Consider the following 44,777-nt stretch of genomic DNA (forward strand, 5'->3'; position numbering starts at 1 on the left):
TCCGGCGTCTCGCACGTGACTATGAACGGCTCCCCGAAACTCTCGCCGGGCTTCATTTTGTCGTCTTCGCAATGCTCATGCTTGTCCACGCCGTGCCAGTACTTCAAAGTTCCTAACACGCTCTAGGCGCTTGCCAAAGCAAACAGAACCTCAGCGAACCCAGCATGGAGAACTTCACCAAGACCATTAGCAGCTACCTGCGTGAGCGCGGCAACCTGTGCCTCGCGAAATACGACTGGCCGATTTACGTGGCCGACCAGGATAAGACTTCGAACTCGCGCGACGCCGTCCAATTGCCTGTGCTGGAAAAACTCGGCGTGGTCAAAGGCACCGACATGACCGTCGAGCGCACGGACAATGATGGCGCCAAGGTGTCGGCGCCGGGGCGCAAGTACGAACTGACCGATGAAGGGAAGAAGTTCTTCCTGCACAAGCCCGTCGTGGTTGCAACGGCTACCAAGCGCGTCACGCACGACGCCGACTTGTGCGTGGCCACGCTGAGCCTGGACAAGGTGGTGGGCTGGGAGCCGCCGCTGACCCGCGACGGCGAGACCAGGACCTCGGTGCTCTACACCTATAAGATCGACCCGGTGCCTTTTGCGAGGACTCCCGAGTTCCAGCGAGTATTCCCGATGGTGGAGCGCGTGATCGAAGGCGCCGGCACCATGCAACTGCGCGAGGGTGTGCGCTTGACCAAGGACGGCTGGGTGGCGGAAGAATATTTCGTTCGCTGATCGCCGAGTTTGACGACGCGGTGCACGACTAGATCGCGCGGCACCTGATGCGCGGCGGCTCCGTGCCGCCGCGCCAGGACCACCCGCACCGCGTTATGGTGTCCCCGCTGAACTCAATCCCGTGCTCGCGAAATAGATCACGAGAAAATACAGCAGCACGTAGAGCGCGTAGGTCTGCCCGTCGCCGGTATAGACGCGTTGGATCCGTGCCGCCGCCGCGAGCGCGAAGTGCGATAGGCCGCGCCAGAAAATCTGCGCGACCGGCGGCACCGTGCGGCTCAGCATCGGCCGGTAGAAGTGGTAAAAGTCCGGGGCGTTGCGCGCGTTGCCGCGACGGCTGCGGTAGTACAGCGCACCGAGTCCGAATACGATCGCCGTGACGATCAGCACGACGATCACGACCGGTGTCGGATTCCAGAACCCGTAGATGCTTTCGAGCGACATCCCGCCCCATACCAGGGTCGCCGCGAACTGTGGATCGATCGCGGCGGATACCGGTTCGAGCAACACCTTCGGAAAGAACGACAGGAACGCGATACCGACCACGAACAGGAACTGCGGCACCAGCAGCATCACCGGCGCTTCGCGCACCTGCGGCCGCTGCGGCGGGCGCGGCTTGAGGAAGACGCCGTTCAGCAGGCGCAGCATGTACAGAAAACCGGTGCAGGTCGCGAGCAGTCCGCACACGGCGAGCCCGTACCAGCCCTTGTCGGTCATCGCGCTCAGCAATAGCCACTTGCCGCCGAAGCCCATCAGCGGCGGCAGGCCCGACATCGACACGAGTGCGATCACGACCATCGCGAACGTCAGCGGCATCTCGCGCGCGAGGCCGCCCACAGCGGCGAAGTTGCGCGTGCCGGTGCGCAAGATCACACCCGCGAGCGCGAGGAACAGGATGCCCTTCACGAACATGTGATTGGCGACCAGGTACAGCGCGGTGACCCAGCCGAGATGGCTCATCAGGCCGATCGCGGTGACGATATAGCCGGTCTGGCTCATGCTCGACAGCGCGAGCATGCGTTTGAAGTCGTTCTGCCGCAATGCCATCAGCGCGCCGAACAGCGCCGTCAGCATGCCGATCCATGTCATCACGTGCGCGAGTTCGAGGCCGACCTCCGAGCGCACCGTCAGGTAGGTGCCGATCAGCAGGCCGAACATCGCGACCTTGCTGACCACCGCCGACAGCATCGCGGTCACGTCGTCTTCCGCTTCGGTGTAGGCGCCCGGCAGCCATACGTGCACGCCGATCGCGCCCGCCTTGATCAGGAAGCCGGCCGCGAGCAGCACGAACGCATAGTTCGCTTCCGGTCCCGAATGGATCAGCGCCGATAGTGCGATGGTGTCGTCGATCGCCGCGACGTTGGCGAAACCCGCCAGCAGGAAGAACGCTGCCAGCAGCGAAAACAGCAGGAAGGTCAGCACATGCGGGCCCGCGCGCCGGCACTTCGCGATCAGGAAGCACGACGACAGCGTGATGATTTCCCAGCTATAGAAGAATTCGAGCGACGTCGATGAGCGCAGCAGCGCTGGAATCGACAGCGACAGCACGACGAGCATCGGATAGAAGCCGGGGCGCACATCGTCGCGATAGAGAGTCGCCGCGGCGATCACGAGGCTGCCCGCGAGCAGCAGCCAGGCGAACAGCCCGGCGATACGGCCCGCGCCCTCGCAAAGCAGACTGCCGATCAGTCCAATCGCGATCACCGCGAGCACGCCTTTCACGCGCCCCGGCAGACGATCGGCCGCATAGAACAGCGCGCCTGCCGTGAGCGGCGAGAAGATCCACGCCGACGCGACGCCCGAGAACACGGCCGCCATATAGGCCGCCGCGATCAGCAGCACGGCGACGCCGAACAGCGGCAGCAGCGCGGCGAGGTTCGGCCGGGCTTTGGCCTCGACATCGGACGGAGCCAGCGCGCGCACGAACCAGTGGAACATATAACCCGCTTCGAGCAGCGAGCCGGTCAGGATCAGCACGATCCAGTACGGCTTGCCAGCGGCGGTCAGGCGCATCACGAGTTCCCACTTCGCCCAGAAGCCGGGGAACGGCGGCAGCCCCGCAATCGCGACCAGGAAGAGGCCGAGCAGGCCTATCAGCAATGGGCTGCGCGACAGGATCGCGCGTGCGTCGTCGCCGTGCCGCCGCAGTACGCCGGTCAGCCAGAACAGCCCCGCCTTCGCGAACAGATGGTTGATGAAGAGGCCGCCGACGACGAGCGGGATCGATGCGTCCGCGCCGACCTGGCGCAGCAACGCGAGCGACAGCATCAGTAGCGCCATTTGCCCGATCGACGAATAGCCGAGCACGCGCTGCGGTTTCGTTTGCTTGATCGCGAGCAGGTTCGAGAACAGAAACGTGACGCCGCCCGACACGGCGAGCAGCGTCAGTTGGCCGTCGAATAGCGGCAGCAACTTCAGCAGCGCGAAGAACACGCCCGCCGACACGCCGACCGATACCATCGCGGCGACGCCGCTCGGCGCGGTCTCGTAGACGTCGAGCCCCCAGCCGTTGGCCGGAAACGGCTTCAACTCGATCACGAGACCCGCGAACACGAGCAGGATCGCGGCCGTGCCGATCGGGCCGCCGATCTGCTCGCGCAGCGACAGCAGTTCGTCGATGTTCAGCGTGCCGCTCACGTAGTAGAGCAGCACCGCGCCGAGCAGGAACAGGGTCGACGCGATCACGGTCGCGAGGATGTACTTGAACGCGGCAGCGAGCGCGGCGGGTGTGCGCTCGAGCCCGAACAGGCCGTATGTCGCGATCGACACGATCTCGAGAAACACGAACAGGTTGAACAGGTCGCGGGTCATCACCATGCCGTCGATGCCCATCACCAGAATCAGGTACAGCAGCAAGGCCGCGTAGTTGCCGCGCAGACGGTCCCACAGATGCAATGCGCCGAGCAGCGCGACCACGTTGACGCTGAACGTGAAAAGGCCTTCCCACAGGCCGAAGCGCAGATTGATCGACACCGGCGGCAGCGCGCCCGCGGTCAGCACCTCGATCGTGTCGCCGCCGTCGAGCAGGCCGTAAAACGACACGCCCGAGACCAGCACGATCCCGCACAGCGCGATGAAGAAACCGAGCGTGAGCCACGGCTTGCCGAGCCGATACAGCAGCGGAATGACGAAGCCGCCGCCGAGCCCGAGAATGAAGATCTGCAACGGATGAAACAGCGCGGCTACCATTTCGACTCGGTGAAGGCGTCGATGGAGAGCGTCTTTTTGGCGGCGTAAAGACGAATTGCGAACGACAGCATGATGGCGGTGACCGATAGCCCTATCACGATCGCGGTGACGACGAGCGCCGATGGAATCGGATCGATCGCGCGGTGCGCGGCGGCGGATTTGCTGAGCGCCGCATCGATGATCGGCGCAGTGCCGCCCGTGATGTAGCCGGTCGCGACCATCACGATGTGCAGGCCCGTGTCGATCACCGCGAAGCCGATGATGATGCGCAGGATGTTGCGGTGGGTCAGCATGCCCCACAGGCCGATCAAGGAAAGGCAGAAGCCCGTGATCAGCAGGATCTTCGAAACCGGGATGCCCGTGCTCATGCGCTCTCCTTTTCGTTCAGCTTCTGAACCGGTCGATGATGACGCTAAGCTCCGCGCCGACCTTGACACCAAGCAGTGTGGAAATCAGCGGGATCGCGCCGGCGCTGAAGAACGTGCCGAACTGGCCGCGCGGCAGAAAGCGTGCGTCGAGAAAACCGCCCGCGAGCACGAGGCCCAGAATGCCGATGCACACGTAGAGCACGCCCGCGAGCGATTCGACGACGCTCAGCAGCGCGAGGTTCAGCGTCGAGCGGGGCCGCGCGAGCAGCATCAGCATTACCGCGGATGCGACGATCGCGCCGCCCTGGAAGCCGCCGCCCGCCGACAGATGGCCGTTGACGATTACGTAGCCGCCGAAGGTGAAGATCATCGGCAGCAGCACCTGTTTGCCGGTATGTACGATCTCGCCGGCGGGCCGGCGCGCAAGCGCGGCTTCGTCCGCCACAGCGGTGGGCGTTGCGCTTTCCTCTCTCAGCAGCACGCCGACGCTCGCCGCGACCATAAACAGCACCGCGACTTCGCCGAGCGTGTCGAAGCCGCGAAACGTAATCAGGATGGCGGTCACGATGTTCGGAGCGCCGAGTTCGAGCGGCCCTCTGACGACGTAGTACCAGGCGAGCGGGCGCAGCCCCTGCAACTCCGAATAGCCGCCGACAATTCGCCAGAACACGACCGCGAACAGCAGCACCGTCAGCAGCGCGAACACGCGACGCATCATGATTCGGCCTTCCCGGCGGTGCGCGCGTCTTCGTCGGCGAGCGCGTCGGTGATCGTGGACGGGGTCATCGGCGTGCGGATCAGCCAGGCGGCGCGCGATAACGCATGCGAAGACAGCGGGTTGGTCATGAGCACGAAGTAGATCAGCAGAATCAGACGGAAGGTCCAGCTCGGGTGGTAGAACGCGAGGCCGATCAGCACGAGCATGTTGCCGAGCGTCGACGCCTTGGTGCCGGCCTGAATGCGCGTATACGCATCCGGCATGCGCAGCAGCCCGAGGCCAGCGGAGAACAGAAAGACGGCGCCCAACAGGATGAACACGCTGCCGGTCAGTTCGAACATGCGCTAGCCCTTCCGATAGCCGGTTTTGCGGATCGCGTACAGAAAGACGAAGGTCGTGAGTCCCGAGCCGATCGCGGCTTCGGCCATCGCGACGTCCGGCGCGGCGAGCAGCAGGAAGGCGACCGCCGCGAACAGGCTCGCGAGTCCGGAGCTCACCATCGCGGCCAGCAGATTCTTCAGGCAGACGGCCAGCACCCCGCTCACGAGGATGCTCGCGCACATCAGCAGCAGGAGCAGTTCGAGCATCGCTCACAGCCCCCTTTCAAGAAAGCGCGCAATCGCGAGCACCGCGAGAAAGCTGAGCAGTGCGTACACGAGCGCGACGTCGATATAGACGAAACGACCGGAGAACTGCGCGTACAGCGCGATCAGCGACAGCGAGATGACCGTCAGCACGTCGATCGCGACGATGCGGTCGACGACGGTTCTGCCGATCACGAGACGGATCACGCCGAACAGGATCGCGAACAAGATCAGCACGCCGGCGATCCGGAGCATGATCTCAGCCAAAGACTTTCTCCAGATGCTTTTCGAACGGTGTGACGAGTGCGCTGGTCGCTTCGTCGATATCGGTCGTCTTCACGTCGAGCCAGTGAATGAAAAGTATGTCGTCCCGAATATCCATCACGAGCGAGCCTGGCGTGAGCGCAATCGAATTGGCGAGCGCGAGACGGCCGAGTGGTGTTTGGAGGCGGGTGCGAACCTTGACGATGCCGGGCTTGATGTCGATACGCGGCGAGTACACCAGCGCCATCACATTCAGATTGGCGCGTACGAGCTCGACGATGAAAGTCACGCTATACGCGGCGAAGTGATACGGCGCGGCTGGCGTTAGACGTAGGTGCTGCCATGCTTCGCTCGACGATACGAAGACACGCGCGACGACGAAGGTAATGACGAGACCGACAAGAGCGGGTTCGACCGCGAGCGATGCATTGGCGACCATCCAGATGACGAACAGGACGACCCAGAGGCCGGGCATTCCCCGAGGAACGAACGACGACACCGGTTTTCCGTTGTTCGAAGGCATGTCATCGGTTCCTAAGGAGGCCTTGCGGAAAATTCTAAGTGACAATTTATGGCAAATCAAACCCGACGCCGATCAGCGCTCGTTGATTGAAAAAAAACCGCGATAGATGGATGTGTGCAAACGATACCCGTCCCGACGTATCTCGCTAAGTGACTGTTTGGTATGAATATTCGTCTTTCCCCGCAATTCGATGTTTGCAAACAGATATGGTCTGGTGCGGGGCGCGCTGCAAAACGGATTTGCAAATGAAATCTGTACTGATGCCCTTGGGCATTCCGTGCACGCTCATGCAAGTTCAAGTTCGTATCGGGGCACGACTCGACGGTGGCCATTCCGAAACCAGAATGAAAAAAGACTGCGGAGATTTCTCCGCAGCCCTTTGACTTTCCAGGCGTCTACGCTTCGCGCGTTCGGAAATTATGCTGCGGTGCGGCTTCCGTCAACGCATCATCGCTACCTTCCTCCAGCGAAATATTCCGGGTTTCGCGTCCCTTGACCCACCAGATCGCGGCGGCAACCGGACCGGGCAGCGCAAGCGCCAGCAGTACGAGCAACGGTGCGGAAGGGGTACCCGTCGTGCTGAAGGCGCTGGTCAACAGTAGCGGCGTGATCATTGCGCCCACTCGACCGAAAGCAACGGACACGCCCAAACCCGAGGCGCGCAACCGCGTCGGCAGGATCTCAGACGAAACCACGTAAGCCGAGATATAGCCCCACGTGACGCCAAACTGGATCAGGCAATAGCCGACCACCATGGAAGGCAGCGTTTGGGCAAAGTACACCACCAGAATAGCGAGCACAGTGAACGTGTAGCTCGTGAACAGCGACGAGCGACGCCCCCACGACTCGAGCACACGCGATGCCAGGAAGCCACCGAGCAAAGCCGCTACGTTGCCGTAAATGTAGTAGATCGGCATTGCAGCAGCAGGCACTTTCATGTACGGCAGAATGACGAGCGCCATCAACGACAGTACGCCATACACAACGACGGCTTGCGAGAAGTTCAAAGCACTGGCAAGGCCGCACGGTCCGCGATAGCGGCCAACCAGCTCACTCACGTTGCGCCAGAACGTCGGGTGTGCAGGCACGATCACGGTGGGCTCGTAGCGTTTCTGCGCTTCGGTTGCCGCGCTGATCCCCGCGCGCTTTGCATACGCGGCAATTTCATCGACGATTGCTTCAGCTTCGGTCACGCGCCCTTGCTGCAGAAGCCAGCGCGGCGATTCGGGAATGACGCGGCGAATCCAGAAGAAAATCAGGGCCATCGTGGTACCCAGGCCGAAACCTACGCGCCACGCGATGTCGGGCGGCAGGAGATTGAGTGCGTAGTACGAAACAACGGCGGACAGCACGGCACCGAGGGGAAAACCCGACAGGATCAGCGCGTCGGTACGTCCGCGATTGCGGCGCGGAATGAATTCTCCCATGGTGGCCGTCACGGCCGAGTATTCGCCGCCCACGGCGAGCGCGGTCAGCGCGCGGAACACGAGGAAGGAGTGGTAATCCCACGCGAAGATGGTTGCCACGCTGAACGCGGCATACCAGAGGAGCGTAGCCAGGAACAGGCGTTTGCGGCCGAAGCGATCGGCCAGGTAGCCGAACGCGACCGCGCCGACCAGAATGCCGAGCACCCACACGCTTACGGCCAGTGAGCTTTGGGCCGCGTCGAGGTGCCAAAGCGCCTTGATCGTGCCGAACACGCTACCGATGATATTGGTTTCAAAAGAGTCGAGCGTCCAGCCCACTCCAAGCGCGACCGTCAGCAAGGTGTGGAAGCGGGTCCACGGCATGTGATCTAGCCGGGTTAAGGCGTCGGTCTTGATGGTGGTTCGGGAAGTCATGTCGATATGTTCCTTTCCTGATTCGTTGCGATGTTCGTCATACTAAGTAAAGTGAAATCTTGAAGACACATGCGAGTCATACCGCGCTGATTACCTAGCCATGGCGGCCCCCTTCGAACGTCGGTGCAGTCCGAAAATCAGCGGGAAGCACGTGAGCCATGCCGTCCCGCGCAATCAAAACGCCTTCTGGCATGACGTCTTCTGATTGCTCAAGTAGCCACGTATCGAACGTATGGGATGCATGTGTCATCCATGTACGTACTGGCCGCAGCTGCTCAATCAGCGCACATGCGGTATTCCAGTCGTTGTGGTTGCCCGGTTCAGCCTTTGGCGGGAACGAACAGTCGAGAGCCAGCGAAAAGGCCCCCCATCCCTGCAGCCACTCCTGCGTGGAAGGCGGCAAGCCGATCGTGTCGGTCAGATAGGCGAATCGTTCTCCGGACGGCCCTTCGATCGCATAGCCGAACGTTGGTTTGGAATGGATCAGCGGCAGCGCCGTGAAACGCAGGTCACCCAGATCGAACGTGCCGAATTTCTCTGCCTGATTAAATGCGAGCAGGCCCGGGTTGCGATACAGATCGGCGCAACCGTTGCTGTCTGGCGGGGCCCAGGTCGGGATGGATTTCCCGACGCCCCAGCGCAGATGGAACAACCCTTGCACGTGGTCTGGATGGAAGTGCGTGAGTACGATCGCGTCGAAACTTCCAGCGGGAAAACGCTCGGATAGGTCCACCAGTCCGGCATCGAGCAGAACGCGGGTCGTGTCCGTTTCGATCAATGCGCTGCAGGGGCGACGAACGCAAGCGGGTAAGGCTCGCGCTCGTGTGCATGCGGGGCAGTTGCAGCCGTAGAGCGGTACGCCGCCTGCCGCGCCGGTGCCGAGGAAGGTAACGCGCATCATGATGGCTCCGCGCAGCGGAGAATCAGCGAAACCAGTGCCTCTCCCGCCTGTCCGAGATCGCCGTCGTTGCGGATGATCTCCGCTTTGCCGGCACGCTGCTCGAGCAAATGGTTGCGCCGCAGGCGCTGCTCCACCTGCTCGACCGTTTCGCGACCGCGCGCCAGAAGGCGTTCACGCAGTACCGCTTGCGGCACTGCAATTTCCACCGGCACGAGGTGGGGGTAGCGCGTGCGTGCATGCGGCAGATATTCGCGCGACCCGTTCATCACGACGGTCAACCCTTTATCCAGCCAATGGTCGATCTCGGCCCCGATACCGTATTGCAGCCCATTGCTCGCCCAGTTCAGCGCGAACAGGTCCGAGCTGCTGCGCGCGGCAAACTCTTCGGGACTCAGCGCGACGTGATTCTCGCTACCGGCGTCCGCTGCGCGCGTGATGTAGCGATGAGCAAAGCAGATCCCGGCGTGGCCGGACAACTGCTCGCGCGCATAGCGCAGCAGGCTATCCTTGCCGCTGCCGGATGGACCGCTTACGTAGATCAGATTGCCTGACATGGAAGCGGCCTCAGTGATGCACGCGGCTCGCGCCGAGCACGAGCTTGCCGCGAGACCACACCTGGTCCGCATGCGGCAACCCACCTATCCGCTGGACTGCGACCAGATCGGCGCGCTGTCCGACCGCGATCTCGCCGCGGTCGTTTAGCCCGGCTGCCCGTGCGGGATTGCGCGTCACGAGCGCGACGGCGTGCGCGAGCGAAACGTCCGCGACCTCGGGCAGCTTGAACGTGGCTGGCAGCAACGAGGCAGGCGAGTAGTCGCCGCACAGGCAGTCCGCGACGCCTGCCAGCACGGCATCGAGCGCACGCATGTTGCCCGACTGCGACTTGCCGCGCAGAATGTTCGGCGCGCCGAACAGCGTGGCTATGCCGCTGCTGCGCGCGGCCTGGGCCGTTTCGAGGTTGATCGGGAACTCCGAGATCGTCGCACCGAGATCGCGTACCACGTCGACCTTGGCGGCCGAATCGTCGTCGTGGCTTGCAATTGCGACACCCTTGGCGCGCGCCAGCGCAGCCAGCTGCTGCATGCGTTCGATCGCCCCTCTGGCTGCCTCTGCCTTCTGCTTCATGATCTCGTCGAGCGTGGCATCGTCGGCCTTGTAGGCGTTCGCAAGGTATTTGCGGAACGACTCCACGTCGCGAAACTGACCCTGGCCCGGGCTGTGATCCATGAACGAGATCAGGTCGATCACACCTTCGTCCATCAGCGACGACAGAACCGGAGGGGCGGTGACGTCGGTCACCTCGAAGCGTGCATGGAATCTGTTGTCGATCAGCGCATGCGCCTGCCAGGCGTGGATCGAGCGGCCGAGCTCGGCTGCCGTTTCGTTGTTGCGTACGCCGAACTCGCGGTTCGCGAAAGACAGTGCATGAAATACCGTGGTGATGCCCGCAGACGCATTGCGCTTGTCTGCCTGCGCGCAAGCGAAGTCGATCGGGAAATACACGCCGGGACGAGGCTCCGCCTCTTTTTCAAGCGAGTCGCAATGCAGGTCGATCATACCTGGGATCAGCGTATGTTCTCGCAGGTCGACCACGGTCGCTCCGGCGGTGTGCTCTGGGTCGAGTGCCGCGATTTTGCCGTCCTCGATGAGTACGGCGAGTTTTTCGCCCACTTCGTCAGCGAGAACGACGGTTGCGTTCGTCAGGAGTTGGCGGCTCATTGCGTGATCGCTTCCGAAAGAGGGGAATGGACAACCGGCGGTGCCAGTTCGATCACCTGGTCGGCAAGGCGCTCTACCAGGTCCGGGTGGTGGAAGATGGCGAGCATCGCCACACCTTCGGCCTTGATCCCTTGCAGGATCTCCACGACCTTGTCGGTGGTGCGCGGATCGAGGCTTGCGGTCGGTTCGTCGAGGAGCAACAGGCGCGGGCGAGCGACGAGGCCCCGCGCCAAATTGACGCGCTGCTTTTCACCACCCGAGAAGGTCGCAGGGGGCACTTCCCAAAGACGCTCGGGCACGTTCAGCGCATCGAGCATTCCACGCGCGTTGTCGCGCGCCTCGGCACGCGCGGCGCCGCGCACGAGCAGCGGCTCGGCCACGACATCGACGGCGGCCTTGCGCGGCAGGCAGTGCAGGAATTGCGTGACGAAGCCAATCTCGTCTTTGCGCAATGCGAGCACTTCGTGCTCGGACGCCTGCGCGAGATCGACCGTCTCACCGGCTGCGGTGCGGAACAGCAGGCTTCCGGCGCTCGCCAGGTAAGTACGGTAGATGCATTTGAGCACCGACGATTTGCCGGCACCGGTCGGGCCGATCAGCGCAGACAGGCGGCCCGGCTCGACGGCAAACGAGACGTTCGCGCAGGACGGGATGGTCTTGCGCTGATCGTGCAGCGCAAAGTGCTTGCTCAGATTTTTAACGGTCAGGATCGCGGACATTGGTTTACCTCAGAGAGCGGAGGCCACAAGCCGCTGCGTGTACGCATGCTGCGGGTCTTCGAGAATCTGGTCGGTCAGGCCCGACTCGATGATGCGGCCGTACTTCATCACGATCGTGCGACCAGCCAGCAAGCGGATCACGCCGAGATCGTGCGTTACGGCGATCATCGCCGTGCCGAGTTCCTGCTGGATCTCGAGGATCAGGTCGAGGATGCGCGCCTGCACCGAGAGATCGAGGCCGGTGGTCACTTCATCGAGAAACAGCAGAGGCGGACGGGTCGCGAGTGCCTTCGCGATCTGCACGCGCTGTTGCATGCCGCCCGAAAACTTCTTCGGCGACTCGTCCATACGTTCGGGCAATACCTCGGTGCGCGAGAGCAGATCGCGTGCGCGCTCCCGGATCTCGCCGAACAGCGTCACGTCGTTCATCAACAGGCGCTCGGCGATGTTGCCGCCGGCTGACACGTTGAAGTTCAAGCCGAGGTGTGGGTTCTGGTACACCATGCCGAAGCGATGATTGCGCAGCCAGCGCTGTGCGGCGGCATTCGCTGCGAACAGGTCCCAGTCATTGTCTTCATCGAAGAAGCGCGCGGTGCCCGCGGTTGGCTTTTCATCGAAGTACAGCGTTTTGACGACGGTCGACTTGCCCGACCCCGACTCACCCATGATCCCGAGAATCTCGCCGGGCCGCAGGTCGAAGCTGACGTCGTGGGCAGCCACCACCGAACCGCAATGCGGGCAGATGTTGGTGTCCTGTTCCGGGCCGGTGCTTTCGATGCAGCGCTCGCAGCCTGTGCCGTGAATCTTGGTCAAGCCGCGCACTTGAAGAATGGGGCTCACTGGACTGCTCCTTCGTTCGTTGCGTTGGCCTTCTGATGAGTGCGGCCGTTGCGATAGTCGTTGCAGTAGTCCGAATCCGAACATTGGTACGACTTGTCGCCGTCCTCGCCGATGATCTCGTCGAGAAAACTGTCGATCGAGCCGCAGCGCACGCAGGCGCGGCGATTGCCGTGCTCGTCGTGGAAGTCCTCGGTGCGGAACGGCACGTCGTCGAACGCGAGCGGGTCTGCGCGGGTATAGGGCGGCACCGCATAAATCTTCTTTTCGCGTCCCGCACCGAGTAGCACGAGCGCGGCCGACATATGCAGCTGCGGCACGTCGTAGCGCGGAATCGGACTCGGGTCGATCACGTAATGACCGTTGATACGCGTCGGATAGCGATGCGAGATAGTGATTTCGTCGAACTGCACGATGTCTTCGTACAGCTTGGTCAGCAGACGCGAGTAGTCGCCTTCGCCGTGCATCGTCTTGCGGCGCGCCTCGGACGGTTCCACGACGACCAGCGGATCGGGATATGGCACCTGCAGGACGAGAATCTGCTCTTCGGTCAACGCGACTTCGGGAATCCGGTGGCGCGACTGGATCAGCGTGGCTTCACTGGTGTGCTCGGTAGTCTGAACACCCTCGCAGGTGAGTTCGACGAAGTGACGCAGATTGACCGCGTTGACCGAGTCGTCGGAGCCCTGGTCGATCACCTTGAGCGTGTCGTCCGGACCGACGAGCGACAGCGTGAGCTGCAGACCGCCCGTACCGAAACCACGGCCCATCGGCATTTCACGAGAGGCGTACGGCGTCTGGTAGCCGGGAACGCAGATCGCTTTGATCACCGCGCGGCGGATCTCACGCTTCGCGTATTCATCGAGGAAGCCAAAGTTGTAACCTGCTTCGTCGAGCGGCAGTTCGTAGAGATCGTTCATAGCTCGACTCCTTGTGCATCCTGTTCGGTCTGCTTGTCCGCAGCCTTCTGCTGGGTCGTGCGCAGCCGGTCCATGTCCGACTGGAACGTGACGTAATGCGGCATCTTGTAGTGGCTCGCGAAACCCATCGAATCGACGCCGTCGATATGCAGCAACACGAACTCCGGGTCCTCCGACGGATTGCTCGGACCATTTCGCATGCCGTTCTGCAGCGAACGGTCAAGCACGGCCATCGAGATCGCCTTGACTTCGTTGTGGCCGAAACACGCGCCATAGCCGAGAGTGAAGACGGGTGGGCCGCCGCTGTCGTCGTCTTCGTACATCGCGACCATCTCGCACTCGGTCATCAGCACCTCGCCGGCCTCGACGAGTTCGCCGGTGACCGGATGAGGAAGCCGCACCGGCACATAGCCGACACGCAGTTCGGCCACAGTCGGGTGGACATCGCCATAGCCGCGCATGTTCGAGTAAGCGATCGCGAGCAGCGAGCCGGTTTCGGCGCGCGCCATCGTCGCGAGGGCGGCGGAACGCGGAACCGGGAAGATCAGCGGATCGCGCGTGACATCGAAAGGCTCGATGCGTGACGGCTGCAGCGCCGGGAGCAGTCCTTCCGCGCGCAGTGCGTCCACGACCTTCGGGAAGGTGTCGGGCAGATCGCTTTCGTCGATCGAGTCGAGGAACGTGCGTGCAACCGAGCGAAACGCTTCGGGTGATTCGTTGGCGAGGTCGAGGCGCATCAGGCGCAGCGCGTAGTCGTTGGTCGGACCGAGCATCTGGCCGCCAGGAATGTCCTTGAACGCGCTGGAGATACGGCGGATCACGCGCATTTCGCCCGTGTGCTGTACGGGCGCCTCGAGCAGTCGAGGCTTGGTCGAACGATAGGCTCGCAGTGCGAACGCAGCTTCGAGCGTATCGCCCTGCATCTGCTTGATAGCGAGCGCGGCGAGGCGCGGGTGATACAACCCGCCTTCCGAAACCACTCGCGAGGTCAGCGAACGAAGCTGATGTTCGATCGTCTGCAGGGTCAGCGGCGTGCCGTGCTCGCCCTCGGCCGTACGCAACGCGTCGACGACACGCTCTGCGCCCTCGATCGCCCGGCCGCCGCCCTTGATAGCCACATAACCCATTACCGGCCTCCTTCGATGGCAACTTTGATCGTGCGGGGCAGTGCGACTACGCTGCGCTCGTCCAGCAGTACCAGATCGACGCCAAGCGGGAAGCCGCTGTTCCATTGCTTGCGCAACTTCCACCACTGCGGGTCGACTCCCGACACCTGCAGAGAAACGCTGCTTTGAATGCCTGGACCGCTGAGGACGAGCTCGCCACCTTGCTTGATCTCATCGACCACCAGTACGAGTGTTGCGCCGCTTTCCGGGCTGTCGAGCGTGCCGGAAGCAGGCTCGACAGCGGGTAGTTGACTGCCCGGCATCACGACGAAGTGGGCCTGATCCGCGCTGGCGGACTTCGCACCGAGCCGCTGACGGTCCGCCGCAGCTACCAGTTCGCAGTGATCGGCCAGTGTGGTTGCGGGATCGGCCAGCGTCGCAAGCACGAGTGGCAGCACATGCGTAGCCTGAGTCTCGAGTTCGTTAATTCGCCCGGGATAGGAAAACGCATCCAGGATGCGGCGAAATGCGCGCTGCTGAACCAGTGGTGTCCAGTCGGCCGGATGCGAGACGATATGCGTCTGCAGCTCATTCATCATCGTCCTCCTGCGCGGCGAGCAACGCGAAGTCCACGCGCGTTGCCGCCAGCAGCTTCTTGCGATCGGCCGCGGTTGCTTCGACGATCTGTTTGCCTTCACGAAGAAGTTCCACGGCCGCATCATGTCCAGGCCACGCGGCAGCCGTTACCGCGTCGAGAATCGCGAGTGCGCGAATCAGGCTCGTGCGGTCATCCATGACGATCGCCGCGCCTTCGGCGGTGCCGCCTTGTGGGTCGGTCAGGCGCACATGCGCCTTTGCGACCGGAATCTCGCCGAGGTAGTAAGTCTCGCCCATGGCGGCGTCGGTGAGTGGCACCAAGGCGAGGCCCGATTGCGGGATTTCCAGGTCTTCCACCTGAAATTGCTCACCGAATTGACGCGCGAGTGCGCGAATGCGCTGTGCCGGCACGTTCGTCCAGTAGCGCATCCAGTCCCCGCGAGCGGACTGCGACGCTATCGCGTTCATGAGTTGTCCTTCTGAATATACATATAGCTCTAGAAACTTGGTGAAGCCGTTAGATTTCTTAGCCGATTCATGCGGCCCGAAGGCCGCGACCTTTGGCTCTGGGATGACCGGAGACCCTTTACAGCAGCGGAATGCGCAACTGGACGCGGTCTGCGCGGAACCGGGTAATCACATACTCGACCGGCTTGTTGTCGCGCTCATCCACGTTCACGCTCTTGACCCGCAACACTGGCCGGTTTTGCGGCATGCCAAGGATTCGCGCGTCGTCACCTTGGGGTAGCACTGCCGTGACGGCGCTATCGACGCGACGGAGCTGGCAGCCATACTCTGCGTTCAGAAAAGCGTGAAGGGAGTCGCCTTGATAACGGACCAGCAGATCGGGGAAGGGTTGTGCTGGCAAAAAATGCGAAATGAGGCACATCGGCTTGCCGTCCACGCTTCGTAACGTTTCCAGCCAATGCACGGGCTCGCCTTCCACGATGGCCAGGCGTTCGGCAACGCGCACACTGGCAGGCAAGGTCTGCTTGCGCAGGATGCGGTTTCCGGCCAGCAAACCCTGAGCGTTCAGGGTTTCGGTAAAGCGGGTGGTTTTGCCGATCTGGTAGTCGATCTGGTTATCGAGCACAAGGATGCCGCGGCCATGACGGCGCTCCACCAGGCCGGCCTCGACCAACTCGTCGATGGCACGACGGAGCGTGTGCCGGTTCACCCCAAAACGTGACGCGAGTTCGCCCTCGGATGGCAGGTAGTCGCCAGGTGCGTAGACGTTGGCGATTTCCTGTTCCAGTTGTCGCGCGATCTGGGCATACAAGGATTCGCCCTGCTCTCGACTGACAGCGTACAAGCTCATATGCGGTTATCTAGATAAGTGGATAACCGAATCCTACAAAGAGTATGTGACAGAGATGTGATGCGGGGATGGCAGGTTCTCGGAAGTCGACTGATAGCGGCGTCCGTGTCGAAAAGCCACGCAACGATTGCAATACCGAGCCGGCGTCTGGACCTTTGTCCAACGGGTTCGCGCACACGACGACAGCCGTCTGTAATGCCAACGACTCTCCAGCTTCATGGAACGGCCCTAAGGTCTTACCGTTGTAATCAACGGTAAGGAGACGGCAAATGGTGAGGTCCCAACTGTCACAACGATGCAATAAGGTATGCCTACGACTTTCTATCGCAGCTTTCGCGGGAGTGGCCGCGTTAGCGTTCGCTACGTTGCCCGCCGGCGTATCTGCGGCAGACAACGATCGAACGTCCCGAACACTGACGCCGATCAAGCATGTGATCATTGTTGTCGGCGAAAACCGAACGTTTGATCACGTTTTCGGCACCTATCAACCCCCGCAAGGCCAATCAGTGTGGAACCTGCTGTCGCGCGGCATCGTCAATGCGGATGGCTCCCCTGGGCCACACTTCGCGAAGGCGCAGCAATATCAGGCGCAACTGATTGGACCGGCCAAATTCGCGCTGGCCCCGTCGAATAAAACGCCGTACGGGACGCTGCCGGCGCCCAACACCGGCGGGGCGGCGACTGCGGCGAGCGATGCGAGCCCGCCACCATTCGCGACTCACGATGCGGCCGCGGAGGCCGAGGGGACGGCGCTCGAAGCGTCCGACATCGATCAACTGTTGACCGGCGCGACAGGGCTGCCGGCGCATGCAGAGGATTCGCGGGTGGCCAACTACAATGCGTTGCTGAACGGTCCGTACCTGTTGCAGCCTCCGCTCTATGATGCGTACATGGGTGGTCCGGTGCACCGCTTCTATCAAGCCTGGCAGCAAGCGGACTGTGCCGTCGCGCATGCGAGCCGCGAGAATCCGAGTGGCTGTCTGGGCGACCTGTTTGCGTGGGTCGAGACTACCATCGGCGCGGGCAGCAACGGTAAGCCGCGACCCACGCCTTTTAGCGATCAGACCACCGGTGAAGGCTCGAATGCGCTCGGCTTTTACAACGTGAACAATGGCGACATGCCGTACTTCACGCAACTGGCGCGGCAGTACACGATGAGCGACAACTATCACCAACCGGTGATGGGCGGTACAGGGGCCAACAGCATCATGATCGGCGCCGCTGATGCGTACTACTACACCGACGGCAACGGCAACGCGGCAAGGCCACCTTCGGATCAGATTGAAAATCCCGATCCGGTGGCCGGCACCAACAACTGGTACACCCAGGATGGCTACTCAGGCGGCAGCTATAGCAACTGTTCGGACCCGGGCCAGCCGGGCGTCGGCCCGATCCTTCGATACCTCGAATCGTTGCCCTACGACCCCAAGGCGAACTGCGCGCCAAAGCACTATTACCTGCTGAACAATTACAACCCTGGATATAACGGCGACGGCACGGAACTCGACAGGTCGAAGTCGCCTTTCACGATTCCGCCGTCACCGGTGCGCACCATCGGGGACACGCTGCTCGATCGCCACATCCCCTGGAAGTATTACGGGGAAGGCTGGCAGAGCTTCATCAAGGATCCGACGAAAAGCGTCTACTGCAACATCTGCAATCCGTTCCTGTACGAGACGTCGATCATGACGAACCAGCAGGTGCGGGACACGCATCTGGCAGATTTGCCGGACCTGTATGCGGACATCGGCGCGGGCAATCTGCCAGCTGTATCGTTTGTAAAGCCGGGCGGCTTGCTTGATGGACATCCGACATCGTCGAAGTTTGGACTTTACGAGGCGTTCGTGAGGAAACTTGTCGATGCGGTAAAGAGCGACCCGAAGCTATGGGCCACGACGGCGATCCTGATCACCACCGACGAGGGCGGCGGCTACTACGATTCAGGCTATGTTCAACCCATTGACTATTTTGGCGATGGTTCGCGCATCCCGATGATCGCAGTATCGAAATACTCGACCGGAGGACGCATTTCCCACAGCTACTCCGATCACGCTTCACTCGTCAAATTCATTGAGCGCAACTGGGGGTTGCCGCCGATCACGGGTCGCAGTCGTGACAACCTGCCAAATCCGATCCAACGCAGCCATAACCCGTACGTGCCGGTGAATGCGCCTGCGATCGGTGACCTGTTCGATCTGTTCGATTTCAAGCGGGAATCCGACGATCACGATCATGACCACGGCAGGCCGGACAGCGATGACGATCGCAGCGGCGGTAAGGGATGGTGGCCTTTCTGATCGTGTTCTGCACGAGGTACGCTGGGCACCACAACCTGGAACCGCCGCGCACGCCCGGCGCGGCGGTTTCATCCGCAGGGCGAGCCGACTATTGAGGCGATGCTGCTAGCGACCGCTGAGCCGCCGGCGCATTCGTCAGAGCGCTTCAAACTTGGGCGCGCAAGGACCTTAACCCCGTGCGCACTTCGTTCGCGAAAATCATCGGTTCTTCCCACGCGGCAAAGTGCCCGCCAGTTTCGGGCTTGTTGAAATAAATCAGATTGTGATATGCCTTTTCGGTCCAACTCTTTGGCGCCTGGTAGTTCTCTCCCGGAAACGCGCTCACAGCGGCGGGCACATTGACGTCTGCCGCGAGGAAGAAATTCGCGTGTGATTCCCAATAGAAGCGAGCCGCCGAAACCCCCGTATTGGTGAGCCAATAGAGTGTGATGTCGTCGAGCACGTCGTCACGCGTGAGCGCACCTGCGGCATGACCGTTGACGGGATGACCGAGCACTGCCGCGCTCAACGCCGCCGCGGGCTGGCCGTAGCCATCGCCATGATCGAGCAGCCACGACGCCAGCGCGACCGGCGAGTCGGCGAGTCCGTACAGCGTCTGTGGGCGTGTGCCCATTTCGAACGCGTAACCGCGCTTCTTCTTGAAGTTGGCGCTCAACTGTTCGTACGCGTGCTGCTCCTCGTCCGATAAGCCGGCAGGCATCGCGTCGCCCGCGGCCAGCGACTTCAGAACCTCTGCGGGAACGGAAGCAGGAAAGTTCACGTGAATCCCCATCAGTTCGGGCGGCGCCTGTTTAGCCATGGTGTTCGTCACAATGCCGCCGAGATCGCCGCCCTGCGATGCAAAACGCTGATATCCGAGCCGCTTCATCAACGTGACCCACGCGCGGGCGGTGCGCTCCGGACCCCAGCCCGTTGTGGTTGGTCTCGCTGAAAAACCATAACCGGGCAATGATGGAATCACGAGATGAAAGGCGTCCGAAGCCGGCGCGCCATACGCAGTCGGATTGACGAGCGGATCGATGATCTTGAACTGTTCGATCACCGAGCCGGGCCAGCCGTGCGTCACGATCAATGGCATCGCGTTGTCGTGCTTCGATCGCACATGGATGAAATGGATATCGAGTCCATCGATCTCGGTGACAAACTGCGGATACGAATTCAGCCGCGCCTCGCATTTGCGCCAGTCATAGCCGGTCGCCCAGTATTGCGCGAGCCCCTGAATGGTGGCGAGCTGAATACCCTGCGATTCGTCGGATACCGTCTCGCGATCCGGCCATCGCGTGGCCTTGATGCGACGCCGCATGTCGACGAGCTGCGAGTCGGGAACATGAACGTGGAGCGGACGAATTGCGGACCTGTCGCCGTTCGCGGGTTCCACGATTTTGCCGACTTCCGGGTTTGCATCTGCGAACGCGAGGCGGCTCAGCGAGCCTGCGGCGAGCGCCGCGGCGGCCACACCGACGAAGTGTCGACGCGATGCGGATTGTGGGGTGTCTTTTGACATGGAATCGATCTCCTGCCTTGATCAGCGTGTTGCGTTGCAAGTGAAGTCTGCGACGTACAGCTTCACGAAGTCATACGTGCGGTTCGCGGCCCGGCGTTCGGCTCGCGTCGGGCGTATTTGACCGGATGAACGTATCGCGTTTGTGTCCCGAGAGCTGGATGTGTGTAAGCGCGCGTATCCAGTCTGTTTGCAGATACGTTGGGATACAAAGGAAGACCTGGGCGAGAGGGAGGGGCGTGACGACGGGGGGGCGATACAGCGGAGCCTCAGCCGCTTTTGCTGTCCGGATCGGCTTCGATGTTCTTCACGCCACGCGAAGACCGCATTCGATATTCACTCGGGGACAATCCAGTCTTGCGCTTGAACAATTGTCGAAATGTGCTGATATCGCCATAGCCGACACGCTGACTCACCGCCTCAAGCCCGATTGGCCGCGTTTCCAGCAAGCGTTTCGCGACCTCGATGCGCAGATTTTGCAGATACGCTAACGGTGCTAGCCCGACGGCGTCCTTAAACCGGCGATTGAGTGTGCGTTCGCTGACAGCAAGCGATGCCGCCAGTTCGCTCAACCGGAATCCCTGCTGCAACGTAGCTTCCATCTGCTGCTGGGCGCGCGCGACGAGCGTGTCGGTATGCCCATGTTCGTCGAGAAGCGTTGCAAAGGAAGCCTGCGACGTCCGGTTCATGTCGATCAACAGCGCCTTCGCAGTCATCGTAGCGAGTTCTGCGCTGGCGAATGTTTCGACGAGCCGCACCGCGAGATTCAGGTACGAGGTCACGGAGCCGCCCGAGATGATGCCGTCTTGTGCGATCAGAAGTTCGTTTGCGCGAACTTCGACACGCGGATAGCGGCGCGCGAAGTCCGACGCTCTCGCCCAGTGCGTCGTTGCGGCGCGGCCATCCAGCAGGCCGGCCTCGGCGAGCAGGTAATTCGCCGTGCAATAAGCCGCCAGAACAGCGCCTGCCTTGCGTTGGCGCCGCAGTGCGGAAGACAGCTCGTTCAACCGTTCGCGGCGCCCGATGAACTCGTCGATGTTCGAGAAAAACGGTGCTGTCAGCAGAACGGCATCCGCGCGTTTGCGTGGGTCGATTTTTCCGTCGACCTGAATGGTTTGACCCGATGCAGCCGTAACGGGACGCCCGTCGAGCGATTCCACGCGCCACACGAACATGGGTGCGGACGTCGTGCCCGCTGCAGTCCTGCGCGCATGGAACTGATTAGCGGCGCTGAAGACGTCAACAGGCCCCGCGACGCCGGACGCGAGGATTCCGTCATAGACCCAGATGCGGACGATAGCCATACGCGTGTCTGAAATTCCTCGAATAATGGCGATGCTGCCACTTCTGGCCACGCCAGTAAACCCTGATCATGGCCACATCCGATCAACTGAAACAGGAGCAGCAACATGCCGATGATCGACGCACTGTGGCCCGAGGACGCCTTGACGCCTGAGGCCGAAGCCCGACTCGTCAAGGAACTGACCGACATCCTCATCAGCTCGCGCGACGCCGCCTCGAAAAGGCACACTTCACGCTCGAAGCAGCGCTCGAGGCCACCAGCGCAGGCATCGCGCGCAAATCGTAACGGAGTTCCGGCATGAAATTCAACGACACAGCCCCCGTGATGGCACCCGCTGGCGGTCCGCCGCTCTGGCTGACGAACCTCGCTGAAAACGCAACGCTCGAAGCCACCGTCCTGAAGCGTCCGATCGAAGGACGAGCCGACATTCTTTCCGTGATCAAACACGCGGTTTCGCTCTACGAATTCCAGCATCACAGCTATAAGGGCGCGATTGGTGACGGTTTGTATATGGAGTCTTATCGCTCGCAGATCCAAGGTGTGCCGATTGAGACGCTTGTCGTCGCCCACATAAACGAACAGGGCGAGACGGAGGCCGTCGTCATCAACCATCGTCCGCTCAATGCGATGCTGCTGTTTTCGAAACTGATGTGGGAGCGGGTCGACGAGCGCTTCCGCGATCGCTATCTGACGGGGTCGGAAGCCGCGGCGCTGAATACGGGATCGGGGGTGGTCTCACGCGAGGCAGGGGGCGCCGAAGCGATAGTTCGATGACTGATGTTCCCGATGGCGCACGCGATCGCTGTCGCGTGACCGGCCTGACTGACCGTCTGAAGCCTGCACTCACAGCCGGTATTCGAGGCCGCATGACGAAACGGTTTCTTTTAAATTTGACAACAGCCTCTGTGCTGGTCGCTTCTGCTGGAGTTTCCATGGCGCACACCCCTCCGATGCCATCCACGCCAACCACGAAGATCCTGGCGATTGGTACCTTTCCGCCGGGCACGGACATGCAACTCGTCCAACACATTCTTCCGTCCGAAATTCAACAGACGGCGCAGCTCTACCTCGAGGGCAACATTGATCAGTGGTATTCACTGCAAGACCGGGCTGGGGTGGCCTTCATCCTGAACGTTACCGACATGAGTCAAGCACATGAAATGCTCGAGGCACTTCCATTGGGGAAAGCGCACTTGATGACATTCTCGCTCCTCCCAATAGGTCCCCTGAAGCCGTTGAGCAAGCTTTTGACTCCGCCTTGCCCCCAGTAGAAAGCGCTGGAGCGTACCGGGTTGCTGCGCCGCCGCTTTTCGGCGCGCCATGGAGTTTCACACTGAACGAGAGCTACGATCATGTGCAAACTTGTAACGAAGGCGACGGTCTTCTCCGCAGCAGCTGTGGGCGTTTCCGCACCGAAGATTGTACCGACGTCATCCTCGGCGCCGAAGCTTGAAGTCGGCGAGGTGCACGTCAATCCTGACGTTACGCTGCGTCATATGGTCTATCGGCCTGCGCATCCAAAAGGTACGGTGCTGTTCCTGCACGGCTTCCCGGAGACGATGTATGCCTGGAAACCGATTGCCGAATCTCTGTCCAGCGACTACGAGGTGCATGCGTTCGACTGGCCGGGCTACGGACAGTCTTCGCGTCCAGGCGCCGATCGCTTTGCTTACGCGCCGAAGGATTATGCCGACGTGCTGGCAGAATATATCCGGGCGTCTGGCATCGACAGTTCGAAGCTGGTGATCTATGCAACCGATATCGGGGCCCTGCCCGCGCTGCTGGCGGCATTGGAGCAACCCGATATCGCCAGGCAGATCATTGTGGGCGACTTTGCCCCATTCAACCGCCCACAGTATATGTACGATAGCCTGCAGGGCCTGAAGTCAAAGGCTTCGTCCGACGCCGTGCGTGCCGCGATGAACAGGAACCGTGACGAAATCCTGGCAAACACATTCTTCCGCGGCATGTCGGCAGAGGAGCGCTACGCGTTGCCTCAGGAGTTCCGGGACGATATGGCGAAAGGCTGGGGCGGTGATGTCACGTCGGCAGACGCCTTCTTCCACTACTACTCATCCTTTACCCGCGACCAGGACTACTTCGAAGCCAATATGGAAAAGCTGAAGGTCCCTGTGAAGGTGGTATGGGGCGAGCAGGATATCTATATCAAGAAGGAAATGGGCGTCGAGTACGCCGACCGTAGCGGTCTGAAGCTTTTGGTCCTCCCTGGACTCGGCCACTTTCCGCATCTGCAAGCGCCTGAACAGACGGTGAACGAAGTTCGGGCTGCGTTCAGCGCGGGCAGCAATCCTGTTTGACCAGGGCGAGGTTTCCGACACCGCCATACCTCGTTTGCCGTGATTCAAACTCAGCCACCTGCAAGGCTCGTTCGACCATGGCTGCGACTTGTTCGAGAGAACAGAGGCGTCCGCTTATGGTTCGCCATCCAGTTCTCCCATTTACAAGCCGCTCGGTGCAGGCGCACGTCGGAATCGAGCCCGGTCAGCAAGGCCACCAAGGCGTGCGCCGACAAACCATACTTCGTGAACCCCGGTATCAGGTTGTCGCGCAGAAGGCCGGCGAGCTTCGGCCGGCCGTGCACGAGTTCCGTCAGGAGCCTGGTGTGGCTCACGACCTACATGTACGGCGTGGTGAAGCCGCCCGTGGTCCTCGAGGCGCCCAGGCTGGTTCGCCAGAAAGTCGGCTGCGCAGTGCGCGAAGACCCAGGCGTCCTCGATGCCAAGGTGCATCACCCCGCGCGGCCACGGGCGAATGGATGTGCGCGGCATCGCCCGCGATTGCGACCGGCCGACCATCTCCCTTACCGCGAACTGGTGACTGATGTGGAAATTTCGACGTCCAGGATGTCGGGGACCTTGCCGAATACACGCCAGACCTTGTGTTCGAGGCCCACGAGGAAGAGGAGGCCGCCCTTTTAAAAGCAAACGTGCACGCTCTCGAGGTTCAGGGACGTCTCGAGCCCGGTGTCGATCGAGGGCTTCATGGTTCCCCTCCGCGCGGCAACTGGGCGGCCGGCAAGCGTGCCACAGCATGGCGGAGAAAGAGGAGCAAAGGCCGTTTCCCAGCGTCCGCGTCGTTAGGGTTGAGAATTAAGGCTGGCCGGCCTTCCGGCGCCTCGTTGGAGGCTGGACCGCAGTTCTGTTGCGAAATCCCGCAGGGCCGACGGGCTGCTTTCATGCCCTTTGACTGTCCGTACGGGGTGCGAGCTTTCATTTCCCGGTCAAGTTCTTCGTCTCGTCGGAAGTGGATGGATATCATCAAATGAATCGTCGCGCCGTCGGGCCACGTGGATTTGAGTGTCGATCGCCGGCGCCTCGGCACGATGATTGCGCGGGCTGGAAGGTGACCGCGACGCGCCCGGTCAACGCGTGAAGCTGATCCATTGACGGGTTTGCAAACCCCAGGTAGATCGGAGCGCTGACCTTGTGGTCGGAGACGCAATCATCTGTATTGCAGGGAGAAATATGATTAGCTTCCGAGCTATTGCATCGTCGTTGATCGCCTGTCTCGGCACATCGCCGTCGGCTGGCCCTCGGCCGGCGAAGGAGGCCAATATGGCTCCTGCAGGGCCCCACGCGGCGCCGCGCACGCGTGCCTCGGCAAAAGTCGCTGTACGAGCATTGGGGGCCACGCCCTACGATCAATCCGCGAAACCCGCCTTGGTAGAGATCAACATTGACGAAACATTTTCTGGGGACATTGAAGGTGACTCGCATGTTCGCGCATTGCAGGTTCGACGCGACGATCGATCCGCAAGTATGGTCAGCGTGCAGAGGGTTCGCGCAAAGCTGGGCGGGCGCAATGGTAGCTTCGTGCTTCAAGGGTCCGGAATCGTCGAGAACGGCAAGATTAAGGCGACATGGTTCGTTGTTCCCGGATCGGGGACAGGCGATCTTGCGCTGTTGTGCGGCGTCGGCGGATTTGCGGGCACGTTCGGGGAACAATCCGAGGCGCAGCTGGATTACTGGTTCAATTGATTCCGAGCATGCAACAGAGACGTTTCTTCCCACCTCGACAATGACGGCGGGTTCGTTGATCGGTTGAAGTATGAGTTCGGCAATCCACTGCGCGTGGCTCAGTCCAGAAGCGATACAACGGTCGCATAAGCCCTTGGACTTAAGCGCCTCAGCCAAGGCTACCTCTGCGTACCTCGGGTCACTCCGTGAAGCCATGCCCTTCGGTTGTTTGTCCCCGCGATGATCGTTCCCCTCAAGGAGCGACTTGCCAACGCAGTACCGGATGGGTCGCGCCGGCCGGGAGTGCCCAGACGCCGGTTGAGCTGAAGTCGAACGTCGGGCCGAAACTAGATGGCACGCTCATCTGCGCGGTGGTGAGTCCATTCGCGATCGGCACCGGAGTACCCGTGCCCACGCCGACCGTGGCCCCGGTTGTCTGCGTGTCCCAGTAGACGTCGTTGGCGATCGTGCCGGTGTTGCTTAGCGCCAGGCCGAACGGCGGGGGGCCACGACCGGCCAGGACCATTTGGGTGACTGTGCCGGTCGCGAAAGATTGCTCGATCGTGCCGGTGTTGCTTTGAACGAGCGCCGCGCTCCCCGTGCCAAAGCAGGGGAAGCCGCCACCACCACCGCAGTAGTCGGGCGCATACGTAACGGAGCCGGTCGCATATGACTGCGTGATCAGACCGTCGTTTGTGCCGACCAGACCGCCGGCGCCCAGACCGTGAGCCGCGGAATTCACGGTGCCCGGTCCAAACGACGGCGGGATGTCCGGGCTTTGCGATTCATACGACTGCCGGATTACGCCGGTGCTGAAGTTGTATCCGACGAGGCCGCCCAACACGCCCTCGCTCACCATCGCCGCGTCGCTGGACGAGCGTGTGATCGTGCCGTAATTCGAGCCCACGAGACCGCCGCTCATCGCATCGATCGAAACGAAAGGTTCAGATAAGGAAAGGCTGCCACTCGTCTGGGCGCGCACGATCTGGCCGTCGTTGACGCCGGCCAGGATGCCGAAGGAGCCATAGCCGCTGATGCTCACGAAGCCGCTCACGCTGACGTTGCGAACGACGCCCGTCGCGCCGACCACACCGAATAGACCACTGGCTGCCTCGGGATTCGCCGGATTGCCCGTGGCGGGAACACTCTGCCACGCATTCAGATTCGAGATCGTATGGCCCAAGCCGTCGAACTGTCCGGCGAACGGCGCGGCGCCAGTTCCGATCGGCACATAAACGCCAGTGCCGCAGCAACGTGGCGTGCCGATGTCGATGTCCTTGCCGAGCGCATAGTTGCTGGCGAGATCGAGCGAAATGTTTTCCAGATCCGCAAGTGAATTGACGAGCTGGTAGCCGGTAATCTGAGTGATCAGTCCGCTGTCGGTCGGCGCTGTCCAGGTCGTGTTGGCGAGCAGTGTCCCCGGCGTGTAGGTGCCGTTCATGTCGTAGAGCGCGCTGACCGTCCCGGTGCTCTTCGACCAGTCGATCGTGCCGCCGTTCGTCACGCTGCCGCCGTTATCGATGCCCGTCGCGTCCGCGCGCAGCGTAAGGTTGCCAGAACCTGTGTCGCGGATCGTCGCGCCCGGAGAAAGCGCGACGTTGTGGTAAGCCGCGAGCGTCAGCGCCGACGCACCGCGCCAGTCGATGTCGGATGCGATCAGCAGGTCACCGGCCGCACCGTTGGGGCCGGTGGTAGAGAGTTCGACCGTGCTCCCTGCATTCAGGCTGCGTTGGAGCGCACGCGCCACTGAAGCGTCCACGGTAAGCGATGGCGTTGCGATGTTCCATCGACCGGCGTACACGGCGGCGCCGCGCTGGAACGACAGTTGCGCTGCCTCGGTATCGACCGTTCCTCCACTGCCGTCCGGGTTCTTCGCTACGATTGCGCCTCGTTGCGACACCGTGCCGTCGTCCGCCACGAGCCACACATGCCCGTTGCGAGTCGCACTGCCCGTCGCACGGATGCGCGCGCCGCCGCCCGCGAGTGCATAAACGTTGCCGTCCGCGGCTTGCAGGCTGATCTGCGCGGCGCGCGTGGTACCCGAATCGACCACGTTGCCCGCGCTGCCCGCCTGGACGAATACCTGTTGGCCGCTCGACGAATCCTGCAGCAGCACCTTCGACCCGGCCGCGAATTCCGCCGTACCGTCAGGCGCATTGACGGTGCCGCCGTTGATTACGGTCCGCGCGATCAGGAACACGTCGCCGCCACTGGAGCTGATTTTCCCGAGATTCACGACTACCGCGTCCGAGTTGCCCGACAGGGTGAGCGCGCCGCCATTCATGAACGCACAGTTGTCCGTGTCCAGCGTCGATGCGACGAAGCGTCCACCCGTCGTCACCACGCCGGATGGACCCACGACGATACCTTGCGGATTGACCAGATACACGCTGCCCGTGGCACTGAGCTTGCCGAAGATCGCGGAGAGCGAGCCTCCCGTCACGCGGTTCAGCGTCGCACCACCGCCGTTATTGAACGTCACGCTATTGCTTCTGCCGATCGAGAAGCTGTTCCAGTCGATCACACCACGTGTCGAACCGGATTGCGTGATCACGAGGCTGTTGCCTGCGCCCGCTATCGTGCCGGTGCCGGCGACGTAACGGCCGCCTTGCGGCAGGCTACCCGCCGCGAACGCCACAGGTGTGAGGGACAGTCCAGCCAGCGAAATACCGATGGAGAGCCAGAGGGGTCCGCTCGACTGCCGTCGACTCGGGGTGCGTGGCGTGGGCCGAGGTTGTTCCGGATGTGACATACAGCTCCCTTTCCGCGTGCGTGCGGAATGGTTAGCGACGACCCCGCAGAGCCGGCCGGAAAGGCGTGAGTCGTCGCATATGAAGAATAGCAGTTGGCGTCGCGGGTGCATGCCGATTTCTCAGCGCATTGCGCCTTCCTGGCAGGACTTTTGCGACATCTGGTACGCGGCGGGACTCATGTTGCGCGTCGACGGGATCCGACGGCAAATTGCGTCAAGGCGTCAAGAGCAAAGATGTCGGACACGGCATCACCGGCGTTGCCAGTGACGGTCAACTCAACCAGCCACCGAGGAAGGGCAGAAGCACCGGGCGGACAAACGCCGACATAGTGCCGTTCATCGCCATTCCCAGTCCCGAGTAGGCGCCGGCCGGCCTATGCGCGGCCTGCATGAATTGATTTTTTGAATGAATTTGTGCAGACGGCCGGAACACGGTCGAATGTCGGCTTTCTCGCGGCCGGCGTATAACGCTGCGCCGCCTGTTTGAATTCATCAAAAAAAGCCGATAAGGAGCAACAATGAAAGCCATCTTGGCCACCCTGACGATTGCACTGCTGGCCGTATCGTCCGGGAGCGCAATCGCCAAGGATTGGTCGACCGTGCGGTTCGGGGTCGACGCGAGCTATCCGCCGTTCGAATCGAAAGCCGCTGACGGCAAGCTCGTCGGCTTCGATATCGATCTCGGCAATGAGATTTGCCGCCGGCTAAACGCGAAATGCGTGTGGATCGAGAATTCGTTCGACGGCATGATTGCCGCGCTGAAAGGCCGCAAATTCGACGGCGTGCTGTCGACGATGTCGATGACGCCCGCGCGTCAGGCGCAGATCGGGTTCTCGTCGAAGGTGTTCCGCATTCCGACGCGTCTCGTCGCGAAGAAGGGCTCGTCGATCGAGCCGACGCCGCAAGCGCTGAAGGGCAAGCGCATCGGCGTCGAGCAGGGCTCGATTCAGGAAACCTACGCGAAGACGTATTGGGAGCCGGCCGGCGCGGTGATCGTGCCGTATCAGGATCAGGATCTGGTGTATTCGGATCTGCTTGCCGGCCGTATCGACGCGTCATTGCAGAACGCGGTGCAAGCCGATATCGGCTTTTTGCGCACCTCGCGCGGCAAGGACTTCGGATTTGCCGGCAATCCGCTTTACGACGCGAAAACGCTCGGCAGCGGCACGGCGATCGGTTTGCGTAAAGAAGATACCGATCTGCAGGAAAAGATCGACAAAGCCATTGCCGATATCCGCGCCGACGGCACTTACGACCGCATTGCGAAAAAGTATTTCGATTTCGACGTGTACGGTCAGTGAGCCGGGACCGCGCGGCACGTGGCCAGCTTCGACCTGGCACACGCGCGGCCCGACATCTAAACTGTTCTCATGACCTTCCTGAGCCGTGATGTGGCGAGCCGGTATGCCGAATCGGTTGCAACCGGCGCTTGCCCGGCCCGACCCGCATTGGGGAGGCACTGACATGCACGGCTTTCAGATCACGTTCTTCACCCAGCAGGGGCGCAGCCATCATGGCAAGCCGCTTGCAGACTGGCTCGTGCGTCTCGCGAGCGAACTCGGCCTGCGCGGCGCGACCGTGATTCCGGCTTGCGAAGGCATCGGCCATCATCACCGCATTCACTCCGCGCACTTCTTCGAGCTTGCCGATCAACCGTTGTCCATCGTGATGGCGGTGACGAGCGACGAAGCCGATCGGCTGTTCGATCGTCTTCGCGCTGAGGGTTTGTATCTGTTCTACGTGAAAACGACGGCCGAGTTCGGCGTCGTCGGAGAGGACGACGAGGCTTGATGCCCCCTTCTCGATGGCAAGTCCCGAACCTCGTTTTCTCGACCTGGTCCGTGTACGCGCGAGGGTATCCAGCCGCACAGGGCTGGGATGGGCATGTCGAATGCTTCGCTACTGGAGCCGAGTCATCCCAGGGAGAGCGAATCATGCGACAAGTTGCGACAAACATGCTGATCGCGCTATCGGCCATTGCGTTGATGGCGGGCGCATCCGGCTGTAAGCGGTCGGCCGAGAACGGCCGCATCTCGACGGGCCAGATGAGCAGCGGCGTGATGAGCAATTCGGCGAGCCCGCGTGGCACACCCGGCGATAGCGACGCGGCGAAGCGTGCGAACGGCGAGGCGGGCGCGGCAGCGAGCGCATCGCCCGCCGCGAGCCACGCCGCGGCGGTCCACAGCACGCCGGCGAGCGGGGCGTCCGCGACGCAGTAGGCGTCGCTCAGGCCCGGCGCATCGCAGAACTATTCGTCCAACGGATCGGGGTCGCCCAATGCGGAGTCGATCGCGCGCTGAGCATTGTCGACGGCCTCGCCGATCGCGGGCTTGCCGCGCAGCGCGGAGCGCGCATGCCGCGGAGCGGTCCAGTCTTCGAGGTCGCGAGCGTCGGTACCAGTGCGATCGATTCGCGTGGTGATCGACGAACCGCCGGCCGGGTCGTCCTCGACGAGCACGGTGATGGTGAAGCCGCGGTGGAGATGAACTTCCTGCATCGACGGTTCTCCTGGCTGGTTCGCTTTCGGGGCAGCATGCGCCGTTCCACGCGCTCGGGGGCTCCTGCTCTTATCTATTTCGTCCCGGTTTCGCCTGAATAGAAGGGGACGCGGAACCGCGCGCAGCAGGTGACTCAACGAAGGCCCGCTCCAAAGGCTATGCCGCGGGCTCCTCGTGCCGCACGTTGACCATCCACGGCACGCCGAAGCGGTCGATCAACGTACCGAAGCCGCTGGTCCAGAAGGTCTGCTGAAACGGCATCGTGACCTGTCCGCCATCCGCCAGCGCGTTGAAATATTTCTCGCCGGACGCCTGGTCGTCGGCGGTGACCGACAGGCTGAAGCCCGCATGCACGGTATCGCCGCCGCGGCAATCGCCATCTGACATCAGCACGTGCGTGTTACCGATGACGAGTGTCGCGTGCATGATCTTGTCGGCGTGTTCGGGCGCGACCGGGCGAGCGGGATCGGGCGGCGCGTCTTTCGCGCGCAGCTTCAGCAACTCCTGCGCGCCGAGCGCCGAACGATAGAACGCAATGGCTTCCTCACAACGGCCATTGAAGAACAGATAGGGTTGGATTTCCATGCTGGTTTCCTAAGACGGGCGAGGGTAGACAGACGATTCTATCAGCGTGCTTTCGCGGACGGACGGCTTTCGAGCCTGCGATCAAGCGATGCCTGTCGCGCTTCAGTGTGCCCCCGCTTCATGCCTTCCCGGCATGATTGCCGCCATTGGCTGGATAAGCCTCCTGCAACGCAATCGAGCCGGTTTCCAGCAGCGATTTGAGGTTGGACATGATCTTCGGCCATCCGCCCGACACCGCCTCGATGAACTTCGACTGATCGCGCTCGATCGTATGCGTGAGCGTCAGCTTGACCGCCGTTCCGCTCGGTTCGAGCTCCATCGTGCAGCGCGAATCGCCTTCGGCCTGCAGCTCCGGCCGTTTTTGATGCCGCCAGCGAATCACGAGGCGCCGCGGCGGCACAGCCTCGATGATCTCGCCCGCGTCGAAAGTCTCCCCCGCGCTCGACACGAGTTTCCACGACGAGCCCGCCGTCCATTCGCTATCGCAGCGCATGCCGAACCAGTACTGCTTGATGAACTTCGCGTCGGTGAGCGCCGACCACAACTGTTCCGGCGTGGTGCGGATATAGGTCACGTAGACGAATGTCGATCTAGTCATTGCCTTTCTCCAGGCGTCGTTTCAGGGAAGAGAGCGCCTTCAGGCGCGGTTTTTCGAACTTGGCAATCCAGCGCTCGTAGATCTGCTGCAGCGGCACTGGATTGAGGAAGTGCAATTTCTCGCGCCCGCTGCGCACCGTCACGACGAGGTTCGCCGCTTCCAGCAGGCCCAGATGCTGCGTCACGCCTTGCCGCGTCATGTCGAGGTGCTCGCACAGGTCGTTCAGGGTCTGGCCGTCGTGCGCATGCAGCACGTCCAGAAGCTTGCGCCGGCTCGGATCGGCGAGGGCTTTGAATAGCAGGTCTGTGTCGTCGGGGAGCTCGGCCATGAACGGCTATAGGCAAGTAATCTGTTGCATTTACTATAGGCAAGAGATTGCTTGCATGTCAAGGAGAGTGAGGAAGCCTCGTAGGTCCCATATGAGCGCACAACAAAAACTGCACCAACGGCCGGCGCCGCATTCACGTGCAACAGAGTCTGCTCCAAACGCCAACATCGAGTTGCGGCGCATCATTTCGGATAGTCAGTAACTATTGACCGGAGGGTTCTCGCCGATCTGGCATCGCGACGCGGTGACTTTCAAATTAGCGTCTGATGGGGGCGGGTAAAAGTTTTGTTATGCGACACCCGACGGTGTCTAGCTTTCACCTCGAAGGCGAACTGAAGCTCGCGCTGAATACGGAGAAGACCCATATCACACACGTGAACGACGGCTTCGTCTTCCTCGGTCGCCGCATCATCCGCAAGCGTGGACCACGCGGTCGCATGCGGCCGGTGACGACCATTCCGTGGGAGAAGTATCGGGGCTTTGCCGAGCGGTTAGTCAAACAACTGTCGGGCAATTACGGCGATGAACCTAAAATTGCGGCGCATGTCGGATTTTCCAGCGAGTGGTGTTGCGTCGGCAAAACGCGGCGGAAATGGTCGGCGCTCCAATGGATGATGTGGATCGAAGACAGGCCGTCTACGCGGGCTTTTAAAACAGAAACCGCGAAGTCTGCAGTGGCGCGATGCTGACGTTGACGCTGTCGAGGAATGCGACCAGATAACAGAGGAATATTGATGGCGCGATAGGTCACGCGACGCGCCGAACAAGAACTCATCTGCATCGGCCTGCGGTGCGATTGCCATGTAATCCACGTCCCGAATGAAGTCCGCACTAAGTCGCCGCGTTTCCGAAGGGGTCGTTCCGAGCATGCGACCAGAAATCCATGCGATGGACGTAATTCAGCTGGCGTACGATCGAAGCCTATCGAGCGCCGTCTTGAAGCTGTCGGTGATAGTTGTCGGTCTCCGCGTGGTGATATCGACGTACACATGCGTGAAGTCGGCGATTGATGCTGTGTCACGACTCATGCTGCTTGGGGTACCCAGGAACTGGCTTCGTCGCTTGTAGACGTTGTCCAACGGGGCCTGCAGAATCGTTAAAGAAGCATTTTAGGTCAGCAATGTGGCGGATTGCCGACGGTGGAGCTATCGAGCGGCCGGACGCCTGCTACCTGCATCGCCGAACTCACACTCTCAACCATCAACTGCCTTTGGAGCCGGCACCGGAGGCTCGTTATTGTTCACATTGAGTGGGACGATCTCGGCGCGGCCGCTTGGCAGGATATCGGCGAGATAGGGGCTTGTACCGAGCACACCGCAGAAACGAGCGAATTTCCGTAAACCGGAGGCTGTGGCTCTGGATGCTAATGTGGCGGGTCCGTTACTTCGCGATTACATCCTTCGCTTGAACATCAATCGTCGGCTGGGCCGCGGCTGCATTAGTGGTCGACGGTGACCCACCACCCATGCCTTCCTTGAATGCTTTGAAGGCACCGCCCAGGTCGGAACCGGCGGTACGTAATTTCTTGGTGCCGAAAACAAGCGCAATAATGGCCAGAACGATTAGCCAATGACCGATGCTGAGACTTCCCATATCAAACCTCTAGAACTAGAAAAACGTTGAACGATGACGCGCAGCTTTTCCGCACGTCCCGGAAACTAGTAGCGGGTTCCGGTGTAGCCCCCATTGTGAAACTCCGGAGCGATCCCGTCTCATTGAGCCACTTGCGGAATCGAAACCGTGATTGCCGCCACCAATGCGTGTCACCCGCAGACTCAAGAAAGCTCCGGTCGTCCCAGCCGTGATTTGCGTTCGCAGCGTTCGAAGCGTTCGCTGCCGACGCAATTGCGCACCTTCTCAAACGCAGAAGCCAGGTGTGAAAACGCTAGCGTTTACGCACATTCGGCATATCGAGACATGCTAGTGCCGTGACGATCGCGAATACCGACTCTGGCGTCCGCATCGGCTCAGGTGTCAGGATTGGCTGCGACGAAGCTCTGGAACGCACCGTAAGTCGGCTGGATCGGTATCAGACTGTTCGAGACGATGCCGAACGTCTGGTCACCACTCGTCAAGTCGTAGTACATCACCGACTGAACCGCAGACGTCTTGCGCGCCGCATAGAATTCGCCGAGTTGCTGATTGACGTAGGTCGCGCGGAACGCTTCGGTATCTTCGGGGGCAGCGTTCCATTCGGAGATGATGAACGGCACTCCATAGCGCGCCTTGCAGTAGATCGGCAGGTTGAAGCCTGGACCGGCACCGTCCGAGCCCACATCGAAGATATCGCCATAAGGCTGGTAGTTGTGCCACGTCGTGATGTCCCAGCGAACCTTAGGGTAACCGCTCGTTCCATTCGGCTGCAAGCCATCCCAGAGCATGTCGGAAGCGGCGACGTCCGCCACGCAGAAGTTGATACCGCACTTGGCGTTCGGCTGCACGGATTTGATGCCATCGATCATGCCGCGCATCGCGCCGCGCATGATCGGCCAGTTCGCGTTGTTGAAGTCGCCCCTGCCTGTTCCGGCTGTTGCCGAATTCAGGATGATCGCCCCGTCGCGGGTCAGTTCATTGCCACATTCGTACATCGTGACGCCATACGGCGCCAGCGCCGTGGCAATCGCCGCAGCCCCTGAGAATGAAGCCTGATAGGCCGCCGATTCACTCGTGTACAGGTTGTTGTTTGTGTCACGGAGCCCGTATTCGACGAGCGGGAAAAGCGTCAGTCCGGCGGACTTGAAAGCGCTTGCCAGGGCTACCAACGCGTTTATCTGAGTCGGCGTATTGAAAACGCCGACGCGATACGTCGTGCATCCTAGCGCACGCAGCGCGCCGACGACCTGCGCGGGCGTAAACGTATAATCGTAGTGCCCGTTGATGCCGTAGAACGCGCCCGGCGTCGCCGCCGCGGCGATACGCGGGTCCGTACACGGTAACCAGTTGCCGTTCCATGTCAGGACAGAGAACTGCCCGCCCGTCCCCGACTGGTAGATCATGCCGCCATACCACAACAGCAGGCTCACGTTGGAGGAGGACGGATCCTTGACCTTGTTCTTGTAGATAGAGCCGTTCGAAAGCGTCCAGATGTTGCTGGACTTGTCGATGATGTAGGCGGCGGACGGAATCGTCGTGCCGTCTGCCGAAGTGCCGCCAAGGCGCGGATCGATACAGGACGTCCATCCCGACCCAAGCCACTGATAGAAATTGCCGCTCGTGTTTTCCTGGTACACGCTGCCGTTGTACCACAGCAGCATTGTGACGTTGTACGAGTAGGGGTCTTTGGTCCCGTTCCTGTAGATATACCCGTTGGAGGTCGTCCACACGATGCCGGAGGCGTCGATAATGGACGTCGCCGGCGGGGTTGTCGTGCCGTTGGCCGAAATATTACCTCCGACGCGCGGATCGACAGAGGGTGTCCAGCCCGTCCCAAGCCATTTGTAGAAATCCCCGCCCGTGTTCTGCTGGTAGACGCTGCCGTTGTACCACAACAGCAACGCGACGTTGTACGAGTAGGGGTCTTTGATTCCGTTCCTGTAGATATACCCGTTGGAGGTCATCCACACGATGCCGCTGGCGTCGACAATGGACGCCGCAGGCGGGGTTGTCGTGCCGTTGGCCGAAGTGCCCCCGAGGCAGGGATTGGAAGCCGGTGTCCATCCCGACCCAATCCACTGATAGAAATCTCCGCTCGTGTTCTGCTGGTAGACGCTGCCGTTGTACCACAGCAGCATCACGACATTGTACGAGTAGGGGTCTTTGGTCCCGTTCCTGTAGATATACCCGTTGGCGGTCATCCAAACACTGCCGCTGGCGTCGACAATGGCGGACGCCGGCGGGGTTGTCGTGCCGTTGGCAGAAGTCGTACCGTTGGCCGCAATGAGGCGCGGATCGACAGAGTTTGTCCACCCCGTCCCAAGCCACACATAATAATCACCGCTCGTGTTCTGCTGGAAGACGCTGCCGTTGTACCACAGCAGCATTGTGACGTTGTACGAGTAGGGGTCTTTTGTCCCGTTCCTGTAGATATACCCGTTCGAGGTCGTCCACACGATGCCGGAGGCGTCGACAATGGACGCTGCCGGCGGGGTAGTCGTGCCGTTAGGTGAGGTGGATACGCTGGCGTTTGCCTTGGCCGCACTGCTGTTGCTGCCAGGCGCAGTGGCGTCGCTGTTGCTCCCGCCACCGCACGCCACCAGTACATAGCTGCTTGCAGCTGCCGTCACGCAGCCGAGAAATCGTCGTCGATTGATCACAGAAATAATCCGCAGCCGGAAGACCCGGCCAAATTCAGTTGGTAAGCACTCGAGTCACACGGGTCTGACGTGCGCCAGAAAGTGGTTGCATCTTTTAATTCGGTATGCTTATCAAACCGCTGCAATACGATCGGACGACGGCTCCCAGGCGTTCATCAAGGCGCCGCGTTTTCTATCGAACTGCTTGTCGGAGGGATTTCGATTACCGGAGCGATCCTCACTTGACCTGCCTTTGCGCAGTCAGCGAGCGAATTCGCAAAAAGGGAATAAGCGATAGTGGTTCAGTAACAATTACCTTTTCGAGCCTCTCATCAGGTAAGAGATACTACTGGATGTCGGCAGAAAGTGGGCCCGAGGTTAGAGCACGGCAAAAAATAGGCTTATTCTTCCGATAAAAAGGCGCCCGCAGGTTACTTTTTTCGCGGTCTGCGAATCGGAAGCGACGAACGTCCAGAGGGTGGTGGACGATGAGCACTTTTCCACGGGGCGGTCCTGCCTGCTCTGCGGCCGCGACGCTTCCAATTCCTTATCTTTCCAATGATCTTGGGGAGCGTTCAGGGCCGGAAAGTGACCTTGCCCCTATTTCACGAATCCCATAGCTGAAGTGTGTTAGCTGAAACTCGATCTGAGAGGTAGGCTGGGCCGATAGAGAAGACGCGATCAATGGGGAATGAGTTTCTCCCTGGCGAGTTGCAGTGAATCGAGCAAGCTGCGCATCGGGGCCTTGCTGTAACGCCATCGTCCTTGATGTTCACGTTCACTGTTGTACTGTCGAGCCACGCATCAAGATCAGTCTGCAACACGTCTATCGATTCGTAGATCTTCTTTCGGAAGGCCACACGATAGAACTCGTTGAGCATGGTTTTGTGCAGCCGTTCGACGATCCCGTTGGTCTGCGGCGACTTGGCCTTGGCACGAGTGTGATCGATATCCTCCACGGCCAGATACAGCTCATATTCGTGATGCTCGGGATTGCCGCAGTATTCCGTGCCGCGATCGGTCAGCACACGCAGCAGCGGGAGAGATACGCTGTTGTTGAATAAAAAGATTGCGAGGACAACCTCCTCGCGTAGCTCTAGAACCGTTTTTTACTTGTCCTCGTTATGTTCGTTTTCCAACACAACACGAACAACACAACAGGTTTTTTCCCAACGTGCGTAGTAAAAACATACGGCCCATCTATCATCTTCCTTGCACTATCAAAAAAATGACAGGACCCTATGAGAGACCCTGCCGTGAGCAAGTTCGCAAAACTGTTGACGTCCGTTGTGTCGCAACGAAGCGCCCGGAACTGCCGGAAGATCATACGGGGAGTAGCTGGCCAGATTCCCGAAGCTTTGTCGAGCAGTAGCCGCGACGCTCACCAGCCGGACTGACGATTAGAACGGTCGAGTCGGCAAGCCGTTAAATGCAACCGTCGGCACAGTGGGCTCTGGTCGGAAATTGGAAGGCCACGCGCCTCAAAGAACGATCACCGACCGCCGGCCAGGAGTCGGTCCGCGAAACCCTCATAAGGAAGTGAGGCCCGTCATGAACATGCTTACCATCACCGCTCGCCAGCTCTTGTTATATAGCCACACCCTCGTCTTCGCCTTCGCCATCGCGCGCGTGTTGCGGGAAGACGTGGCGCTGCTCACAGCTCGGCGCATTGATGCCGTCAGACTGGAAGCCACCGGACGTACCATTGCAGGGTTGCTCGGCCTGCTCTGGATAACGGGCGTCGCTATGATCCTGCTTGGCACCGGCTTACATATGGCTGTGCTGGTCTCCAAGCCGAAGCTGGCTGCAAAGCTGACAGTGGTATGCCTGCTGACGGCGAACGGCTTGCTGCTGCATCGAGTCGCGTTTCCGATGCTGACCACACCGCAGCGTCGCCCACGTAGGGCGGCGACGATATGCGTCTTGTTGGGGGCCATCAGTTCGGTGTCGTGGCTCTATGCGTCTTTTGTAGGCGTGGCGCGCCTTATCGCCCCGGCGATGTCCTATACGGCCTTTCTAGCCTTGTACGGGGTGGGGCTGGTGGGTGGGATCGGGACGGGGTTGGCGGTGGCGCGGCCGCGTGTGGAGCGGCTATTGGCTCCGTTGTCCGGCGGGGACGTGGTTGTCGGTTCGGCGCCAACCGGACGATTGAGCTTGCCGCCTTTTTAGCTCGACCCTGAAATACCGCCGCACGCAACGCCATCCGGTCGTCCAAGTCGAGCGCGGGCCTGGCGGTCTACGTCTCAAGAAGCCACTCGCGTTAAAGGAGTTGCTGCGCGCGATAGATGAAATAAGCGTGGCCACAAAATTGGGATGGCGGATCAGGAACGACCGTGCTTGCTGTCGTCTCGGACGTAGCGGTTTCTATGCAGTCCACGGGAATCCAAAGTATCCGAAGCGCACCAGTCCCAGTGTCATCGATGACTGGGCTGCGCAATTGACGGGTTGGCTCCGGGCGGACAGTCATCGACCGAAGCGTGACCGGCGCACACCCGCTTCATGTTCGAGGCAATCCGTGAACAGGGCTATGCCGGCAGCGATGGCCGTGTCAGCTCGTTCGTGCGGCGCTGGCGCGAGCGGCAGGGCGAAGCGCCGCGCAAGAAGGCCTATGTCCCGCTCGCCTTTGAGCCCGGCGAGGCGTTCCAGTTCGACTGGAGCTGTGAGTACGTCTTCATCGGCGGTCTGCGGCGCCGTCTGGAAGTCGCCCACGTCAAACTGAACGCCAGCCGCGCCTTCTGGCTGATCGCATATCCCACACAGAGTCACGAGATGTTGTTCGATGCGCACGCACGCGCATTTGCCGCGTTCGGCGGCGCGCCGCGTCGCGGCATCTACGACAACATGAAAACCGCCGTGGACACCCACCATTGCCACATCGTTGAAACAGGCAATGAATCGTGGCGCTTCAGGACCAGTTCTGCCAAAGCAAAAACGACGAGAAAGAGAGTTTCAAAGACGCTGAAAGGCGAGCAGCAGCTGCAAAGGTGGCTATGGACGCATGCCGCAACGCCGCCAAGATGGGGCCGCCCGGATGGGAACAAAAAGTGCTGGGCGATGACGACTGACATCAAGAGACTGACAGGTCATCATGAAAGACGATTCGGGAACAGCGCCCGCCGCGGATCCATCCGGACAACCGCAGCCCGCTTCAAAACCAAAACCCTCACCCGGCCTCGGGACACCACCCGATATCAACCCCAGCGTTTCCGGTGCGACACCGGCAAACGAAAACGTGCGAGGCGCGTCAGACTCAGCCTTCGCTGACGAACTGGCCAATGGAGCATAACTGCGATGAACAGCAAACGCGTGCCTCTAGCCGGCGATGTATCAAACAGCTCTGCGCAGGCGCTGAGCGAACTTGCCGCTCACACTACGGAACTGCTCGAAAGCAATTCTCTCGATGCCCGTTTTGCGCGGAAGCTTCTCAAACAACTTGCGAGAGAGGCGGAGGCCGCTGGCATCGATATCCTCGAAGACGCAACGCTCGGGACAACCCTTAAGCGCCTCAAGAAATCGGTGAACGCCACTCAGGCTGGCGAACTGGTGGCGGCAGCCGCGGAACTGAGAACAGAATCCGGCTCCACTGAGAATGAAAAGGCCGCGGGAAAGAAGAAACAGCGCAACAAACGATTTTCGCTAACTTTGCGCTCCAATGCCTTCAGACGTTCTCACTCGTCGTTGTGACGCCATCGCGCTCACTCGTGCAGTGTCTGCGGCGTGCAGCAGATCATCTGCGCAATCGGTTCGACCGCCGCCCCATTGACGGATGTTTGCTACGCTGATCGCACACCCGGCACGTCTTGCTCCGCGACTTCCAGGGAAAACTTCTATACCTTCCTGTTCACGGCTCCATTCTCTCGAGAGCTGGAGTCTGCACGGAATCCGCGGCGGTTGCACTTGTTGTCGGACGCCGCGGAGTGGCCCCGATCGACAGCGACGGGCCCGCAGCAGCTGGTCGAACTCGATTCGCCCTCGTCAAATATCACGACGATAGGGTTTGTCTCGGCAAACCCTCCGCGAATCATATTGGCAATTAGTTCAGCGCAAGTTTCTGCCGCGACCACGAGAACGGACCATAGGCATCGAGCCCGTTCGGTGCGTTCTTCGTCGGATCAAACGTGAACTTCGTCCATTCCATCGGCGCGGTCTGTCCGTGAACGATAATGCGGTGGAAGTTCGGCACGTTGTAATCCGTTCCCGCGGGGTTCAACACGTAGGGATCAAACGAGCATGGGGTAGCCTCAGTGAACGGAGTCGATGCGTCATAGACTTGCGTAGCGGGCCCGGCGTTTTCGTGGACGCACGCCTACCAGTGCAGTTGCCTTCTGTGCTTCCGCCTGATCGAACGCGTTGTTCAGCCAATCGATGGTTGCCTGCGTACGGTTCGCGACTTCCGTAGCCTGTCGCGCAGTCATATTCGCCCAGTCCGGAGTTTGCGGCTTCTTACCAGAGAACCAGACGTCAGTACCATTGTTTGAACCGCCCGGAATGTTGACGGTAGCGAACACCACGCCTTCGTTCGCCCACCAGACGTTTTCCACAAACTGTTTGTCGGCAGCGTTCGTCCCTTCCTGGGCCTGACTGTGAACCTGGAGAGCACCCGAGCCCAGTGTCGAGCCGGCAGCGGGAAAGAACAGTTGGCGAATCAGGGCCAAGTTATCCACTGGATCCCCAGGCTTATTGGAGCCCGCGCTGTAGCTCGGCTGGGGAATTCCAGCGACGTTGCCCAGCAGCGGGTCGGTATCAGAGTAGAAGCCAGCGATTTGCTTCGGCAGCTGACAGTCTTCCCATTCATTGTCACCCGGTGTATAGATCAAGGGCAGCTTGAACTCGCCGCAGTATTGTTGCCCCGCGCCCGCTGGTTCGCGGCACCCCTACCTGATGCCGTGACCCAAACCAGCGGGCCTGTCTTGCCTTCGCCGCCTGTGCGGCTTCGCCGTTTCCCCGGCACAGGGGTCCTGCCTTCCGTTCCTTTAGCGATTCCATCCGATCAGCCGGATGCATGGGAAGAGCATGCGGTCCGACTGTCCAACCTGCTGCCTGCCGGCGTGCATTGCGCTTCGCGCAAATCACCACCAATGTATTCGCGAGGTATCCCTGCCGTCGCGCTGCGCGGGTCGTCCCGCCCGATGCAGCTTCGGGGCTACCGTGCCGGCGTGACGCTTAGCGCGTCGGGGTTCGTTCGCCGCTGTGCGGTGACGCCCCCTCGCTATGGGCCGGGCAATACCTGATCCGCGTTCTTGTTGCGGAGATGGACAGCCTTCCGCGTTGCGCTAAATCGCCGGGACTAGGTCGAATTCGGCAGCCAGATTTGTCATACGTGATCTAACCTTGTAGGCCAATGATCTCTATGGCCGATGGGCCGCCGCTTCACGCGCCGTGTCGTGGTATTCCTTGAATTTTGTGACTCTTCCGTTTTCGATTGTGAAGACGTGAGCCCACTCGTCTTCATACGTAATGCCAGTTGAATTTACGTGCCAGCGATGGACTCCAAGCACGACCACCTTGTCTTCGCTGGCAATAAAATCGAGAGGTTCGAATCGTCCGATGCCGGCTCATAGTCAAGGCCTTTGTTCAGGCGGATGAGGATTGAGCCGCCGAGATGCGTGCGAGGACTGATGCCGCCCGCACGCATAGCCGCAGTTACTGATCGAACGAAGCGATCTGGCCCGTGCGGTCGTCGAGAATCAGACGTCCCGCACGCGGACCATGGTCAAAATCGAAGAACCCGTTCAACGACCCCGCAACCGCATCCGCGGAACCGCCGCCGATAGGCTGCAGGTTCCAGTTGTGTTCGACGAAACGAATGATCGAAGACTGGTCGGTCACCTGATGGTCGATGTAGTTGGTCCTGGCCCACGGCGATATCACCAGCAGCGGCAGCCGGGGGCCGTAGCCGCAGCGCCCGTTCTGCGTACCGCTTGCAGGATCGTTGGCCTTTGGCTGACCGCAGTTTCCGGGCGGGAGAAGCTGGTCATCCAGCACGTTGGACTGGAACACGATGGGGCCCATCACATGGTCATACCATCCATCCGAGTCGTCGTAGGCGACGATGACCGCGGTCTCACGCCACTCCGGTGAATGCATGAGGGCGTTGATCACATCGACGACAAACATCTGTTCGTCCAGCGGATCCGAATATCCGGCGTGGCCGTCCTGGAACGCTCGTGCTTTGAGGAAGCTCACCGCCGGCAGGTTGTGATGCGCGATCGCTGTGTAGAACCGATTCAAATCGTATTGATGATTGGCCTGATCCAACTTGCCAATCGCGGCATCGGAACTCGGTGGCAGGTGCTGCGGATTCTGCGTGCTCTTCCAATACTGGAAAAACGCATGATGGGGGATATAGTCGACGACGCTGGCGCCGGCGATGTTGTTATGGGTCGCCGCGCAGTTGTCGAAGCCTCCCATGAACGCGCCCCAGGTAAGACCAGCGGAATTCAACCGATCGCCAATATTCTCACCTGACATCGTGATCTGAGTGCGCTTGGGATCGGAGCACTTGTCACCGGCCGGATCCGGATCGCCAATGACCGCTCCGCTGGTGCCGCCATTGGCAATGTTGCCGCTCGTCAGAATGTTGTTGGTGATCGTTCCCATGTAAGTCGTGCCGGCCACGAGGTTGAGAAGACCGGGCGTTGACGGACCGAAACTCGTTCCGAACGAGTTATCACTCATCGCGTAATGCTGCGCATAGTTCCACAGCGCGGTGACGGTGTTGCCGTCGTAGTAGCCCAGTGTGCTGTTCGGACCGAGTATCGCATCGTTGCAACTGTGCGTGAGGAAGCGATCCATCAATCCACCGTGAAACGCGAACTGTTCGTCGCTGTAGCCGTGATCTTGATCGCAGGTCACGGGTACGCTGCGGTCAATCCGGAACGGATTCTGGCCGTTGGGATTGTTGGTCAGCAAGCCCGCGCTCAATAGCGTATTTGGCCTTGGCGTATCTTCCTTCGGGTTGCCAAAGTAGCGCGTGCCGTCCGTGTTTGGTTTCGCATGCGGATAGGTGCCGAAGTAGTGATCGAAGGAGACGTTCTCCTGAAAGATCACGACGATGTGCTTGATAGGTGTTCTGGTGGAGGATTCACTATCGGAATGGGCGGGTGTCGAGAGCAGCAGGCCACTGCTCACCGCAGTTACCAACAGTGCGGCAAGGGCAATTCGATTTGGTTTCGGCGTTTCCATTTTCGCACTCCTTCAGATTAATTGCCATTCGACAGGATTGACCCATCAAGCGATTTGTTGAGGACGACACGGCAGTCAGCTTGCGAAACTGCGATGGAACCAGCGTGAGAGGCTCAAGTCAGCGTAATCAGGCGGAATGGCATTTTGGTGACGCTGCTTCAATATTTTTGCGTACCCATTCTTCACAGCGTGGCGCGGTGGCAGTCAAACGTCAGATCAATCCTCGTCTAACCATTGCGGTTCCAAGTTTCGTGTAGGACGTATCTCTACCGGCGTTCGTGAAGCGGTTGCACCGTGGCCGGCGCGCACTCGTTGCATTGCTCGTCAGCCTGTCGTGCGGGGCAGGACACCGCAAGCCGTCTAGCCGGCCAGGTCTTCGGTTTCACGCGCTGTTTTGGATTACATAGCAGCTGCCGATTTGTCGGGTTTCATTCGACTGGTTACCCGTTCGTCTTGCGTCAGTGTGGTCAATCGCAATTTCTTTCCGGCGATTGCGTAGGAAAACTATGCTTTTCATCAAATGAGGTGCGCAGGCTAACCCCGCGAATGGCTGCCGAATAGCTGCACAGATTCCGATCGAGGCCACGCGCTCGATGTCGTCCATCTCGACAGTTCGTCGGGAGGATTTTGGTACTGCTGCCGATATCGCCGAACTTCGGCCGGGTGGCTTCCGAAATGCGAAGGCCGGCGTTTTCACAACCCTCGACCCGTTGCCGACGGTCTGTTCGTCGCGATTCCAAGGGCAGGTATCAGGGTGGAACGGCCATACAGCGCCTTCATCTATGAACTCGTCTTCGACCTTGACTGACCCGATAGGCAGTCGTGGCGCGCCTGCTGGTTGACCCACTACCGCCACAATGCAACAGGATGACTGTTCGCTGATGGTTGTGGATAGCAGCCGGTCTCATTGCGCCAGTTGCCACTGCAATATCGGATGCGTCGCTCCAGCGGGCATCGCCCAAACACCGCCTGGGCCAAAGTTGTATGTCGGACCGAAGCTGGACGGCGTGCTCATCTGCACAGTAGTCAAGCCTTGAGCGTTACCCAGGTTCGCGCCTGTCACGGATCGGCGTAATCGAGCCGGGGATGATCGGCGTAATGAGGCCACCTGGAATGGCCCCGAAACGCGATTTCGAAGGGACTCAAGAATGCGTTTTTTTGCCTGATTTTGCAACCGCGTTTT

Annotated in this window: 42 protein-coding genes and 6 pseudogenes; 15 read left to right on the forward strand and 33 right to left on the reverse strand. The window is 60.7% G+C overall.

The genetic code is table 11. The features are described 5' to 3' along the window. Positions 1 to 116, forward strand: a pseudogene (locus tag AB3X86_RS34775) (IS5/IS1182 family transposase); the annotation flags it as partial. 48 nt (positions 117 to 164) lie between these two features. Further along, positions 165 to 734, forward strand: coding sequence for a hypothetical protein (locus AB3X86_RS34780; protein ID WP_368599462.1), 570 nt, complete (start codon positions 165 to 167; stop codon positions 732 to 734). A 93-nt stretch (positions 735 to 827) separates the two neighbouring features. On the opposite strand, the gene AB3X86_RS34785 is transcribed toward AB3X86_RS34780, so the two are convergent. The 18 genes from AB3X86_RS34785 to phnF all read right to left on the reverse strand — a co-directional run bounded on the left by AB3X86_RS34785 (position 828) and on the right by phnF (position 16,338). Next, positions 828 to 3,923 (reverse strand): complex I subunit 5 family protein, encoded by a 3,096-nt coding sequence (locus AB3X86_RS34785; protein ID WP_368599463.1) that lies wholly within the window; start codon positions 3,921 to 3,923, stop codon positions 828 to 830. Further along, entirely contained in the window at positions 3,917 to 4,291 is a 375-nt protein-coding gene (locus tag AB3X86_RS34790; RefSeq protein WP_013093972.1) for a sodium:proton antiporter, read from the reverse strand. The genes AB3X86_RS34785 and AB3X86_RS34790 overlap by 7 nt, the downstream gene beginning before the upstream one ends. Before the next feature lie 16 nt (positions 4,292 to 4,307). Beyond that, the gene (locus AB3X86_RS34795; RefSeq protein WP_368599464.1) at positions 4,308 to 5,009 is read right to left on the reverse strand and encodes a Na(+)/H(+) antiporter subunit B; all 702 of its coding nucleotides are present in this window, start codon (positions 5,007 to 5,009) and stop codon (positions 4,308 to 4,310) included. Next, a complete protein-coding gene (gene mnhG / locus AB3X86_RS34800; protein WP_368599465.1) occupies positions 5,006 to 5,350 on the reverse strand; it encodes a monovalent cation/H(+) antiporter subunit G in 345 nt (114 codons plus the stop codon). Before mnhG ends, AB3X86_RS34795 begins: the two co-directional genes overlap by 4 nt. A 3-nt stretch (positions 5,351 to 5,353) precedes the next feature. Next, positions 5,354 to 5,596 carry a hydrogenase subunit MbhD domain-containing protein gene (locus AB3X86_RS34805; RefSeq protein ID WP_368599466.1) on the reverse strand — a complete coding sequence of 81 codons (243 nt, stop codon included), beginning with the start codon at positions 5,594 to 5,596 and terminating at the stop codon, positions 5,354 to 5,356. A 3-nt stretch (positions 5,597 to 5,599) separates the two neighbouring features. Then, a complete protein-coding gene (locus AB3X86_RS34810; protein WP_176111605.1) occupies positions 5,600 to 5,860 on the reverse strand; it encodes a monovalent cation/H+ antiporter complex subunit F in 261 nt (86 codons plus the stop codon). Next, on the reverse strand, positions 5,853 to 6,380 hold the full coding sequence (locus AB3X86_RS34815) for a Na+/H+ antiporter subunit E (RefSeq protein ID WP_368599467.1): 528 nt from the start codon (positions 6,378 to 6,380) through the stop codon (positions 5,853 to 5,855). The genes AB3X86_RS34810 and AB3X86_RS34815 overlap by 8 nt, the downstream gene beginning before the upstream one ends. Positions 6,381 to 6,775: 395 nt before the next feature. Then, positions 6,776 to 8,221 carry an MFS transporter gene (locus tag AB3X86_RS34820; protein WP_368599468.1) on the reverse strand — a complete coding sequence of 482 codons (1,446 nt, stop codon included), beginning with the start codon at positions 8,219 to 8,221 and terminating at the stop codon, positions 6,776 to 6,778. A 94-nt stretch (positions 8,222 to 8,315) separates the two neighbouring features. After that, complete coding sequence (phnP, locus tag AB3X86_RS34825; RefSeq protein WP_368599494.1) at positions 8,316 to 9,119, reverse strand: phosphonate metabolism protein PhnP; 804 nt, start codon at positions 9,117 to 9,119, stop codon at positions 8,316 to 8,318. Beyond that, complete coding sequence (gene phnN, locus AB3X86_RS34830; protein ID WP_368599469.1) at positions 9,119 to 9,676, reverse strand: phosphonate metabolism protein/1,5-bisphosphokinase (PRPP-forming) PhnN; 558 nt, start codon at positions 9,674 to 9,676, stop codon at positions 9,119 to 9,121. Before phnN ends, phnP begins: the two co-directional genes overlap by 1 nt. A gap of 10 nt (positions 9,677 to 9,686) precedes the next feature. Further along, positions 9,687 to 10,841, reverse strand: coding sequence for an alpha-D-ribose 1-methylphosphonate 5-triphosphate diphosphatase (locus tag AB3X86_RS34835; RefSeq protein WP_368599470.1), 1,155 nt, complete (start codon positions 10,839 to 10,841; stop codon positions 9,687 to 9,689). Beyond that, positions 10,838 to 11,560: a phosphonate C-P lyase system protein PhnL gene (gene phnL / locus AB3X86_RS34840; RefSeq protein ID WP_368599471.1), complete on the reverse strand. Its 723-nt coding sequence runs from the start codon at positions 11,558 to 11,560 to the stop codon at positions 10,838 to 10,840. Before phnL ends, AB3X86_RS34835 begins: the two co-directional genes overlap by 4 nt. Positions 11,561 to 11,569: 9 nt before the next feature. Further along, positions 11,570 to 12,400, reverse strand: coding sequence for an ATP-binding cassette domain-containing protein (locus AB3X86_RS34845; RefSeq protein ID WP_176365371.1), 831 nt, complete (start codon positions 12,398 to 12,400; stop codon positions 11,570 to 11,572). Next, positions 12,397 to 13,317: an alpha-D-ribose 1-methylphosphonate 5-phosphate C-P-lyase PhnJ gene (locus tag AB3X86_RS34850; protein WP_176378576.1), complete on the reverse strand. Its 921-nt coding sequence runs from the start codon at positions 13,315 to 13,317 to the stop codon at positions 12,397 to 12,399. The genes AB3X86_RS34845 and AB3X86_RS34850 overlap by 4 nt, the downstream gene beginning before the upstream one ends. After that, positions 13,314 to 14,444, reverse strand: coding sequence for a carbon-phosphorus lyase complex subunit PhnI (locus AB3X86_RS34855; protein WP_368599472.1), 1,131 nt, complete (start codon positions 14,442 to 14,444; stop codon positions 13,314 to 13,316). Before AB3X86_RS34855 ends, AB3X86_RS34850 begins: the two co-directional genes overlap by 4 nt. After that, positions 14,444 to 15,022 carry a phosphonate C-P lyase system protein PhnH gene (gene phnH / locus AB3X86_RS34860; RefSeq protein ID WP_368599473.1) on the reverse strand — a complete coding sequence of 193 codons (579 nt, stop codon included), beginning with the start codon at positions 15,020 to 15,022 and terminating at the stop codon, positions 14,444 to 14,446. Before phnH ends, AB3X86_RS34855 begins: the two co-directional genes overlap by 1 nt. Next, entirely contained in the window at positions 15,012 to 15,488 is a 477-nt protein-coding gene (gene phnG, locus AB3X86_RS34865; protein ID WP_368599474.1) for a phosphonate C-P lyase system protein PhnG, read from the reverse strand. The genes phnH and phnG overlap by 11 nt, the downstream gene beginning before the upstream one ends. Positions 15,489 to 15,606: 118 nt before the next feature. Further along, the gene (gene phnF, locus AB3X86_RS34870; RefSeq protein WP_368599475.1) at positions 15,607 to 16,338 is read right to left on the reverse strand and encodes a phosphonate metabolism transcriptional regulator PhnF; all 732 of its coding nucleotides are present in this window, start codon (positions 16,336 to 16,338) and stop codon (positions 15,607 to 15,609) included. A 269-nt stretch (positions 16,339 to 16,607) separates the two neighbouring features. Here phnF and AB3X86_RS34875 point away from each other — a divergent pair, with 269 nt between their 5' ends. Next, positions 16,608 to 18,635: an alkaline phosphatase family protein gene (locus AB3X86_RS34875; RefSeq protein WP_368599476.1), complete on the forward strand. Its 2,028-nt coding sequence runs from the start codon at positions 16,608 to 16,610 to the stop codon at positions 18,633 to 18,635. Positions 18,636 to 18,780: 145 nt separating this feature from the next. Here AB3X86_RS34875 and AB3X86_RS34880 read toward each other — a convergent pair whose 3' ends face one another. Continuing rightward, complete coding sequence (locus tag AB3X86_RS34880; protein WP_368599477.1) at positions 18,781 to 20,139, reverse strand: alpha/beta fold hydrolase; 1,359 nt, start codon at positions 20,137 to 20,139, stop codon at positions 18,781 to 18,783. A gap of 266 nt (positions 20,140 to 20,405) precedes the next feature. Then, positions 20,406 to 21,440 carry a GlxA family transcriptional regulator gene (locus AB3X86_RS34885; protein WP_368599495.1) on the reverse strand — a complete coding sequence of 345 codons (1,035 nt, stop codon included), beginning with the start codon at positions 21,438 to 21,440 and terminating at the stop codon, positions 20,406 to 20,408. A 105-nt stretch (positions 21,441 to 21,545) separates the two neighbouring features. Here AB3X86_RS34885 and AB3X86_RS34890 point away from each other — a divergent pair. The 4 genes and pseudogenes from AB3X86_RS34890 to AB3X86_RS34905 all read left to right on the forward strand — a co-directional run. Continuing rightward, a pseudogene (locus AB3X86_RS34890) lies at positions 21,546 to 21,635 on the forward strand (Tautomerase enzyme); the annotation flags it as partial. 101 nt (positions 21,636 to 21,736) lie between these two features. Then, positions 21,737 to 22,213, forward strand: a complete 477-nt coding sequence (locus tag AB3X86_RS34895; protein ID WP_368599478.1) for a hypothetical protein — start codon at positions 21,737 to 21,739, stop codon at positions 22,211 to 22,213. Next, complete coding sequence (locus AB3X86_RS34900; RefSeq protein ID WP_368599479.1) at positions 22,210 to 22,710, forward strand: hypothetical protein; 501 nt, start codon at positions 22,210 to 22,212, stop codon at positions 22,708 to 22,710. The genes AB3X86_RS34895 and AB3X86_RS34900 overlap by 4 nt, the downstream gene beginning before the upstream one ends. 81 nt (positions 22,711 to 22,791) lie before the next feature. Then, positions 22,792 to 23,757 carry an alpha/beta fold hydrolase gene (locus AB3X86_RS34905; RefSeq protein ID WP_368599480.1) on the forward strand — a complete coding sequence of 322 codons (966 nt, stop codon included), beginning with the start codon at positions 22,792 to 22,794 and terminating at the stop codon, positions 23,755 to 23,757. A gap of 310 nt (positions 23,758 to 24,067) precedes the next feature. Here the strand turns inward: AB3X86_RS34905 and AB3X86_RS34910 are convergent, their stop codons facing one another. Next, entirely contained in the window at positions 24,068 to 24,328 is a 261-nt protein-coding gene (locus tag AB3X86_RS34910) for an FAD-dependent monooxygenase (RefSeq protein ID WP_368599481.1), read from the reverse strand. 686 nt (positions 24,329 to 25,014) lie between these two features. On the opposite strand from AB3X86_RS34910, the gene AB3X86_RS34915 reads away from it, so the two are divergent. Next, the gene (locus AB3X86_RS34915; protein WP_368599482.1) at positions 25,015 to 25,437 is read left to right on the forward strand and encodes a DUF3224 domain-containing protein; all 423 of its coding nucleotides are present in this window, start codon (positions 25,015 to 25,017) and stop codon (positions 25,435 to 25,437) included. Between the two features lie 232 nt (positions 25,438 to 25,669). Here AB3X86_RS34915 and AB3X86_RS34920 read toward each other — a convergent pair whose 3' ends face one another. Beyond that, positions 25,670 to 28,168, reverse strand: a complete 2,499-nt coding sequence (locus AB3X86_RS34920; RefSeq protein ID WP_368599483.1) for a filamentous hemagglutinin N-terminal domain-containing protein — start codon at positions 28,166 to 28,168, stop codon at positions 25,670 to 25,672. Between the two features lie 518 nt (positions 28,169 to 28,686). Between AB3X86_RS34920 and AB3X86_RS34925 the strand changes: the two genes are divergently transcribed. From AB3X86_RS34925 to AB3X86_RS34935, 3 genes are all read left to right on the forward strand, one after another. Next, positions 28,687 to 29,469 (forward strand): ABC transporter substrate-binding protein, encoded by a 783-nt coding sequence (locus tag AB3X86_RS34925; protein ID WP_368599484.1) that lies wholly within the window; start codon positions 28,687 to 28,689, stop codon positions 29,467 to 29,469. 163 nt (positions 29,470 to 29,632) lie between these two features. Then, positions 29,633 to 29,959 carry a DUF190 domain-containing protein gene (locus tag AB3X86_RS34930; protein WP_368599485.1) on the forward strand — a complete coding sequence of 109 codons (327 nt, stop codon included), beginning with the start codon at positions 29,633 to 29,635 and terminating at the stop codon, positions 29,957 to 29,959. A 143-nt stretch (positions 29,960 to 30,102) separates the two neighbouring features. Further along, entirely contained in the window at positions 30,103 to 30,387 is a 285-nt protein-coding gene (locus tag AB3X86_RS34935; protein ID WP_176380468.1) for a hypothetical protein, read from the forward strand. Positions 30,388 to 30,416: 29 nt separating this feature from the next. On the opposite strand, the gene AB3X86_RS34940 is transcribed toward AB3X86_RS34935, so the two are convergent. The 4 genes from AB3X86_RS34940 to AB3X86_RS34955 all read right to left on the reverse strand — a co-directional run bounded on the left by AB3X86_RS34940 (position 30,417) and on the right by AB3X86_RS34955 (position 32,177). Then, positions 30,417 to 30,665, reverse strand: coding sequence for a hypothetical protein (locus AB3X86_RS34940; protein WP_176121607.1), 249 nt, complete (start codon positions 30,663 to 30,665; stop codon positions 30,417 to 30,419). A 157-nt stretch (positions 30,666 to 30,822) separates the two neighbouring features. Next, the gene (locus AB3X86_RS34945) at positions 30,823 to 31,251 is read right to left on the reverse strand and encodes a VOC family protein (protein WP_368599486.1); all 429 of its coding nucleotides are present in this window, start codon (positions 31,249 to 31,251) and stop codon (positions 30,823 to 30,825) included. 118 nt (positions 31,252 to 31,369) lie between these two features. Continuing rightward, positions 31,370 to 31,849 carry an SRPBCC family protein gene (locus AB3X86_RS34950; protein ID WP_368599487.1) on the reverse strand — a complete coding sequence of 160 codons (480 nt, stop codon included), beginning with the start codon at positions 31,847 to 31,849 and terminating at the stop codon, positions 31,370 to 31,372. Then, the gene (locus tag AB3X86_RS34955) at positions 31,842 to 32,177 is read right to left on the reverse strand and encodes a helix-turn-helix transcriptional regulator (protein WP_176111653.1); all 336 of its coding nucleotides are present in this window, start codon (positions 32,175 to 32,177) and stop codon (positions 31,842 to 31,844) included. The genes AB3X86_RS34950 and AB3X86_RS34955 overlap by 8 nt, the downstream gene beginning before the upstream one ends. Before the next feature lie 320 nt (positions 32,178 to 32,497). Between AB3X86_RS34955 and AB3X86_RS34960 the strand changes: the two are divergent. Continuing rightward, positions 32,498 to 32,701: pseudogene (locus tag AB3X86_RS34960) on the forward strand (group II intron reverse transcriptase/maturase); the annotation flags it as partial. Positions 32,702 to 33,557: 856 nt separating this feature from the next. Here the strand turns inward: AB3X86_RS34960 and tatA are convergent. The 3 genes and pseudogenes from tatA to AB3X86_RS34975 all read right to left on the reverse strand — a co-directional run. After that, positions 33,558 to 33,770 carry a Sec-independent protein translocase subunit TatA gene (gene tatA, locus AB3X86_RS34965; protein ID WP_176122729.1) on the reverse strand — a complete coding sequence of 71 codons (213 nt, stop codon included), beginning with the start codon at positions 33,768 to 33,770 and terminating at the stop codon, positions 33,558 to 33,560. Positions 33,771 to 34,144: 374 nt separating this feature from the next. Next, on the reverse strand, positions 34,145 to 36,430 hold the full coding sequence (locus tag AB3X86_RS34970; protein WP_368599488.1) for a hypothetical protein: 2,286 nt from the start codon (positions 36,428 to 36,430) through the stop codon (positions 34,145 to 34,147). A 660-nt stretch (positions 36,431 to 37,090) separates the two neighbouring features. Continuing rightward, positions 37,091 to 37,452, reverse strand: a pseudogene (locus tag AB3X86_RS34975) (integrase core domain-containing protein); the annotation flags it as partial. 508 nt (positions 37,453 to 37,960) lie between these two features. Here AB3X86_RS34975 and AB3X86_RS34980 point away from each other — a divergent pair. The 3 genes and pseudogenes from AB3X86_RS34980 to AB3X86_RS34990 all read left to right on the forward strand — a co-directional run bounded on the left by AB3X86_RS34980 (position 37,961) and on the right by AB3X86_RS34990 (position 40,093). Further along, on the forward strand, positions 37,961 to 38,578 hold the full coding sequence (locus AB3X86_RS34980; RefSeq protein WP_368599489.1) for a hypothetical protein: 618 nt from the start codon (positions 37,961 to 37,963) through the stop codon (positions 38,576 to 38,578). Between the two features lie 280 nt (positions 38,579 to 38,858). Then, positions 38,859 to 39,268, forward strand: a pseudogene (locus AB3X86_RS34985) (IS21 family transposase); the annotation flags it as partial. Between the two features lie 432 nt (positions 39,269 to 39,700). Then, positions 39,701 to 40,093, forward strand: coding sequence for a hypothetical protein (locus AB3X86_RS34990; RefSeq protein ID WP_368599490.1), 393 nt, complete (start codon positions 39,701 to 39,703; stop codon positions 40,091 to 40,093). A 349-nt stretch (positions 40,094 to 40,442) separates the two neighbouring features. Here the strand turns inward: AB3X86_RS34990 and AB3X86_RS34995 are convergent, their stop codons facing one another. The 4 genes and pseudogenes from AB3X86_RS34995 to AB3X86_RS35010 form a co-directional block, all read right to left on the reverse strand. Next, the gene (locus AB3X86_RS34995; protein WP_368599491.1) at positions 40,443 to 40,592 is read right to left on the reverse strand and encodes a hypothetical protein; all 150 of its coding nucleotides are present in this window, start codon (positions 40,590 to 40,592) and stop codon (positions 40,443 to 40,445) included. Between the two features lie 79 nt (positions 40,593 to 40,671). After that, a complete protein-coding gene (locus AB3X86_RS35000) occupies positions 40,672 to 41,226 on the reverse strand; it encodes a hypothetical protein (protein ID WP_368599492.1) in 555 nt (184 codons plus the stop codon). A gap of 531 nt (positions 41,227 to 41,757) precedes the next feature. Then, a pseudogene (locus tag AB3X86_RS35005) lies at positions 41,758 to 41,952 on the reverse strand (nuclear transport factor 2 family protein); the annotation flags it as partial. A 100-nt stretch (positions 41,953 to 42,052) separates the two neighbouring features. Then, positions 42,053 to 43,594: a phospholipase C gene (locus AB3X86_RS35010; protein WP_368599493.1), complete on the reverse strand. Its 1,542-nt coding sequence runs from the start codon at positions 43,592 to 43,594 to the stop codon at positions 42,053 to 42,055. Positions 43,595 to 44,777: the final 1,183 nt, after the last annotated feature.

It is taken from the genome of Paraburkholderia sp. BR14374, from assembly GCF_040948685.1.
In the GTDB taxonomy this organism is placed as follows: Bacteria; Pseudomonadota; Gammaproteobacteria; order Burkholderiales; family Burkholderiaceae; genus Paraburkholderia; species Paraburkholderia youngii.

Coding starts and splice junctions, on each gene's coding strand:
- phnH (WP_368599473.1), bottom strand. CDS start 15,022: ATGATGAATGAGCTGCAGACGCATATCGTCTCGCATCCGGCCGACTGG.
- AB3X86_RS34820 (WP_368599468.1), bottom strand. CDS start 8,221: ATGACTTCCCGAACCACCATCAAGACCGACGCCTTAACCCGGCTAGAT.
- AB3X86_RS34790 (WP_013093972.1), bottom strand. CDS start 4,291: ATGAGCACGGGCATCCCGGTTTCGAAGATCCTGCTGATCACGGGCTTC.
- AB3X86_RS34875 (WP_368599476.1), top strand. CDS start 16,608: ATGGTGAGGTCCCAACTGTCACAACGATGCAATAAGGTATGCCTACGA.
- AB3X86_RS34885 (WP_368599495.1), bottom strand. CDS start 21,440: ATGGCTATCGTCCGCATCTGGGTCTATGACGGAATCCTCGCGTCCGGC.
- phnG (WP_368599474.1), bottom strand. CDS start 15,488: ATGAACGCGATAGCGTCGCAGTCCGCTCGCGGGGACTGGATGCGCTAC.
- phnL (WP_368599471.1), bottom strand. CDS start 11,560: ATGTCCGCGATCCTGACCGTTAAAAATCTGAGCAAGCACTTTGCGCTG.
- AB3X86_RS34990 (WP_368599490.1), top strand. CDS start 39,701: ATGAACAGCAAACGCGTGCCTCTAGCCGGCGATGTATCAAACAGCTCT.
- AB3X86_RS34920 (WP_368599483.1), bottom strand. CDS start 28,168: ATGTCACATCCGGAACAACCTCGGCCCACGCCACGCACCCCGAGTCGA.
- mnhG (WP_368599465.1), bottom strand. CDS start 5,350: ATGTTCGAACTGACCGGCAGCGTGTTCATCCTGTTGGGCGCCGTCTTT.
- AB3X86_RS34950 (WP_368599487.1), bottom strand. CDS start 31,849: ATGACTAGATCGACATTCGTCTACGTGACCTATATCCGCACCACGCCG.
- AB3X86_RS34980 (WP_368599489.1), top strand. CDS start 37,961: ATGAACATGCTTACCATCACCGCTCGCCAGCTCTTGTTATATAGCCAC.
- AB3X86_RS34780 (WP_368599462.1), top strand. CDS start 165: ATGGAGAACTTCACCAAGACCATTAGCAGCTACCTGCGTGAGCGCGGC.
- tatA (WP_176122729.1), bottom strand. CDS start 33,770: ATGGGAAGTCTCAGCATCGGTCATTGGCTAATCGTTCTGGCCATTATT.
- AB3X86_RS34915 (WP_368599482.1), top strand. CDS start 25,015: ATGGCTCCTGCAGGGCCCCACGCGGCGCCGCGCACGCGTGCCTCGGCA.
- AB3X86_RS34955 (WP_176111653.1), bottom strand. CDS start 32,177: ATGGCCGAGCTCCCCGACGACACAGACCTGCTATTCAAAGCCCTCGCC.
- AB3X86_RS34805 (WP_368599466.1), bottom strand. CDS start 5,596: ATGCTCGAACTGCTCCTGCTGCTGATGTGCGCGAGCATCCTCGTGAGC.
- AB3X86_RS34935 (WP_176380468.1), top strand. CDS start 30,103: ATGCGACAAGTTGCGACAAACATGCTGATCGCGCTATCGGCCATTGCG.
- AB3X86_RS34855 (WP_368599472.1), bottom strand. CDS start 14,444: ATGGGTTATGTGGCTATCAAGGGCGGCGGCCGGGCGATCGAGGGCGCA.
- AB3X86_RS34945 (WP_368599486.1), bottom strand. CDS start 31,251: ATGGAAATCCAACCCTATCTGTTCTTCAATGGCCGTTGTGAGGAAGCC.
- AB3X86_RS34850 (WP_176378576.1), bottom strand. CDS start 13,317: ATGAACGATCTCTACGAACTGCCGCTCGACGAAGCAGGTTACAACTTT.
- AB3X86_RS34905 (WP_368599480.1), top strand. CDS start 22,792: ATGTGCAAACTTGTAACGAAGGCGACGGTCTTCTCCGCAGCAGCTGTG.
- phnP (WP_368599494.1), bottom strand. CDS start 9,119: ATGCGCGTTACCTTCCTCGGCACCGGCGCGGCAGGCGGCGTACCGCTC.
- phnF (WP_368599475.1), bottom strand. CDS start 16,338: ATGAGCTTGTACGCTGTCAGTCGAGAGCAGGGCGAATCCTTGTATGCC.
- AB3X86_RS34835 (WP_368599470.1), bottom strand. CDS start 10,841: ATGAGCCGCCAACTCCTGACGAACGCAACCGTCGTTCTCGCTGACGAA.
- AB3X86_RS34815 (WP_368599467.1), bottom strand. CDS start 6,380: ATGCCTTCGAACAACGGAAAACCGGTGTCGTCGTTCGTTCCTCGGGGA.
- AB3X86_RS34785 (WP_368599463.1), bottom strand. CDS start 3,923: ATGGTAGCCGCGCTGTTTCATCCGTTGCAGATCTTCATTCTCGGGCTC.
- phnN (WP_368599469.1), bottom strand. CDS start 9,676: ATGTCAGGCAATCTGATCTACGTAAGCGGTCCATCCGGCAGCGGCAAG.
- AB3X86_RS34930 (WP_368599485.1), top strand. CDS start 29,633: ATGCACGGCTTTCAGATCACGTTCTTCACCCAGCAGGGGCGCAGCCAT.
- AB3X86_RS34940 (WP_176121607.1), bottom strand. CDS start 30,665: ATGCAGGAAGTTCATCTCCACCGCGGCTTCACCATCACCGTGCTCGTC.
- AB3X86_RS34880 (WP_368599477.1), bottom strand. CDS start 20,139: ATGTCAAAAGACACCCCACAATCCGCATCGCGTCGACACTTCGTCGGT.
- AB3X86_RS34925 (WP_368599484.1), top strand. CDS start 28,687: ATGAAAGCCATCTTGGCCACCCTGACGATTGCACTGCTGGCCGTATCG.
- AB3X86_RS34795 (WP_368599464.1), bottom strand. CDS start 5,009: ATGATGCGTCGCGTGTTCGCGCTGCTGACGGTGCTGCTGTTCGCGGTC.
- AB3X86_RS34895 (WP_368599478.1), top strand. CDS start 21,737: ATGAAATTCAACGACACAGCCCCCGTGATGGCACCCGCTGGCGGTCCG.
- AB3X86_RS35010 (WP_368599493.1), bottom strand. CDS start 43,594: ATGGAAACGCCGAAACCAAATCGAATTGCCCTTGCCGCACTGTTGGTA.
- AB3X86_RS34900 (WP_368599479.1), top strand. CDS start 22,210: ATGACTGATGTTCCCGATGGCGCACGCGATCGCTGTCGCGTGACCGGC.